The organism is Zoogloea sp., from assembly GCF_028689785.1.
Classification (GTDB): Bacteria; Pseudomonadota; Gammaproteobacteria; order Burkholderiales; family Rhodocyclaceae; genus Zoogloea.
On the sequence record NZ_JAQVCN010000012.1, the window covers coordinates 1 to 54486 of the forward strand.

Here is a 54486-nt window from a genome sequence, read left to right on the forward strand (position 1 = left end):
GCACCGCCAACACACACCTCGCCATCGACGTGGAAGGAGGTTCCCAGGAAGGGAAAAACCGATAGACTTATCCACAGCAGCCTGAATGACGGGCGGCTATCGTCCCTGGTCAAAATTCAACCGGTACACCTGGTCAGTTTTAAACCGGTACGGACAGCGCGGATCAGAAATCGAAACAAACACCTGCGTGAGCGGCATGACCGTACCTGTTTTCATGGGAAGCCCAAAAAGGCAGGAAACTACACAAAATGCGGCCCAGTGAACAGGGGGGTTTGTAATTGCATGAATGTGAACGGGATTTTTGAGGCGGTTATGCTGGGTCGATGCGATTGCCCTGTTCAATTCGGGGTAGCTTGGGTTCAGGGCAGCGACACCGAAGACGCCGGTATCCACTCCATTCGCGGTTCCCTGTTCTGCCACTGAACATAGAGAAGCGGCCCCTTGATGTCGATGATCAGGCCCCGGTACTCGAGCGACCGCATGGTGTAGGTCCGTACTTCTTCCGAGTACTTCACGACCGGTTCCGACTTGACCACGATCGTGTCGCCGATCTTCAGGCTGCGAACATACTCCTCACGTCTTGTCTGCCTTGAGGCAATCCGTTCTTGCTCCTGTGCAGCATAGTTCCGCCTTTGCATAGCTTGCCGTTCGATATCCGTTAGGCGCGCCTGAAGAGGCTTAATCACATGGTCCGGGTCGTAGCTTGAGTAGGTGTCGATGAAGGCTTTGATGGCGACTTCATTCGTGGTGTTGCGGATCCCCTCAAAGCGCGCCCTGTATTGCCAGAGCGGCTCGGTGCCTCGAACCATTTCCACTGCACCCGTCTGGGCCAGGATTCGCTCAAGCAGGCTGCGATCCAGGATCCTGTTGCCGTCCTCGTTGACGAAGAGCCGAGAGTTGCAGCGGTTGTAGTCGCCCGATTTTGAAGACCTGACCTCGGATCCAGGCTTGCAGGTGGTGTCCCAGCCACCTCTCGGAAAGTCCGGATCCGCCTTCCAATCCGCCTTCGGAAACAGCTTCACCCGCTCGGTATTCGAGTTGTTGATATCCCCAACCTCCGACGCTGTCCAGGTGCCATTGGTATTTTTCAGGTAGATCGGAATCCCGTAGCGCTGCTCGATCGGTAGGGATTGGAGTTGGTGTTTCACCGGGGAGGGCGGGTGAGGTTTTGGCTTGGTTGCGCACCCGGCAAGAGTGACGCTGATAGCCAGCGTGAGGGCCAATTTGTTCATGCTTTTGTCCTTGTCTGAGTGGCTTGACGGAATGTCTTTTGATGGACTCCCCGCCGAGGGAGTCTTGGTGCTCGAGTCCAACGATCTAGGTGCTAAGTATTCCTTAGTATGCCATAGGTGTAGTTCCTAAGAATCTCTTAGTCCTCATGTGCAGGGGACGAGGATGGACGAGAGGTCAGTGTTTGCGCGGCGCCTTCGGGCAGCCCGCGAGTCGAAGGGTGTGTCGCAGAAGCAGCTGGGCATCCTTGCCGGTATCGACCGGTTCGTCGCCAGTGCCCGGATCAATCAGTACGAGCGTGGCAAGCACGTGCCCGACTTGCAGATGGCCCAGCGCCTTGCCGCCGAACTCCATGTCCCTGTTTCCTACCTGTATGAGCCCGAGGACGACCTGGCGGAGCTGATCCGCGTTCTCGGTGGATGCAGCCCGGATCGACTCCGCGAGTTGCTCACCCAGCTTCAGGAGGGGTGAGCTGACGGTTTAGGTCGAGCGCCCGTCGGCGCCGCAGCCTCACGACCGAGGTATTGCACCTCGATTCTGTGCCGGCACCGCGCATGAGCTCTTCGGGTTTCCCCCAGAATCCCGAGTGCCGCGCCGTGTACCGCACGCGTTCTCTCCTGATGCCCGGAGTCAGTCAGTCCTCCTTGCACCCACAATGCGTCAAGCAGTCGGATTGCCAGATCCGCCCGGATGAAGAGATCGGCATAGGCATTGGCCAGAGGGCTGCGGATGTCGGTGTCGAGATGTTCCAATGCGCCTGGCTCACCTTCCTGCAAGCCGTTCGCCTCGAGCTGCTTCCGAGCCCAGCCGATCATGTTCTCGACCTTGCGGGCCTGCTGCTGGACGTAGGCTTTTAGGTACCGGGGTTCTTCCAGAGCGTAGCGGTGGCCCAGAACGTGGGGAGCAAAGACGCTGATGGCGTAGAGGCGCCAGCTGGTTTCGTCGAAGTGCTTTCTCCAGATCCCAATCAGTCGTGGATTGGAGAGGAGGACTGAACGGGAAATGCGGGTGCCACGCAGTGGCGGAATTGATGGACGAGCGTCGTCCTCATGATGATTCATGAGCGTCTCCAAGCGATGTCGGGGGAGGGGAGTGACGGGACGTCCGCTGTCATGAACAGCATAGCGAATCGTCCCCAAACCCTAAGCGAAAGCTGCGACCTGCTACTGAGCGTTTGCCTCGCAGCCGATCCGGGCTGAGTTCATTCCCTCAGGACATAAGGCCGCCCGCCCAGGTGTCGGTGGTAGGCACCGAACCCGCCTTGTGTCGGCGCGTTGCGGGCGACCAGATCTGCCTGGCCGGATAGGCGATCGACCATGGACAGGATGTGGGCATCAAGGCTGAGCGGTTCGCGCAACCCGAGCCAGTCTGGCGCCCCTTTGGCGGCGGTGATGGCGTGCAGGAGCGCCAGATAGTGCGCTTCCGGCACGATCACCCGGTGCTGGGCGCGGGCGGCGGCGATCCACTCGAGCACGGTGTGCTTGTGGCCGAGGAGGGTGCCGCGTTCGGTCATCTCGAAGCGACGGTGGCGACCATTGAAACGGTACTCCTCGGCCTTGCCGGCGTCGTGCAGCAGGCTGCTGGCGAGAAGGACAGGAAGATGCGCTTCCGCATGATGGCTGGCGAGCGCCAACGCCCGCTCGGCGACTTCGACCGCGTGCCGGAAATTGCCGTTGCGTCCATTGTGATGCCCGGCCAGAGAGCTCGGTCCATCCAGATAGCGCTCGAAGCGGTGGTGGTCCCAGAAGATCGCGTTGAAGAGATGCTGGAGCGGTCGTCCCAAGCCTTCCCAGAGTTGGGCTGCACGTGCCACCAGAGGCCTGTCCTTGACCCAACTGTGGGGGATGGTGGCAAAGGGATTCAAGCTGGCTTCCGGTCGCTCCAGTTTGACGAGGCGGGAGATCCGGATGGCGCCCGTCGTCGACACCGGGCGACCGAGCCAGCGGATCGACACCAGCGCGCCGGCCGTCAGTCGGTTGTCGGGCTGGCGGCACAGCCACTCCACCTTCAGGCCTGCCTGCTCGTGAAACAGAACGGCCTGACACAGCATATGGCGCTCATCGAAGGGGAATCGCGCAATCGATTGAATGCGGAGCACCGGGGGGAGCCGATCCACAAGCTGATCTGCGCCTGGCAGGCGGCTCGTACTGAAAGTGACTTTGACCTCAGACATCGCAGTTCTCCTTGAGCGCTTCAACGGGCAGGGCCTGGCTGGCGATCGATTGAGTGATCAGCCGCTCGAAGGCTGAGCCGTCACGACGGGTGAGATTGGGGACGTAGCGGGAATAGACCCGGAACAGCATCTCGGTGGTGGTATGGCCGAGCTGCCGGGCAATCCACTCCGGTGCCTCGCCGGCGGCGAGCCACAGGGTCGCGGCCGTGTGGCGGCACTGGTAGGGGCGCCGCTTCTTGTGGCCCAGATGACGTAGCAGCGGATACCAGACCCGGTTGGTCACGTTCTTGTGATCCAGCGGCTTGTGCAGGCGGTTGCAGAAGACAAAGTCCGAGTGCTTCCCCGTCGCCGCCTGCTGACGTTTCAGGGCGTCGAACACGAGCTGGCTCATCTGGATGTCCCGTTGAGAGCCGTCGGTCTTGGTGTACTCCTCGTCGCCGAGGACGACCGTCTCGCGGACCAGAATCAGTCGGCGCTCGAAATCGATGTACTTCCACTTGAGGCCGTCCACCTCTCCGGTGCGCATGCCAGTGAAGAAGCGCACGGTGAAGTAGTCGCGGAAATCCTCGCGTACGGTGGCGAGGATGGACTTCACCTCTTCGAGGGAGAAGGGATCCACATCGGTCCGCTTGATACGAAGCTGTTTGATGTTCTGGTAAGGCGTGGGAAAATTGAAGCGGTCGGCCGCTTCGTTGAGGATTTGCCTGAGCGGGTTCAGCATTTTGTTGATCCGTGCAGCAGACAGTTTGGTTTCCTTGCCCCGCGCGGTTACTTTGCCGAGTTCGGCGCGGTAGGCAAGTACGTCAGCCTTGGTGATCTGGCCGACCGCCATCTCCCCAAAGCGGGAAATCAGGCTGTCGAGTTCCCTGCGGATGGTGATCCGGTGGGACTTGCGCCACTCCACTTCCTTCTCCAGGTACCAGGTCTCCGCGAAGTCCTTGAAAAGAGGTGTCGGGGCGACCGTGGGTGCACTCGGTGCCGTTGCGGTCACCGTGACGGTCCCGGCCGGTGCGGCGTCGAAACGCGCTGCGTTCTTGCTGGCCGGGAAGTAGCGACGGTAGTCGAAGGTGCCGGCGGCGATGTCGGCTTCGATGCGGTCGAGTACCTTCTGGACTTTTTTCCGATTGGCGGCTGTGTCGGGGAGAGCGGTTTGTTCCCGGCAGCGAATATCCCGGTAGCGGAAGTCCAGAAAGAGTAGGTTGTTGTCGGTTCGCCGACGAATACTACCCATGACACACACCTCCGTTTGCCATCGGGATGGCGAAGCTGTCGCCGGCCGACTTCAGGCCCATGTCTCGTTCGATGTGCTCCCAGATGTACAGAATCTTCCGGCCACCAAACGGGCGGATGTAGTGCTTTCCCTCAAGGAGTACGCTGTCCTTGAGGCGTTCTCGGATGGTTCGTGGGTCGTACTTGATGAGGCCCGACAACTCGTCGGTGGTGAGGTAGGTCAGTGACATGACGGTCTCCAAGAATTAAAATCACGCAGAACTGCAAAAACGCATTCAGCTAGGCGTTTTGTCGTTCTGAATGACATTCTATCTCTCAGAAAGTCGTTGTCAATCCATTTTTGTCATTCAAGATGACTTTTTGTTCTGGAGGAAAGAATGATCCGATGCCACCTGTCCCGGATGATGGGCGAGCGGAAGCTCAAGATTGCTGACGTTGCCCGTGAAACGGGCCTACACCGCAACACGATTACCCTGCTATACAACGAGACGGCCAACCGGGTAGACATGGAGACGATCGATTGTCTCTGCGCTTTGTTTGCGTGTGGGGTAGGGGATTTGTTTGAGCGAGTGCCTGACGATTTGGGTTCGTGAAAAATAGAGGCACGGAAAGCAGCACTCGACTCCTAGCTTTTGGGCAAAAGCTGTCAGAGTGCGAGGCACGGCATGGGCACAGGATGGGCACGGCGGGGGCACAAAACAAAAATGGGCTAGATCTTTCGATCTAACCCATTGAATTTGTGGCGCGCCCGAGACGATTCGAACGTCCGACCCCTGCCTTCGGAGGGCAGTACTCTATCCAGCTGAGCTACGGGCGCGCGGTTTTCGAGAGCATTGCTTTCGAGGCGCGCAGGATAGCGCGAATCCACGCCGGAGTCCATGCTTTGCCTGACAGAAAGCGGATACCCCCGCTATAATCAATGCTTTATTAAATCTTGCCCGTTCTCGAGGAATTCAGCATGTCGGATTTTCGTCGTTCTCCCGTCCGTTCCTACGCGCGGATTGCGCTTTCTCTGGGTGTTGCCGTGATGGCGACCCAGCTCGTGGGTTGTGGCAAGAAGGCCGCGGTCGATGAGGAGTTGGCCGCCAAGCTGATTCAGCCTGTGGCGAGTGTGTCGCTGCAGGCGGCACCTGCCGCGGCGCCGGGAAGCCGCAAGGGTGAGGAAATCTATGCCGCGGTGTGTGGTGCCTGTCACGAGAGCGGCGCTGCCGGGGCCCCGAAGGCGGGTGACAAGGGCGCCTGGGCCCCCCGCCTGGGCGCTGGCCTCGATGGTCTGGCCAAGTCTGCCGCTGCCGGCAAGGGCGCAATGCCGCCGAAGGGTGGCGCTGCTGATCTGACTGATGATGAACTGAAGCGTGCTGTGGCTTTCCTGGCCAATAAGGCGGGGGCCGGTTTCAAGGCGCCGGAGTGAGTGTGCTCCGTACCAGTTCGTAGCCTTTCGGGCTGCGGGCTGGGGCAGGACGCAAAAAATGAACGTAAAAAAGCGCAGACCTAAATCTGCGCTTTTTTGTTGGGTCCCCCGCGCATGCCGTCAGGCCTTCATCCTGAACCGGAGTTCAGGGGGGCCGCATTCCTTCCGCATCAGGCACACTCGACGAGGAGCGCGCACACCAGCGGTTTCATTGGGCAGCGACCCATGTCACGTAGACATTGGTTCAAGGAATATTAAGCCTTGACCAACACCGCAGGGGATAAATCAAACCTGTGTTGCCAGCCGTCTGGGGTGGGTTAGAAGAGCGTTTCCTGCTCTGCCAAGGCACCGTCGAGACGACTGTTGATGCGTTCGATTCTACGCTTGAGCGTGGGGATGTCAAACCCGCCGGCACGCTGAAATTGCAGAAATTCGTGAGTAATGTTGAGGGCCGTCATTACCGCCAGTCGTTCGCCGGCGGAGTTGGTCTTGTCGGCCAGGTCGCGCATTTTTTCGTCGAGGTAGGTGACGGCTGCGAGCAGACCGTCCCTTTCTTCGGGCTTGCAGGCGACGCGGTATTCACGCCCCAGAAGCTTGATGTCGAGTTGTTCCATATCAGGCCTCCGGGATGCGGGCAAGCAGCGCTTCGAGGCGACTGCCGACCAGCCCGAGCTTGTCGTTGAGTTCGCGATTGGCGGATTCCAGGGCGTCGACCCGCTCCTGCAGGGCACGGTTTTCGGTTTGTGCGCTTGTGTACTGACTGTTCAGCCGGGCTTGGGCTGCGGCATGACGGTTGAGCAATTGTTCGAGCTTTTGCTCGAGAGAGGCGAGATCGGCGTCCATGGGGAGAATGGTAGAGAGGGGCGGTTGAGCGGTCAAGCAAGCTTGGCGGGGGCGGCGGCGAGGAGGGCTTCGGCGGCGCGGCCGGGGCCGAAGCAGGCGGCCAGGCGGGGCAGGTCGAGGCTGGCCTCCAGGCTGTCGGCGAGGCGGTCCAGGTCGGCCTGGCGGCGGGCCGACAGGTCGACGCGCTCCGCATCGCTGATGCCAGTCCAGGCGAGGAGGGCGGCGAGGGCGTCCGGGTGGTCGAAGAGGCCGTGGAGGTAGGTGCCGAGGATCTGCCCGTCTGCGGATAGTGCCCCGTCTACACGTCCGTCGGTGAGCTTAACGGCGGGTTGTGCCAGGGCGGGGCCGCGGGTTACGCCCATGTGGATCTCGTAGCCGTTTACCGGGGCTGCACCGGGCAGACACAGGCTGCCGGTCACGGTCTGCAACTGCTTCTCGGCCTCAAGTTCGGTCTCGGTGTCGAGCAGGCCCAGGCCGGCTACGCTGCCGGGTTTGCCTTCGAGCCCGAGGGGGTCGTGGAGCTGACGGCCGAGCATCTGGTAGCCGCCGCAGATGGCGACCACCTTGCCGCCGTAGCGCAGGTGGCGCTTGATGGATTCTTCCCAGCCCTGCTGGCGCAGCCAGGCCAGGTCGGCCTGTACGGCCTTGGAGCCGGGCAGCACGATCAAGTCGGCGGGGGGGATGGCCTGCCCAGGGCCGACCCAGCTGAAATCCACCTGTGGGTGCAGGCGCAAGGCGTCCAGGTCGGTGTGATTGGAGATGCGTGGATACACCGGCGCGACGACGTGCAGGCGGGCCTCGCCTTTCTCGGCGCGGGCATCGGCGAGGGCGTCCTCGGCGTCCAGGAAGAGACCGTGCAGATAGGGCAGCACGCCCAGCACCGGGCGGCCGGTGCGTGCCTCAAGCCAGTCGAGGCCCGACTGGAGCAAACCGATGTCGCCCCGGAAGCGGTTGATCACGAAGCCTTTGACGCGGGCCTGCTCGCTGGGGGAGAGCAGCTCCAGCGTGCCGACCAGGTGGGCGAAGACGCCGCCCCGGTCGATGTCCGCCACCAGGATCACCGGGCAGTCCACTTCTTCGGCAAAGCCCATGTTGGCAATGTCGCGGTCACGCAGATTGATTTCAGCGGGGCTGCCGGCGCCTTCCACCAGTACGGCTTCGTAGGCATCGGAGAGGCGGCCGTAGCTCTCCAGCACAGCGGCCATGGCCCGGGGTTTGTAGTTGTGATAGTCCCGCGCTGACAGGTTGGCCACGGCACGGCCGTGGATGATGACCTGGGCGCCAATGTCGGTGGAGGGCTTGAGCAGCACCGGGTTCATATCGGTGTGAGGCTCAAGGCCGGCGGCAATGGCTTGCAGGGCCTGGGCCCGGCCAATCTCGCCCCCGTCCACCGTTACCGCCGAATTGAGAGCCATGTTCTGGGGCTTGAAGGGGGCGATCCGCACGCCGCGACGCCACAGCAGGCGGGCCAGGCCGGCGACGAGGGTGCTCTTGCCGGCATCGGAGGTGGTGCCCTGAACCATCAGGGTGCGGGCTTGACGCATGACTTACAATCCAGGGTGCAATAAGCCTTTGATTATCCCATGCTCGCCTTGCTCCTCGCCGCCCTGTTTCCCGTTGTCGTACCCCTGCTGCTGGGGCTGTCCCTCGACCGCCTCCTTGGTGAACCGCGGCGCTTCCATCCCCTGGTGGGTTTCGGGCGTTATGCCGCGGCTGTCGAGCGGCTGATGCGCCGTATAGGCAGCTATCGGGGAGCCGGCCTGCTGGCCTGGATCGTTGCGGTACTGCCTTGGGTGGCATTGGCGGGCTCCCTCAAGGAGGCCCATGTGTGGCTGGGCGTGGTGGTGGATGTGGGCCTTCTGTACTTCGCCGTAGGGGGGCGCAGCCTGGCCGAGCATGCCCGGGCGGTGGCGGTGCCCCTGGCCCAGGGCGATCTGGCCAGCGCCCGTCAGCGCCTGTCGTGGATCGTCTCCCGGGATACGGCAGAGCTCGACGAGTCGGGTGTGGCCAAGGCCACCGTCGAGTCGGTACTTGAGAATGGCAACGATGCGGTCTTCGGAGCCCTGTTCTGGTTTGCCCTGCTGGGCGGCCCGGGAGCCCTGATGTTCCGCCTGGCCAATACTCTGGATGCCATGTGGGGCTACCGCACCGAGCGTTACCTGCATTTCGGCTGGGCTGCGGCGCGCATCGATGATGTGCTCAATTTTGTTCCTGCCCGGCTCACGGCCCTCAGCTACGCCTTGCTGGGGCATACGGCCAATGCTCTGCGCTGCTGGCGCACTCAGGCGCCGACCTGGGACAGCCCCAACGCGGGCCCGGTCATGGCAGCCGGTGCCGGTGCCCTGGATGTGAGCCTGGGGGGGCCGGCGATCTACCACGGCCAGCTCGAAAGCCGTCCGCCCCTGGGGGCTGGCGCACCGGCCCAGGCCGCGGACATCGACAAGGCCCTGGCTCTGGTCAGCAACAGCGTGTGGCTGTGGGTGCTGGCCGTGGCGGCGGTGAGTGCGCTGATCCATGCTTGAGCATGGCGGGCGTCTGCGCCAGGCTGCCCGGCGCTATGGCATCGCGTTGGCGGATTGGGTGGATCTGTCCGCCGGCATCAATCCGCAGGCCTACCCCGTGCCGCCCCTGGCGGCAGAGGTCTGGCAGCGTCTGCCCGAGGCGGATGACGGGTTGGAGGCCGCGGCGGCGGCGTTCTACGGCAACCCCCTGTTGCTCCCGGTCGCCGGCTCCCAGGCCGCCATCCAGGCCCTGCCCGGGTGTTTTGCACCGGCGCGGGTGCTGACCCTGGCACCAACCTATGCGGAACATCCCCACGCCTGGCGTGGGCATCAGATCCGGGCTGTTGCTGCCGAGCAGATCGCTGCGGCGCTGGGCGAGGCGGACATTCTGCTTCTGGTCCAGCCCAACAACCCCGACGGCCAGCGTTTCCCCCGGGCCCTGTTGTTGCGCTGGCATGCCGAGCTGGCGGCCCGCGGTGGCTGCCTGATCGTGGACGAGGCCTTCATCGACGCCGACCCCGCCGACAGCCTGGTGCCCCTCGCCGGCCAGCCCGGCCTGGTGGTGCTGCGTTCGGTGGGCAAGTTTTTTGGCCTGGCCGGTGCCCGGGTGGGTTTCGTGTTTGCCGAGGCCCGCATGCTGGAGGCCTTGGCTGAGCGGCTCGGGCCGTGGGCCGTGTCGGGTCCGGCCCGGCAGGTGACGGCCGCTGCACTGGCAGACACGGCCTGGCAGGCTGAGGCCCGGCGCAGTCTGGTCGGCGCGAGCCGCCGGCTGGCGGGCCTCCTTGATGAGAACGGTCTTGCGGGCGGCGGGGGAACTGCGCTGTTCCAGTGGCGTCCGACACCCCGTGCCCGCGAACTCCATGAGCAGCTTGCCGCCCAGGGCATCCTTACCCGCCTGTTCGAGGCGCCGGCCGGCCTGCGCTTTGGTCTGCCAGCCTCCGAATCCGAATGGGCCCGCCTTGCCGCGGCCCTCTCTGAAACCTGATTTCACAGGGAGAACTGTCCCATGCGTCACACCCTTCTGGCCCTAGGCCTCCTGCTCGCATCCGGCCTGGCGAATGCCGTCCTTGAGGTTACCGACGACCTGGGGCAGAACATCCGCCTGGCCCAGCCCGCCCGCCGCATCGTCAGCCTGGCTCCCCATGTAACCGAGCTGCTGTATGCCGCCGGGGCCGGCGACAAGGTGGTGGGGGTCGTGCAGTACAGCGACTACCCGGAGGCGGCAAAGAAGGTGGCCAGGGTGGGCGGCTACACCTCGGTGGACATGGAAAAGGTCGTGGCCCTCAAGCCCGACCTGGTGGTGGCCTGGAAGAGCGGCAACCGCGACGCCCATCTGGATAAGCTGCGCGGGCTGGGCATCCCGGTCTTCATCAACGAGCCGCGCAAGATCGAGGATGTGGCCCGCAGCCTGTCGCAACTGGGCCGGCTGGCCGGCACAGAAGCGGTGGCCGACGGCGCTGCCAAGGCGTTTCGCGAGCGCCATGCTGCCCTGCAGGCTCGCTATTCCAGCCGCCCCAGGGTGCGCACCTTCTACGAGATCTGGAACCGCCCTCTGATGACCATCAACGGCGAGCACCTGATCTCCGACGTGATCCGCCTGTGCGGCGGCGACAACGTCTTTGCACGCTTGCCGGTGCTGGCCCCCACCATTGACACCGAGGCCGTGCTGGCCGCGGCGCCGGAGGTGATCGTTGCCAGTGGCATGGGCGAGGCGCGGCCCGAATGGCTGGACGACTGGCGCCAATGGGCCAAGCTGCAGGCAGTCAGCCGCGGCAACCTGTTCTTCATTCCGCCCGACCAGATCCAGCGCCACACGCCGCGCATCCTCGATGGTGCGGAGCGTCTGTGTGGCCAGCTCGAAGAGGCCCGGGCGCGGCGATGAGACGGCGCTATGCCACGCTGCTTGCGCTTGGCCTGAGTTCGGCCGGTGCAGTTGAACCAGAGGCCGGCCCCGGGCCCATCCCCGGTGAAGTCGTCACCCGCATCGGTCAGGTGGCGGCCGTCCCTGCCGACGAGCGCCTGGTGCCGGGTTATGCCGGTGCGTGGCGCATGGCCGCGGCCCAGCGTCAGGTGATCGATGCCATCAAGGCCCACGAGGCCCGCGCGGCCAAGCCCTGCCAGGATGTCCGCGTCACCGCGACGGCCCAGGCCGCCCCCGATCTGCTCGAAACCAGGCCGCGCAATGTTCACCACGCCCTTGAACGGTGGACCGTACAGGCCTGCGGCGCCGAGCGTCAGTACGAGGTGTGGTACCGCTTCGAGAAAGACAACTCCCGCGTGCTGGTGGCTGATAGTGCTGGGGCCGGGTTTCAGGCCGAACTCGATCCGCCCTACCGGCGCTTGCGCGAACTGGCCGCTGCCCGCCGCCAGGAAGTGGCTGCTGGCGCCATGCGCTGGCTCAACCTGCCGCTACCCAACGATAGCGTGCCGGCATCCAACGAGAGTACCCCCCGCAGCTGGAGCGCCGAATTCGTGCCCCTGGGGGAGAGCCTGCGCGAGTGGACCCAGTTGGTCTCCGTGCAGGGCTTGCCGCGCAGCAAGGCGGCTGGACAGGCGGTGATGCTGCTGGAGGGCATGCAGCGCAGCCGTGCCGCGCGTTGCGGTGTGCCGCCGGGTGAGGTGAGCCTGCTGCCGCCCGGTGCCAACGCGCCCCACGGTGTGGTGGCCCAGACTTTTCTGGTATGCCCCCAGGTACCCGGCACCAACTATGCCGAGCTGGCGGTGGTGAAGGCCATTGAAGGGCCGGACTGGCTCTACCTGGTGCAGCGCGCCTGGCGCCTGCCGGCCGGCGATGCACAGGCCGTGCTGGCTGCGGCGCAGGAGCCGCGGCTTGCTGCCGAGGCCTTCCTGGCTTCGGTGCAGCTATGCAATCCGGCCCAGGACACCGCCGCCTGCCCGTCGCCCTTTCCCCGCTGAGCTCCACTGCTTGCCCCTGGAAACACCCATGCCCCGTCTGCCCCAGCGCATCGTCTGCCTGTCCACCGAAACCGTCGAGGTGCTCTACCTGCTCGGCGAGGAGGCGCGCATCGCCGGCATCTCCGGCTTCACCACCCATCCGCCCCGGGCACGCAAGGAGAAGCCCAAGGTCAGTGGCTTCTCCAGCGCCAAGATCGAACGCATCCTGGCGGTGGAGCCCGATCTGGTGCTGGCCTTTTCCGATCTGCAGGGCGACATCGCCCGCGACCTGGTGAAGGCCGGGGTGGCGGTGCATGTGTTCAACCATCGCAGCGTGGATGGCATTCTGGCCATGATCGAAACAGTGGGGCGCCTGGTGGGGGCCGAGGCCAGGGCGCTGGCGCTGGTGGCCGAACTGGAACAGGCCATCGCCGCCGTACGCACCGCCGGCGAGGCCCGTGCGGTGCGGCTGGGGCTGCGGCCGCGGGTTTACTTTGAAGAATGGAACGAGCCGCTGATCACCGGCATCCGTTGGGTGTCGGAGCTGATCGGGATTGCCGGGGGGGAGGACTGTTTCGGCGAGCTGTCGGTGCATCCCAACGCCCGCGAACGCATCCTCGCCGATTCATCGGTGGTCATTCCGCGGGCGCCGGATCTGATCATCGGATCGTGGTGCGGCAAGCATTTCCAGCCCAGCCATGTGACTTCCCGGCCCGGCTGGGGGGCCATCCCGGCGGTGCGCAATGGCCAGGTGCTGGAGATCAAGTCGGCCATCCTGCTGGCCCCGGGGCCGGCGGCCATCCGTGAGGGCCTGCCCGCCATCGCCGCCTGCCTCGATCGCCTGGAGGGGTGAGAGGTGAGGCGACGCCGGGCTTGAACGCCCTCAGCGGCGGATCCCCACCACTTTCTGGTACAGCCCACCGAAGAAAGTCTCCTTGTGCCATTCGAAACCGGTGGTTTCGGGCACCAGGGTGTCGATCGACTCTTCCAGCAGGGAGTTGGCAAAGGGCTCCAGGTAACGGAACACCAGGGCCATTACCGGCCCCATCGGATGCCACCAGCGCGGCTTGTGGTAGTCCACGAAGACGATCTTGCCACCCGGCTCCACGGCGTTGAGGAGGTTGGCCACGATACGGCGGCGGGCGGCGGCGGGCACCTCGTGGAGCAGGAAGAAGCAGCATACCCCGTCAAAGCTGCGCCCCACCGGCTCGGTGAGATCAGCCACCTGGGCCTGGGTGCTGCCCGGCCACGGCGCCAGTTTGCGATGGGTGTTGGCAATCTGGATGGGGGCTACGTCGAGTACCAGCAACTGGCCCGTGTCGCCCAGCCGCCGGGCCAGCCGGGGGGAGAAATCCCCATAGACGGCGGCAGCCTGGAGCGCCCGCTGACCAGGCTGAAACTCCGCCACGGCCCGGCTCATCAGCCGGTCGGCGTTGCCCCACAGGATGGCGGACACCACCACCGGCCGGTCGAGCCAGGGCAGGGTGCGGTGATCGAGGTAGGCCCAGGTGTAGGTATCCCGGAGGTAGTCCGGCAATTCGCGGGGGACAGCGGAGGTGGATTCACGCATGGCTTGGCCTGGCTGGAGTCGGATCTGCCACAGAACCGGATGGCGGCCTGAAAGCCGCATCCGCTCTGCATCTCGGGCAGATGATACGGCGATGCGGCGGCGGCGGGGTACTTCACCGCACGGATTGTTGCGCTGCAGAAATTTTTTGTTCCCGATGCTCAACCTGTTTTGCCTGCCGCCGTGATGATGGGCTGTTCCATCAATGCGCAATCGAAAAGGCAAACCATGACGAACTGGAAGGGCGTCGATTTCGAGGGCGACCCCATCGTGGTGGTAGACCTGCGCCACTACGTGCACGCCGAGCCAGATACTGGCGGGGCGCCGGCCGGCCCTGCCATCATGGCGGCTTCCTTTCACCGGGTCGACCGCCATGCGTTTTCCCAGCCCCCTTCTTGAGGCGCGACTGCTGCGCCGCTACCAGCGCTTCCTGGTGGATGTGGAGGCTGCCGACGGGCAGCTGCTCACCGCCCATTGCCCCAACACTGGCGCCATGCAGGGCTGCAAGACGCCAGGCAGCCGGGTGTGGTTGTCGCCGGCCACCAACCCGGCGCGCAAGCTGGCATGGACCTGGGAGCTGGTGGAGGCCGAGCCGGGGGTGATCGTTGGTGTGCACACCGGGCGCAGCAACGCCCTGGTCCGTGAGGCCATCGAGGGGGGCCGTGTGCCGGAACTGGGAGGCTATGCGGTGATCCGGCCGGAAGTGAAATACGGCGAGGGCAGCCGCATCGACTTCCTGCTGCAGGGGCTCGGGCGGCCCGACTGCTACCTGGAGGTGAAGAACGTCACCGCTGCGGTGGAGGGGCGAATCGGCTACTTTCCCGATGCGGTGACCACCCGTGGGGCCCGCCACCTGCGCGAGATGTCCGCCATGGTGGCCGCCGGTCACCGGGCGGTGCTGGTGTTCTGTGTGCAGCGGGGTGACGTGGATGCCGTGCGTCCGGCCGACCATATCGACCCCGATTACGGCCGGGCTTTGCGGGCGGCGCTGGCGGCCGGGGTGGAGGTGCTGGCCCTGGGCGCTCGCATCGACCCCCAGGGTATCGAGCTGGTGCGCGGGCTGGCGGTGGAGGTGCCAGGCTCCTGCCCGGTATCCGCGGGCAACTGACCCCGACCTCAGGGAATTGCGGCTTTCCACAATAGGGCCGTCCACAATGGGGGAGAGCACAATTTCGGCCCTCCGGTGATCGGCCTAACCTTCGGCCCATAGTCACAAACACCGGAGAAAAACCGTCATGAAAAAGCCGTTCTACAAGGTGCTGTACGTGCAGGTGCTGTTCGCCATCGTCTGCGGCGTGCTGCTGGGGTATTTCGAGCCCAAGCTGGGGGTGGATCTGAAGCCCCTGGGTGACGGTTTCATCAAGCTGGTCAAGATGATCATTGCGCCGGTGATCTTCTGCACCGTGGTGCACGGCATCGCCGGCATGCAAGACATGAAGAAGGTCGGCCGGGTGGGCGGCAAGGCACTGCTGTACTTCGAAATCGTGTCCACCCTGGCCCTGGCCATCGGCCTGGTGGTGGCCAACGTGGCCCAGCCTGGTGCTGGCTTCAATGCCGACGTGAGTTCTCTGGACACCAAGGCCATCGAGGGCTACACCGCCAAGGCTCATGCCCAGACGACCACCGAGTTCGTGCTCAACATCATCCCCTCCACCTTCGTGGATGCCTTCGCCAAGGGCGATATCCTGCAGGTGCTGCTGCTGGCCATCCTGTTCGGCTTCTCCCTCGCCGCCATGGGTGACAAGGGCAAGCCGGTCTTCGACTTCGTGGAGCAGATCTCCCACGTGATGTTCGGCATCGTCAATACCGTGATGAAGCTTGCTCCCCTGGGTGCCTTCGGCGCCATGGCCTTCACCATCGGCAAATACGGCGTGGCCTCTCTGGTGCCCATGGCCAAGCTGATGGGCGCCTTTTACCTCACCTGCGGCCTGTTCATCTTCATTGTGCTCGGTGCCATTGCCCGCTACACCGGCTTCTCCATCTTCAAGTTCATCAAGTACATCCGTGAAGAACTGCTGATCGTGCTGGGCACCAGTTCTTCCGAATCGGCCCTGCCCAAGCTGATGCACAAGCTTGAAAAGATGGGCTGCGGCCGCTCCGTGGTTGGTCTTGTGGTGCCCACCGGCTATTCCTTCAACCTGGACGGCACCAACATCTACATGACCATGGCCGCCCTGTTCATCGCCCAGGCCACCAATACCGACCTGACCCTGACCCAGGAGCTGTCCATCCTGGTGGTGGCCATGCTGACCTCCAAAGGCGCCAGCGGCATCACCGGTGCCGGCTTCATCACCCTGGCCTCCACCCTGGCCGTGGTGCCCACCATCCCGGTGGCCGGCATGGCCCTGATCCTGGGTATCGACCGTTTCATGAGCGAAGCCCGTGCCCTGACCAACATCACCGGCAATGCGGTGGCTACCGTGGTGATCTCTGCCTCCGAAAATGAACTGGACCGGGAGCGCATGGCCCTGGCCCTGGACGGCAAGCTGGAAGATGAAGTGGCCGTGGTGCCCGAACTGCCCGCCATCGAGCCGGCCCTGGTGCCCGCCCGCTGAGCCCGGCGCAGCCTCGCCACCGCAAGTAAAGAGGCCGGTCCGACGCAAGTCGGGCCGGCCTTTTGCCGTGTGGCGTGGGCGGCGCTCAGAAGTGGTATTCAGCGCGGATCATGGTGGTCTTGGCAAAGGCGCCATCGCCGGCCGGGCCGTTGTGGTCGTTACCGAACTTGTTGCGCCAGTACTGATATTCCAGGCCAACCTTGAAGGTTTTGGCCGCGGCACCGATGTGTGGGCTCACGTCGTACATGACCTGCATGTCGATGTTGGTCTCCGCGGCGGTGTTGCCACCGAACTCGTTCTTGCCCTTGGCGGCGATGAAGTTGGCGTAGCCTTCGAAGGACAGGGGCACCGGCCCCAGGTTGAAGGGAATGCCCCAGGCCAGGTTGAGCATGGGGTGCGGATCGTAGCTGTAGCGGTCGGTCTGGGTGTGGCTGAACTTGCTGTAGGGGGCGTTGCTCTCCCACAGGTAGAGCAGGCTTACGTTGAGGAAGCCCGGCACGTCCATCATCAGGGTCGGGCCAGCCACGATCATGCGCTTCTTGGAGTTGTAGCCGGCGTCGTTCTTGGTGTTCACATCAAAGCCGCCGGTCAGGCCCAGGCCACGAACCGGGCCGAACTTGAATTCGCTGCCGGTGACCTTGCCCAGATCGAGGGTGTGGCGATAGACGATGTAGATCTCCTGGGCGCCGGACTTGGAGCCCGGGGCCGACGGATCCTTGCTGTCGGACATCAGCAGGTCGGCGTTGAAGAAGTTGGTGCCGTACTTGTAGCCGCTCACATGCGCCAGATTGACGATGCTCTTGGAGATGTCGGTCTGGCCGAAGGGCTCGGCAAAATTGGCCCCCCAGCGATAGCCGATGTAGGTGTCACTCCAGTTGGCTGCGCTGGCAGTACCGGCACAGGCGGCCAGCAGGGTTGCGGCGAGGCACTTCTTCTTCGAGAACTTCATGGTGGGCTCCTGGTGAGTCATGGCTGGGTTCGTTCGGGTCGTCCGTTGCAAGGGTCGGACGACTGGTGGAATCGAATCTAGCAGGGGAGGGAGCCCGTCTTGGGAATATCCTTCATCACCGGATGGATATACTTGAATGGACTATATCCAATTGAAAATAAACACTCTTTACGATTATGGATATGTTTTTGGTATGCACGCGGGCGGTGCATAAACCGGCCCGCGGCACCACGGAAGGGCGTGCTTTGGCGGGCTCTTTGTCAGGTGCCGGCGGCTGTGCCCGGGCCTTGCGTTGCGGGTGGAGGTTTTGACCATGAAATCAATGCGTTGCGAGGTGGAACGGGCGTTGTGCAAGCGCTCCACAATGGGGTCACCGCATGTCGGCCTTTCATTTCCTGGAGTCGTTCACCATGTCGCACCTTTTCAGCGTGTTCCGTGGGGTTGAATTCACTCGACCCCACGGCCGCGGCTTTCCACTCAAGAGTCAAAGCCGAGAACGTTGATCTCACCTACGCGCCGGGTGGGCCCTCGCCATCGAGGATGTCAGCCTGGGCGTGAAGGAGGGCGAGTTCGTCGCCCTGGTCGAAAAGCGCATGACCGGCTGGGCGCATCGCAAGCCCGGCGGCGCGGCCTGATTCTGGTGAGGTGTGCGTCAGTGCTTGACGGCTGCCCACCCCTTTCGGTTATACTCCGCGCCCTTCACGCCGTGCCTTGGTGGTGAAATTGGTAGACACGCTATCTTGAGGGGGTAGTGACGCAAGTCGTGCGAGTTCGAGTCTCGCCCAAGGCACCAATTACTGTTCCGAAGAAGTCCAAAGCAGGCCGGCAAGCCCAGATAAATCAAGGGTTCCGGCCTTTTTTGCGTCCGGGGTGGTCCGGAGATGGCCATTGCAATCCGGTAGAGGTCGGGGGCATCATTGGGGGCATGCCCCCAATGTGACGGAGTGGATGCCCCCATGCCCCTCTCAGATAGCGCAGTCAAGGCGGCGAAGCCCGCCGAGAAACCTGTCAGGCTCTACGACTCCGGCGGGCTGTACCTGGAAGTCTCCCCAGCTGGCGGCAAACTCTGGCGCCTCAAGTACCGATACGGGGGCAAGGAGAAGCGGCTGTCGTTCGGCGCATACCCCGATGTCGGTCTGAAGGATGCGCGCGAACGCAGAGACGCAGCCCGTAAGGTCCTTGCTGATGGACTGGATCCGGGGGAGCAACGCAAGGCGCAGAAGGCGGCGCGTGAGGCGCGAACCCTCAATGCCTTCGAGGTCGTATGCCGTGAGTGGCTGGAGAAGTGGCGCACCACGGTAGAGCCAGCGCAATACACCAAGGCCCTGGCGCGCTTGGAGAAGAACGTCTTCCCTTGGCTCGGTAGTCGCCCGATCGCTGAGATCACAGCCCCCGAGGTGCTTGCGGTGTTGCGCCGGGTCGATGAGCGGGGTGCCCGTTACTCGGCGCACAAGATCAAAAGCGAGATCAGCCAGGCATTCCGATATGCGGTAGCCACCGGCCGCGCCGAGCGTGATCCTTGCCCGGATCTGCGCGGGGCCATCCCCCCGGCCAAAGGCGAGAACTTCGCGGCCATCACCAGCCCCAAGGAGGCCGGCGAACTGCTGCGGGCCATTGACGCGTTTCGCGGCACCTTCGTGGTGAAATCGGCCTTGCTGCTTGCTCCCTTGTTGTTTGTCCGACCCGGAGAGCTGCGCAAGGCTGAATGGTCAGAGTTTGACCTGGAGAAGGGCGAGTGGAGCATCCCGGCGGAGCGGATGAAGGGAAGGCAGCCGCACCTGGTGCCACTCGCTACGCAGGCTGTAACGATCCTGCAGGATCTCCTGCCCCTGACCGGGCGAGGCGTGCATGTGTTCGCTGGCCGTGATCCCAAGAAGCCGATGAGCGATGCCGCCGTCAATGCGGCTTTGCGTCGGATGGGCTACGACACGAAGACCGAAATCACCGGGCATGGATTTCGTGCGATGGCCCGGACGATTCTCCATGAAGAACTGCACTTTAAGCCCGAGGTGATCGAGCACCAGCTTTCGCACCGGGTGCCCGACGCGCTGGGCTCGGCGTACAACCGAACGAAGTTCCTCAAGGAACGCCGGGTGATGATGCAGACATGGGCTGATTACCTGGACAAGTTGAAGGTGGGGGCAGATGTCATTGTTTTGTCGAGCGTTGCCCCAGCTTGGCGCTAGGCTGGCGGCGAGAGGTGATTCATGAAAATTAGATGGCCTTCTTGCAGTGAGGCCCAGATACTGCAGGCAGCCGTGCTTGATTCCGCGCGGAGAGAGGGTGAATGGCCACCACGCTATCCGCGGGTTGGCACTTTACTTGTGCCGTCCTCTGACCCACAGGTGCCGCGAGATCTGTGGGGGGCAGCTGAGTGGCGTGCCTATGCAGAATTTCTGGAGGAGGAGGGGGCCTCGATTGCCACGGGGTTGCGGCGCGCTCGAAGTGATTTGCGCGTTGCGAGGAATAGCCTCCGAAGGACCAAGGGGGTTCGGACTAGTCTGACCACCACGTTGCTGACGGCGGACGTTACTCAGAAGGGAAAGCCTGGACGTCCGCGTTCTGGCCGAACGGAAAAAATCGCCCTGGAAATCCTTGAACTGCAGGCCGAACTGGAGAAAACCAGAGGGAGAAAGGTCTCTGCAGAAAGTGCCATGAAGGAGTATTTCCTTCGAAATGGTCAGGCCTACAACGTTGATCACGTAGGAGCATTGCGGAATGCAATAAGCAAAGCGCGCGTGAAGTTTCACAAAAATCGCTCAAGGTGACCGATTCAGATTTATGTGATTCATAGCGAACGTGAGGAGAAAAATACTGCAGCCATGCCGGTACGTTCCGGCGACAGACGGAGAGATCCGACATGGCTGCACAGATTCAAACTGCCCTCACAATCCTGCGTCGCAAGCAGGTTGAAGCCCGCGTCGGGCTCGCGCGCAGCACGATTTACGACCGCATTAAAGCCGGTACTTTTCCAGCCCCGATTTCTTTGGGTGAGAGGACTGTTGGCTGGATCGAGGGGGAAATTGACGCCTGGCTGAATGCCCAAGTCGAGAAGAGCCGCAAGGCCGCAGGGGAGGCGTAAATGGCCGCCCCCGGACATGACAAAGCCACCTGGCGGGGTGGCTCTGTCGGCAAAACAAACGGCTATCAGCGCTTCCACTCTAGCACTACGGACCTCTTCCCGGAAAGCCTTCCCGAGCCCGTAGCGGTCCACCATCCCCACGTCACCGCGACCGGTGAAGCCCAGCGCCAGCGCATCATCGAGATGCTGCGCCCCGGTCAGAAGCACACGCTCGACTTCCGCCGCGCCGGCATCATGCAGTCGCAGACCCGGATCTTTGAGCTGCGCGCGCTGGGCTACGACATCCCGACGGTGGGCCGTGTGACGGTCTTTGATGATCAGGGCTATCCGCATCGCGGCGTCGCCGTTTATGCGCTTGTCGCCGAGCCTGTGCAGGAGGTGGTGTGATGGCCGCCAGAATCACGCCGCCCAAGAGCCTGCTTGTCGATATTCAGGCGTGGCAAGCCGAGGTTATGGCGCTCCCGGCTCCTGCGATTGCCTGCGGGGCGCTGCTGCTGCTGAAGGCGCATTACTGGCGAATCGGCCCCATCCCTGACGACGATGTTGCTCTGGCCCGTATCACCGCCACGTCTCCCGCCGAGTGGAAGAAGGTCCGAAAGGCCATTGAGTCGCTGTTCGTCGTGAAGCATGGCGAATGGATGCGTCAAGACTGGGTTGGTGAGCTTGAAGCGTCCTATCAGGCTGTCAGCAAGGCCCGTCAGAAGTCCATGAAAGGCCATGCGGCACGATGGGGCGGCCGTGCTTCAGGCAATGCTTCAGGCAGTGCCTCGGGCATGCCCGCAGGCATGCTTAATATAAAGGCACCGCTCGACCAGCAACCCCAGCCCAAAACCAAAGGCCCCAAGCCAAGGGCGAATGATGTTCAGCCGGACTTCGAGGCTGACGTGGAGATTGCCGAGAGCGCTCTCGGTATCGGGGGTGCAGCATGAGCACCCAAGCCCAAGCATCCGCTGCCCTGGCTGGGGCCGAGGTTATCAGCCTGCGGGACTACCAGGCCGGTCTGGTGACGGAGGTTCGCGCCTCGCTCAAAGCCGGGCGCCGCCGCGTCCTGGCCTACCTGCCGACCGGCGGGGGCAAGACCCGCGTTGCGACGGCCATCACGCAAATGACCCTGAGCAAGTCCAAGGGCCGCGTTGTCGTGCTGGCGAACCGCAAGCAGCTGGTGCATCAGTTCGCCGCCGCGCTCCGGGCCGCCGGGCTGGATGTGGGCATCCTCCAGGGCGAGAACACCCACGGCCTGCATCACCGCGTTGTCGTGGCCTCGATCGACACCATCCACGCCCGCAACTGCATCTTCGGTGACGTGGCACTGTTCATCATCGACGAGGCGCACGCCTGTGCCGGCAGCGAGAAGTACCGCGCCCTGCTGTTCCGCTACAGCCGTGTTCCCTGCATCGGCCTGAGCGCAACGCCCTTTGCTCGCGGGTTGGGCAAGCCGTACCCCGAGCTGCGCGGTCCGCTGTTCGAGGATTTAGTGATTGGCGCGACGGTGCAATCTTTGGTGGATGCGGGGCATCTGACGGACCTCGAAATCTACGCACCGAGCAGCCCGGACATGACCGGCGCGAAAACCTCTCGCACCGCCGAGGGCGAGCAGGACTATCGACAGGCCGACATCGAAGAGGCCGCCGACCGGCCGGAGCTGGTGGGCGACATCCTGCGGCACTGGTTGAAGCTCGCCGGAGGCGCCAAAACCATCTGCTTTGCATCGTCCATCGCACACTCCCAGCACATCGTCGAGCAGTTCCGCGCCGCTGGGGTGACCGCCGAGCACCTTGACTGCTACATGGACGACGAGACCCGCGCCGACATCCTAAGGCGCTTCGAGCGTGGCGACTTCACGCTCCTGTCGAACGTCTCCCTGCTGTCCGAAGGCTTCGACGTGCCCGACACGAGCTGCATGGTCTTGGCGAGGCCCACGAAGAGCCTCACCCGGTTTCTGCAAATGATCGGCCGTATCCTTCGCCCGGCGCCCGGCAAGACCCGCGCCTTGCTGCTGGATCACTCCGGCAGCGTGGAGCGCATCGGGCACCCCTTCGACGACCTGCCGCTTGAGCTTTGCGACGGCAACGCCAACAAGGCCGGCAGTCGGAAGGATGAGCGCAAGAAGTCCGAGCCGAAGCCCTGCCCGAAGTGCAAGTTTGTCCGCGATGCTGGTGTGCATGAGTGCCCCAAGTGCGGATTCAAGCCGCAACGGCAGAGTGACGTGGAGGTGGCCGACGGCGAGTTGGTGAAGATCGACCGCAAGGCCAAGAAGCCGGCGACGCCCGACCGGAAGCAGCACGTTTATTCCCAACTGCTTCAGGTGTGCCGGGCGAAGGGCTATCGGCCCGGCTGGGCTGCGAACCAGTATCGGGCGATGTTTGGCGTGTGGCCGCGTGGTCTCAACGAAGTGACGGCCACACCCACGCAAGAGCTGCTGTCCTGGCTGAAGTCGCAGCAAATCCGCTTCGCGAAAGGGCGCGAGAAAGCCGGGGTGAGCCATGGAGCGGTTTGACGTTCGCACGGCTGCACGTGGTCGCTGGCGCGGCATCCTGTTGGGCCTGGGGGTGGAAGAACGCACCCTGTCCGGCAAGCACTGCGCCTGCCCGATGTGCGGGGGTAAGGACCGCTTTCGCTTCGACGACAGGGACGGCCGCGGAACCTATTACTGCAGCGGCTGCGGGGCCGGCGATGGCGTGAAGTTGGCGATGGGGATCACCGGTCAGGGCTTCAAGGAGACGGCCCAGCACATCGAGCGACTTGCAGGTGTCGTTCAGCCCGTGACCGGCAAGCCCGACCGCAGCGACGGCGACAAGCTGGCGGCCCTGCGCAGGGTGTGGCGGGAGTCGAAGCCGATTCAGCGCGGCGACGAAGCGGAGAGGTATCTGCTTGGCCGGGGGCTGCGCCTGTACGACCTGCCGGAAGCCGTCCGGGTGCATCCCGGCCTGCGGTATCAGGACGACGGTGAAACGGTCGGCACCTACGCCGCGATGTTCGCCACCGTGACCGCGCCGGATGGCCGCGCCGTGAGTCTGCACCGGACCTACCTGCATGACGGCCACAAGGCGCCCGTGGCGTCCCCGAAGAAGCTCGCGCAGGGCTTGCCCATTGCCGGGGCTGCAATTCGTCTAACAGCCCTTTCGCAAGTCCTGGGTGTCGCCGAAGGTCTCGAGACCTCCCTCGCCGCATCGGAATTGTTCGGGGTGCCGGCCTGGTCCTGCATCAGCGCCCAAGGCATCGAGTCGTTCGAGCCGCCCGAAGGTGTCCGCGAGGTAATCATCTTCGCCGACAACGACGAGAACTTCGCCGGCCAGGCTGCTGCATACCGCGCGGCCCACCGCCTGAAGCTCAAGGGCGTCGAGGCGGAGGTGGTCGTTCCCGAAATCATTGGCGATTGGCTGGACGTGCTGCGCCTGCGAGCAACTGAAAAATCAGAAGGGAATCACTCATGACCAACAAACGAATCCCGCCCGCCGCCTGGAAACCGGGCGAATCGGGTAACCCCCGCGGCAAGCCGAAAGGCGCCATCAACAAGACCACGCGCTTGGCCCTGGAGCTGTTTGAGGGCGGCATCAAGGACATCGCCGCCGAGGTGATCAAGCAGGCCAAGGACGGCGACCTTACCGCGGCCCGCCTCGTGCTCGACAAACTTGTACCCAACGCCCGGGAGCGCGCCGTGGAGTTGCCTGGACTGCCCAGCACCGAAAGCCCGGCAGGGGTCGCAGAGGCGCAGGCCGCCATCCTCCAGGCCGTTGCTTCCGGGGATCTGACGCCGGGCGAAGCCGCGACCCTATCCGGGATCGTGGAGAACCGCCGGAAGGCAATCGAAACCCAGGAACTTGAGCAGCGCATCAGGGCGATAGAGCAGCGGCAATGAAGGCGACGACGGAATCAACGAAGGAGCACGACATGACCATTGAAATGATGAAGAGGCGAGTAAGCCGACTTGAAACCGATGCGGCTGAGTCCAAATCTCTGGCGGAGCAGCTGTGCCGCGCCAAGCAGGCGCCCGGAGATTCGGTGCCAACTGAAGAGCGGATTGGCCGCCTGGAGGGAATGAAGCCTTCCAAGCTCCGAGATCGGCTTATTCGGGCGTATCGCCGCTGTCTTGCGGGGGAACAGCAATGATGTCGCCGAAGCTGACCGGACGCCTTCCCGAGGCCGTCCGCCGTGCCTTGATTGAGGCGTCCCAGGTGGGTGCGCCCGACTCGATGGAGCGCCGCTGTGCCATCGACAACGCCATCCTGAACGCCCGGCTGCGGCATCCCGTTTTTTTCAAGGTGGAGGTCTTTATCGATGGCTAGGCTGGTTGCGCTCAATGAACGAGGGCAGCGGATCGGCGAGACGCACCCGCAGGCGAAGTACACCAATTTGGAGATCGCGGAGGTGCTCGCGCTTCGTGACCAAGGGATGAGTTATCTGGAAATCGCCAAGGTCCGCGGAATCCCGAAAAGCACCGTCGCCCACATCTGCCGCGGGGCTCGGCGATGTCAGACGCCTGCCAGATACTCGACGGTTGAACGTTAGAAAAGCCCGGCCCAGTGCCGGGTTTTTCACTTTGTTCAATAGGGGTGCGCGTGCCGCGTTTGACGACAAATAAAGTCATCGCACGACAACCGAAGCCGCCAACCATGCCCGACCTGATCAGCCTCGACGAAGCCGCAGAGCGCCTGAAGCTATCCCGCCGAACGATTGACCGCTACGTGAAGCGGGGCGAGTTCTGCGCGCTGTACGCCTTCCCCACCGGCCAGCTTCGTGTTGATGCGCACGATCTTGACGACTGGCTGCGAGCCTTCCGTAAAACCCCCGCCCGGAGTGAATCCCACCATGACCACAAAGCTTGACCAACTTGAACAGGAAATAGCGCTTGCCGAGCGCGCGGCGGCTGAAGCCGCCAAGGCCAACCATGCTGCGGGCGTCGAACTGGCCCGGACGCCGGCCAGCGCCGCCGCCCTGCAAGGTGCTCGCGATGCGGCCCAGAAGCTCGCGGCAGCCGAGGCCGATCTCGACATGCTCCGCAAGGCGCGCGTTGCCGCCCAGGCCGCCGACGACGCCGACGCGAAGGACGCCGCCCGTGCAAAGGCAGTCGGCCACCTAGAGGCCGCGGAGCGCCTGCAGGTGGAGCGCATCCAGGCCGCCGCAAAGATCGACGAGATCCTGGACACGCTGAAGGCTGCCTGTGCCGACTGGAAGAGCCTCTGCACAGAGATGCGGACCGAGTCGCACGCGTTCTTCAAGACCACAGTGTATGGCCGAGGGGGTCACGACTATTCCCTCAGCGTGACGGCAAGCGAGATCAGCGCCGCGATGGCCGCTGAGCTGGATACCGCGACGCACGGCATGAACGATCACCACGCGTTGCAGTTCAGCTACATGCGTCACCACGCCGGCCAGCCAGAACGGGCGACGGACGCGGCGCAGTGCATGGGCAATGTGTTGCTGACCCGCATGCGCGAGGTCGCCAAGAAGGAGGGCCTGCTGCAATGACCAACTTGAACACGCTCTACGACGCTCCGTCGTCCGTAGCGGCCAGGGCCAGTGAGGCTCAGGCCGCTCCCCAAGGCTCTGCGCCGCTCTCAACGCTCTATGACGCCCCCACGGGGCCCGTGCAGCAAACCCAGGCCGCTCCTCCCAGCGCGCGGGCACCACAGCCCCAAGTGGAACGGACGTCGGATGAGCGTGCCCAGGAGGCGTTCTATGGCAAGCCGGAAGAGGTGCCGGCCGTCGAGGTGCCCGAGAACATCAAGGCCATGCGGGAGGCTGATGGCCTCCGCGCGCTGTATTCGCCGCAGGGGAGCTACGCATCGGTACTGCCCGATGATCTGTGGGCCGGCGACGAGACCGCCAAGGCCATCCCCGAGCCGGTGCAGCGTGCGGCCCTTGCCGAGCTGCGCGAGATGGCCGCCGATCTGTCGATGTCGAATGATGACGTTCGCGCCCTGCAGTCCATCGCCCGGCAGATCCCCGAGGCGCCGAGCGACGCCGACCGCATCGTCTGGCGGGAGCAGGCTGTCACCCGCCTGAACGAGACCTACGGCAACGGCGCCGCCCAGGCATTCCGGGACGCCCGCGCCTTCATCGCGCAAGACCCCCGCCGCGCCAAGATCCTCGACAACAAGGGCCTTGGTGACCACCCCGACACTGTGCTCATGGTGGCCCGCCTGGCCCGGCAGGCACGCATGCAAGGAAAGCTGAAATGACGATTCGTGACCTGAATTTGATCTACTCCAAGGCGCAGGCCGTTCTCTTGGTCGGCGACACCGCATCAGCCAATTGCTTCGACGCGGGCAGTGCGCTGGCCTCCGATATCGGGCATGCGGTTGATGACGTGTTCCTGAGTGTCGTATGCAACACGGCCGCAACTTCCAGCGGTTCGGCGACCTTGCGGGCTGTTCTGCAGGATTCAGCGGATGGGGTGAATTTCTCCGACGTGATCGCCGGCCCCGTGCTCCCCGTGGCCCAGGTGGCGCGGGGCGTTGCGCTGCTGCAGATCCCGTTCCCCACACGGTTGCGGCGTTTCACCCAGGTGGTCTATCGGGTGGGCACGGCACCACTGACCGCCGGCAAGTTCGATGCGTTCGTCAGCATCGGAGTCCAGCGCAACGTTGCGCAGAAGAGCGGTTTCTTTGTTGCCTGATGGGGCCGCCCGTGAGGCGCGGGATTGTCCGAGCGGCTTGCCCAGCGCTCCGGGCTGCCGGCCTACGTGGTTCTATAACAGGTGGGCCACGAGGCCAACCCGGCGGAACCTGTCGCAGCCCGACATCCTGATGTTTCGTGTGCGGCGGATCTGGCCACATCCTGAGGCGGCTTGGCGGCTGCTCACGCCCGGGAGCTGGGCGGAGGCGCTGCTGCAGATCAGGCGCTGGGCGTGCGCGAAGCTGGACGGCGTGGCGGCGAACGATCCGAGGTGGTGAGCATCACTTTCGTGCCTATGTGATGTCGTTCATCGAGTGCTGGCGATTCAGAGGGTAAAGTCCAAAAGGGAGGTGTGCTTGCAGATATCAAGGCGATGGTACATGTCAATTGATTGATTTTTATGGATTTCTTCGATATAATGGTAGCTGTGGGCGGCGAAAAATTCGCCGCGGATTTGCGTTTAATCCTGCCAGATTGATGCAAGGCATTTTTTGTGGAGGGAGCATGGCAGATAAGACAAATTCCATGGCAGCCCTGTACGGGAAATTGCAGACCGTTGGCTACAGCCGCGCGTATATCAACTCGCTCCTTCCGGATTGGTGGGATGACGCTATTGCTGAAACGCAATCAGGGTATCAAGAGGCAAGTCTGCGGCTTGGCCATCTTTTTGGGGTTCAGCCTGGTACGCTTAGGAACCACGATGCACACCCGACTCTGTGTGTGCCATCCGGGCGTCGGTTCAAGCACCAGGTAGGGCATAAAGCGCAGCATCTCGATCTAGCTTGTGCATTGGCAATGTCGGCGGCGCGTCTTGTGTTCAAGGTTTTGCCGGCAAAAGTAGAGAGAGTCGTGATTCCTGAGGCGAGGTTAATTCGAGAGTGTCTGCTCCAGGAGAATGCCTACATCAGTTTTTCTGTGCTTCTCCAATATGTTTGGAGTCTTGGGATTCCGGTCATTTTTTTGCAGCATCTTCCCAGAAATACTAAGAAGATGGCGGGCCTAGCGTTTGAGTCTGAGGCTCAACCGGCAATTGTTCTAACGTCCGGTCGATCTCACGGATTCCTTCTTTTTGATTTGGCTCACGAACTTGCGCATATCGCTTTGGGGCATGTGGCGAATGGGCGATGCGTAGTTGATCAGGATATTGACGCTGGTGCCGATGATCCTGATGAGCGTGCGGCTAACCAGTACGCGATTGAGATACTCACAGGCAACCCAGATTGTAAGATTGTGCCAAGCGGTCGGGTGTTGCGTGGCCCTGAACTGGCCAAGGCAGCTATTCTCTACGGTGAGCAAAATAGAATAGACCCGCTGCACGTGGCTTTGAATTATGGGCATACTCAAGGGCATTGGGGAGTTGCACAGAGCGCTATTAAGGCAATATCTGAGGGTATGCCTACAGATCAGACTGTGTTGAGGAACAAGCTGCTTGCCGAGTTGCGAGAGAATGATATTGATGATGATGACTTGGCGGCCATTTCGCGTCTGATCGGTGCCCGTGTTGAGTGATTCTCCTCGCAGATAACGATCTTATTCTGAAGCTTGCTCAATGCAGCTTACTGCCAGACCTTCCCCAATTGCTTGGGGAAGGTGCTGGCTGCCCTGTTTTTGTCTTACCGACGGCGCGGTTTCAACTAATACCGAAGAGTGAGCAAAAGGCGCTTGCTAAGGCAGGAAACGAAGCTACGCTGCAGGCGTTGCGCACGTTCTTGGACGGTGCTAGCGAGTTACCTGAGGTGCAGGATGCCTCCTTGCTTGATGCGATGGATGGTGTGACAGGAATTGACGGCGGGGAGCAGTTGCTTTTCGCTGCAATGGTGGAGCTTGAACTGTCGACTTTGGCGACGGGTGATAGGCGCTCGCTACAGTCAGTTTTGTCAAACCAGGAAGTTCTTCCGCAAGTTTATGATGCACTGAACGATAGGGTTTTGACCTTCGAGAGCGCCATTCTTTTAGCGATACGAGAGTTTGGGTTTTTGGATGTGAAGGAGCGTCTGCTGACTTGCCCAAAACCTGACGGCATGTTGCGCTTAGTGTTGCGGGAGCAGATGGAAGAGCGTGACTTGGTTGATTGTCTCGTCTCTCATTGTCGAAGCCAGTATCAGTTCTTGGCTTGCAAAGATCGGCTGGCGGAGTATTTCGTCGAGGTGTGAAATGATCACCCCGCTGGTGATCACGTGGCACTCAGAGTCGCAGCTTGGGGGCATTTCTGGGGGCATAAATCTTAATTTGGCTTTAAAAGCCTTAGTAGGTAAGGGTGTTCGAGTCTCGCCCAAGCACCAAAAGCTCTTCAGCAGTACTCAAAAGCAAGCCGGAAAGCCCAGCAAAAACGGGGTTCCGGCTTTTTTTGCGTCTTTTGCTTCCGTGGCGCCTTTTTCTCAGCCCTCCAGTGCCGCCAGAAACTTCGCCCGGGCCTGTTCCAGTTCGGCTTTGCCGAGGCCTTCCGCCAGACGCAGGGCGGTGGTGTGGTAGCTGTCGAAGGCGGCCAGCACCCGGGCTTCGTCGACTTGCCGGGTTGTGGCCGGGGTGGGCGGCGGGGTATGGCCGTCCACCGGGCGCAGCACCGCGTGGCGCGGGATCATGCGCTGGCCGCCCTTTTCGGCGGCAGCGGTGATGGGGCCGGTCTTGGTGTAGATCTGGCCCTCGTATTCGAAGCGGGCGCCGATGGGCAGGTGATTCAGTTTCATGGCGTGAGCGTCCGGAAAAGCCGGGATTCTATGCGCGGGGTGCAGGGCTGGGCGGTCGGTCGGGCCGCGGCAGGCTAAGGTGCTTCCCGCACCACGCGGAAGCCGGTGCGGTTGTTGCCGCTGGAGAAGGTGTCGAAGGTTTCACGCGCGGCAAGCCGGGCTTCGTCGGGGCCGCTTTGCCAGGACCCGCCCCGGGCGACCTTGCGGCACAGGCCGACGCCGGACGCGAGAGAGTCGAAGAAGCCGTCGAGCACATTGCCGCCGCCGCTGGCCTGCTTTTTGTGCAGGGTTTCAAAGAGGTTCTCGCTGTAACACCCGTCGACCCATTCCGCGACGTTGCCGATCACGTCATGCAGCCCGAAATCGTTGGGGCGGAACTGGCCGACAGGAGAGGTCGCGACGAAGTGGTCGGTACACTGGAAGGCGGCGTCCGCGATATTGGCGTAGGCGCAGGGGGTGGCACCAGCGCGTGCGCCCGGGCGCACGTCGGCGCGGCCTGCCCGGGCCGCGTATTCCCACTCAAGCTCGCTGGGCAGGCGGTATTTCCGGCCGGTCTTGCTGGAAAGCCAGGTAAGGTAGGCGGTGATATCCGAATTGCTGACGCACACGACGGGGTGCGTGTCTTCCTGCTGGAAGCCTGGTGCGCTCCAGCGCCGGGTCAGGCCGTAGGACCAGGCCTTGCCGTCGAACTCGCCGCAGGGCATCGCGGGAACGTAGTTTGCCGAGCGGGTGAAGGCGGCAAACTGCCCGCGGGTGATCTCGAAGCGCCCCACGGTCAGGGGTTTCTGCAGTTGCCAGCGGATCTGCGGGCCTTCATCACTCCGGCGCCCCGCTTCGCTGTCGGGCGAGCCCAGTGCGATCTCTCCAGCCGGGATGATGACCAGCTCGGGGCAGTCGGCGCAATCACGCACTACCTCTGGTGCTGGTACCGGGGTGCTCACGGAGCGGACCGGTTCTGGCGCGCTTTCCGTCGAGGGCACGGCTACGGTGGGCCGGGGGGCGGGGCGGGGCTTGCGGGGCGCCGCCTCCCTGGGCGGCCGGGCCGGGGCGCGGGGCGCCTCGACATTGGGCGGCGGTGTGGCCTCCCGTTTCTCGAAGCCCGCCTCCGCAAACGGGCTACACAGCATGAGGGCGACGAGGGGCAGCGCGCGGAGGGTCATGGTTCGGGGAGGGGGCGGATGGGGGCTGGAGTCCGGTGGAAACAGGGGTGAAAGTGATCGGATGATATAGGGAATCAGTGGCAGGACAAAACCGGGGCAGGCGGCTCGGGCGCCCTGTTTTTTGCCCTGCCGGCGCGGCGCCCGGCAGCGTATGGCCGCAACGGCATGGTGCTAGAATCGGCTGCAAAGACGCGGGCTCGGGCCTGCTCATGCCGTCAGCCATTGGTGGCGATGAATGACATCCGGAATTGTGTGATGCGGGGTTCGCAATTGTGAAGAAATCGGCTTGGCCCATGGCACGCCTGCGGCTTCCGCACTCCTGGTGCTCTGCTTCATCTACGGTCGGGGGCTAGCAGGTGCCCAGCTCCGGAAACGACAGGACCATTGTGCTTGGGGGGGGCGCCAGCAGCGCCGGCAGCGTTCCGCCTGCCAACCCCGGCAGCAGCCCCAATTGCCTGCCCATGAACACCCGACTCGGCGAGTTCGAGATCGTGGGGCTTATTGGCGAAGGGGGCTTCGGCATTGTCTACCTGGCCTATGATCATTCCCTGGAACGCAAGGTCGCCCTGAAGGAGTACATGCCCGCGTCGCTGGCCTCCCGCACCCGGGATCTGCAGGTTTCGGTGCGTTCGGAGCGGCATCGCGAGACCTTCGAGGTGGGGCTGCGCAGTTTTGTGAATGAGGCGCGTCTGCTCGCCAAGTTCGACAACCCGGCGCTGGTCAAGGTCTACCGCTTCTGGGAGGACAGGGGCTCGGCCTACATGGCCATGCCCTTCTACGACGGGGTCACCCTGCGTGATGCCCTCAGGCAGCGCACCGGGGTGCCTGACGAGGGCTGGATCCGCCGGATTCTCGTGCCGCTGATGGATGCACTGGAGATCATGCATTCCGAAAGCTGTTTCCACCGGGACATTGCTCCGGACAACATCCTGCTGCTCAAGGATGAGCGTCCGGTGCTACTGGATTTTGGCGCCGCCCGCCGTGTGATCGGCGACATGACGCAGGCGCTGACGGTGATCCTCAAGCCCGGCTTTGCGCCTGTCGAGCAGTACGCCGAGATGCCCGGCCTGAAGCAGGGGGCGTGGACCGACATCTACGCCCTGGCGGCGGTCGTGTACTACATCCTCACCGGTCGCACGCCCCCGGCGTCGGTGGGACGCTTGATGAACGACACTTACCAGCCGCTGGCCACGCTGGCGGCGGGGGCCTACGACCCGACCTTCCTCGCCGGGCTGGATCAATGCCTGGCGGTCAAGGCCGATGAGCGCCCCCAGTCCATTGCCGCGATGCGGGACGCGCTGGGTTTTGGCGAGGCGCCCGTGCGCCCTCAGCCAGCCCCTCAGCCAGCCCCTCAGCCAGCCCCTCAGCCAGCCCCTCAGCCAGCCGAGTCGTCGCCCGTCTCACTGCCCGGCGCGGTGGCGCAGGATGATGCGCCGCGGGTCAGATCAAGCCTGACTCTTGCCGCCCCGCCGTCCAAAACGGAGGTAAAACCCACCCAGACGCGCACGCAGGGGCCGCTTGCCGATGCGGCATCGCCCATGCCCCCGGCGAAGGGCGGTCGCAGCGTGCTGGGGCCGGCGCTGGGCCTTGCGGCTGTCGTCCTGGCGGCGGTGGGCTACTTTGCCTTGAAGGGCGGTGATGAGGCGCCAAAGCCGGCTGCCGTGCCCGAGGTGGCCAAAGCGCCGGAGCCCGCCCCGGTGCATGTAGCGCCCGCGCCCGTCACCCCGGCACCGGCGGAGGTCGCTCAACCTGCGCTGCCGGCCGAGGTGGGCTGGAGCGAGGGGCTTCAGGCGCTGCGGGATGCGGGCCACCGGGAAATGACGCTGAGCGGGGTCAAGTCTGCGCTCACGGTGGGCAAGGATGCCCTGTCCTTTGCGCTCAGGAGCGAGCAGGCGGGTTACGTTTATCTCCTCCTGCTGGACAAGACCGACGGCAAGCTGTCGTTGATCTTTCCGAACACGCTGGATCTCGACAACCGGATTGCGGCTGGTGGGGCGATGCGCTTCCCGCGGGAGCGCTGGTCTTTCACCGCGGATGCCCCGGCCGGGGAATGGGAGGTACTGGTGATCGTTGCCGACAACAAGCGTGATTTTGCCGGGCTGGGGCTGGTGCCCCACGACGGCATTGCCAGCGCGCCGCTCAAGGACGTAGAGCAGGCCCTCGGCCGGCTTGGCCCGGGCAGCCTGGCGGGGGCGCCTGTGTGCCCGAAGGGCGAGGCCCGCTGTGCTGTCGATTTCGGTGCCAGGCACTTCAAGGTGACGGAGCTTGAGGCTCCGGCACAAAAGCACTAGCCCATTCTCCGCTCCATCATCTGCCAGTGCCTTCAGGGCGCGTGCGCTGTTCAAGCTGTAGCTGGGGGTGAAGGCATATCCCACCCGGAGTGCTGGCTCGGGTTGTCGCCCTGGGGGGGTGCCGATCTTGAGCCGCCGTGGGCTCAGTAGCCCAGGGCCCGCCCGATGAAGTTCTTCGGCACCCGGGCCTTGGGCACCCGCATGTCGAACCAGCTGCGCACATCCTCGTCCAGGCCGATGCCGTGCATGTAGTTGTAGAGCGCCTTGTTGAGGGCCACCCCCAGCGCGTCGTGGTCCACCCCGGTGGGGTCGATGAAGCCCACGTCGTTCTTGGCAAAGCGGATCGGCGGCAGGGGCTTGAGCTTCACGCCGTACTCTTCGGGGTTCTGGCCCACCGGTGAATGCACGGTGCACACGAAGCGGTGGAAGAAGCCCGACTGGATGCAGCCGGCGTCGAAGAGCTGGCGCACGTATTCCAGCGCGTCCACGGTGTCCTGCACGGTCTGGGTGGGGAAGCCGTACATCAGGTAGGCATGCACCAGGATGCCGGCATCGCTGAAGCCCTTGGTGACCCGGGCCACCTGGTCCACCGAAACCCCCTTCTTCATCAGCGTCAGCAGCCGGTCGGAGGCCACCTCCAGGCCGCCGGAGATGGCGATGCAGCCGCTGTCGGCGAGCTGCTGGCACAGCTCGGGGGTGAAGGATTTTTCAAAGCGGATGTTGCCCCACCACGAAATCGCCCGGTTGCGCCGGGCCAGCTCGTCGGCCAGGGCCTTGAGCACCTTGGGCGGAGCGGCCTCGTCCACGAAGTGGAAGCCGGTTTGGCCGGTTTCGGCAACGATGGCCTCGATGCGGTCCACCAGCAGGTCGGCGCCGGCGGCGTCGTAGCGGCCGATGTAGTCCAGGCTCACGTCGCAGAAGCTGCACTTCTTCCAGTAGCAGCCGTGGGCCACGGTGAGCTTGTTCCAGCGCCCGTCCGACCACATGCGGTGCATGGGGTTGAGCATGTCGAGGATGGACAGGTAGCTGTCCAGGGGCAGGCCGTCCCAGGTGGGGGTGCCGACCTCGGCAAAGGGCACGTCGGGTTCGACCAGATTGATGTAGCGCACCTGGCCGTCCTCGCGCACATAGGTGCGCACCAGGCGCGAGCGGCCGCGCTTGCCGGCCAGATGTTCCAGCAGGGCCAGCAGGGGGCGCTCGCCGTCGTCGAGGGTGATGTAGTCGAAGTAGTCGAAGACCCGCGGCTCGGCCAGCTCCCTCAGCTCGGTGTTCACAAAGCCGCCGCCCAGCACGGTGACAATGGCCGGGTGCCGGGCCTTGAGGGTCTGGGCGATGCGGAAGGCCGCGTACACCGAGCCGGGGAAGGGCACCGACAGAAGCACCACCTGCGGCTGATGGCGCTGGATGGCGCTCAGGGTGAGGGATTCGAGGGTGTCATCCACCAGGGTCGGTGGGGCCGCCAGGGCCGTGGCCAGGGGTTCGAAGCTGGGCTGGGCCATGGCCAGGGATTCGGCATAGCGCACAAACTCGAAGCGCGGGTCGCCCGCTTCACGCAGCACGTCGGCCAGATCGTTGAGATAGAGGGTGGCCAGGTGGCGGGCCTTGTCCTGCACCCCCAGGGCGCCGAAGGCCCAGGCCAGTGGGTCGCCGCCGTCAGGGTCGTAGTAGGCGTCGAGGGAGGCAAAGCGCGGCCCCTCGGGCAGAAAGGCGCGGCTGGCGATGCGGTGGGCCAGGGTGGGGTCGCGCCCCTGCAGAAAGGCGATCGTCGGGGCGATGGTGGCCCGGTAGCGCTCGAAGGCGCCTTCGAAGGTCTGCAGCGTTGCCGATCGCTTCTTGCCGGGGAGCGCCCGGGCCCGTTCGCGCAGGGCCTCCAGGCCGGTGGGCGAGAACAGGGTGAGCACCAGTCGCAGGGCCAGGTCGTCCTGTACCGCGTCCACGCCGCGGCTGCGCAAAAAGCCGGTGAGGTAGGCGGTGGACGGGTAGGGCGTGTTGAGCTGCGTCATCGGCGGGATGAGCGACAGCACGCGGGGGGCGGCCCGGGGCGTCGCCGGGGCGCCGGTGGTTTCGGTCATGGTGGCGTGGGCCCGCAGGCCGGCAGGGGTGAGGCCGGAATGATAGCGGGGATGGCCGGTGGGGCCGAGCCCCCGCGGCACCTAGTCCGCCGTATGGCGCCGGTAGTACAGGCCCGCGGCCACCGTCAGCAGGCCGCACAGCGCCAGGGTTGGACGCACACCGACAGCGTGGGCCAGGCTGCCCACCACAAAGCTGCCCAGGGGCGCTACGCCGAGAAAGGCCATGGTGAACAGGGCCATCACCCGGCCCCGGAAGGCGTTGTCCACCCGGGTCTGGATCAGGGTGTTGCTGCCCGCCACGGTGATGATGATGGCCAGGCCCAGGGCCAGCAGCACCGGCACGGCCATCCACAGGGCCGGCGACAGGCCGAACAGGGCCACGCACACGCCTACCGCCGGCGCCGCCAGCGCCACCTTGCGGGTCAGGCCGGCGGTGTCCTGGCGGCTGGCCAGATAGGCACTGCCGAGCAGTGACCCGGCTCCCGAGCAGCCCAGCAGCAGCCCGTACAGGCGCGCGTCGCCGCCGAAGATCTCCCGGGCGAACAGCGGCATCAGCACCACATAAGGTGCTGCCAGGAAACTGACGGTGGCCACCAGCAGCAGCGAGGCGCGGATCTCCGCCTGCCCGGCGGCGTAGGCCAGGCCTTCACGCAGGGCCTGGAGGGGCGGCGCGGGGGGCTTGCGCGCCTCGCCGGCCGGCAGGCGGATGGCCAGCAGGGCCAGCAGCACCGCCAGGTAGGACAGCCCGTTGAGCAGAAAGCACACCGCCTCGCCGGCCAGCGCCACCACAAATCCGGCGAGGCTCGGGCCAACGAAGCGTGCCGAGTTCATCAGAAACGAATTGAGAGCGATGGCATTGGGCAGGTCGGCCTTGTTGTCTACCAACTGCACCGCAATGGCCTGGCGGGTCGGCACGTCCAGCGCATTGATCAGGCCCAGCCCGAAGGCCAGCGCGATGAGGTGCGCCGGGGTGGCGCTGCCCTGCCAGGCCAGCACCGCCAGCCCCAGGGCCTGCACCATCGAAAGAGCCTGGGTGGCCAGCAGCAGGCGGCGTTTGTCGAAGCGGTCGGTGATCACTCCGCCGATGGCGCTGAAAACCAGGATCGGGAACTGGCTGGCAAAGCCCACCACGCCCAGCACCAGCGCCGACCCGGTGAGGCGGTAGGCCAGCCACACCATGGCCACCTGCTGCATCCAGGTGCCCGCCAGGGAAATCAGCTGGCCGGCAAAGTAGATGCGGTAATTGCGGGATTCAAGGGCGCGGAGGATGGGCGGCATGGAAGGCATCAAAACAGGTGGGTGGCCGAAGGTAGCCCGGCTGGCGGACGAAGGAAAGCCCAACGCCCCAGCCTGCCCGCCACCCTGCGCATGCTATCGTTTCCGAGCCCATCCTTTTGACATGCACAGGGAGATTTCCATGCAGTGGTATCTGAAAGCACTCAGGCAGTACGCCGATTTCAAGGGCCGCGCCCAGCGCAAGGAATACTGGATGTTCACCCTCTTCAACCTGATCATCATGGTCGTGCTGCAGCTGGTCGGCGGCGGCGGTGAGGGCGGCATGGGCGACGTGCTGTCGGGCATCTACAGCCTCGGCGTGCTGCTGCCCAGCGTCGGCGTGACGGTGCGCCGCCTCCACGACATCGGCAAATCCGGCTGGTGGGCTTTGCTGATGATCGTGCCCCTCATCGGCGCGCTGGTGTTGATCTACTTTGCCGTGCAGGACAGCCAGGAGGGGAGCAATGAGTATGGGCCGAATCCGAAGGGCTTGGCGTTGCCAGGGTGATACCCACCGCCTTTAAAGGCGGCGGATCGCCTGGCCTCCGACGTCATGGCATGTCGGAGGCCAGGCGCCTGCTCAATCAGCTTCCCGAAGCCGGGCGCGAATCTCCGCCAAAGTGGTCTTGCCCAGCATGCGGCCATCCCGGAAGACGGGGCACAGTTCGCCCAGCAGGCTGTCTTGGCGCACCTGTCGATCACGGAGAACATAGCGCCCGTCGTCGATGTCGACCCGCAGATAACCTTGCGCCGAGCGCTTGGTGCCGTTGTCTGTCACCGGATCCTTGACCAACTCCCGTACGTTCCCGTTCACGATGCCGGCGGTGGCCTTCATGGCCCACCCGAAGCAGTCGCGGGTCAGGTACTGGTAGGTGTAGGAGCCGATGCCGAACACCACGTTGCCCGAGGCGAAGCCCTTGGCGGCCAATCGGGCCAGAATGCGCTGGCCGCGCTCCAGTGTGATCGAATCGCCGTAGATCAGGCCGACCCGCGGGTTCAGAAGCCTATGGCCGGTAGCCGTCAGGCTGCCGCCGAATAGGTCCCACAGGCATTCAACGGCCCCTTTTACTTCGGCAGCCGAAACCCGGGCTCCCAACAGTGCTTTTCCGTCTTTCCGCTCCACCACGAAGTAGCGGCCCGCCAGGCAGACAGTTTCAGTACTCACCTGATCAACCTCCTCGGCGGTGTCGATGACGGTTGTCGTTAGGCCGGACAGGATCAGCACCGGATCGCCGCTGTCTGGGCGGAAAACAACCTTCGCGTTGCCCAGGGCGTCCGGGCGTCGGGCGAGGATCTCCGGGCGCAAGGCTTCTGCGCATTCGGTGATGACTTTCCAGAAGTTCCAGGTGTCACTCACGATGGACACGATGCCCGCCGGATAGACCTCGGTGATCAGCCGTCGGATGGTGTCTGGCTCGGAGGCTTCGAGCCCCATGCACATCACGCTGTGTTCCGTTGCCGGTACGGAGCCGCCGATGAGTTCGGCCTCGGCATCGGCGTCGTAGTACTCCTCCAGGAAGTCGATGGCCGATACCGTGTCGGTGCCGGTGAAGGACAGCAAGTGAGCCGCGCCGCTGACCATCGCCCTCTCGATGCCGTCGATCCCCCGCATCGAAAAGTCGTGGCCCTGCCAGGGTACGAACTCGGCGGGCGTGCCCGTGAGCGCCGCGTAGTGCTCGAACAGGCGACGGAACTCCCGGGCGATGGTGGCCACGGTCGATGCTTTCCAGAGTTCGGCACTCATGGCCGTCTCCAGGTAATTGGTCACCCAGAAGAACTCCGGCAAGGTGTTCACGATGGTGAGGGCGGGTACGCGCATGGGAATGAGGCTCCCTTCGGGCAGGGCGCGAATTTCCACCGGCAGATAGCCCAGCGCGTGCAAGGCCTCGATGTGGGTGACCGGTACTGCACCGTCACCCAGTGCGGTGTCCATGCGTCGCTTGTAACGGCGTACTGCCACGTCGCGAGCTTGGTCGAAGAAGCTCTGCTTCCAGCTATCGATCAGGAAGGCCTGCATGAAGGCCTGGAGGCCAAACCACACCACCCTCCCGTCGAAGGCCGGCAGGCCGTCAAGGCTCTCCCGGATGACAGGTGCAAGCCGGTCCGAGCGGGGTGTCCAGTTGGAGTAAACCTCGGTGGTGCCCTGGGGATACTGGAAGATGTGCCCGGTCTTGTAGAAATCCAGGGCAGTCGGTGCGAACAGCGAGTACATGATCAGGCTCCTTGGGTGAGGGAGACCAGGCCCGGGACACGGGAGTTGGTCCAGTCGTAGGGGGTGAAGACTTTGTCATAGGCGGCGAGGAGTGCTGCTGGCCCCTGACTGAAAATGGCGTGGGTGATGTAGAGGAAGCGTCCGCCTTCCGGTATGAAAGGCATCGCGGCAGCAAGCTCCAGGAAGGTTCGGCCGCCGTCGCAGATGTCATCCACCACCAGCACGGGGTGCGTCGGCGGCAGGGGCGCGGCCAGCTCCAGGCCTGTGATGCGCCCTGTCCGTGGGTCGCGCTGCTTGCGCGCGGAGACCACCTGATCAATGCCCAACCGGCGTGCCAGATCCTGAACTCGCCGCAGGGCGCCCGCATCGGGTGCCAGCAGCGTCACCCCGTTCTTGAAGGCAGGGTCTTCCAGCACTTGCTGCACGAACACAGATACATCCCGTACCCGGACCCGGTCCAGAAGGGCCGGGGCCACGTCGCTGTGGGGGTCGGTGACGGTGACGGTGCGATAGTCCTGGGCATTGATGAGTGAGCAAAACACCTTGATCGACAGGGCTTCGCCCGGATTGCAGACCCTGTCCTGGCGGGCATAGGGAATGTAGGGCATGTCCAGATCAATGGGCGTCTGCCCGCCGGCCTGCTGGCGCAGGGCATTGGTCAGCAGCAGCAAGGCCATGACGTCGTCCGCGCTGCGCAGCAGGGCGTGAATGCGGATTGCGGAGAGGCCTTCCGGATCGATGGCCAGACGCACCTGGATCTCTCCACCCGGAAAACGGAAAACCTCCGGAACGCACTGACAGAGCGTTTGCGTGCTGCGAGGGTAGCGAAGTTCAACAGAAAGCATGACGGCGACTCCTTTGTTAGTTGCGATGTGCAACTAAGTGGTTTGCACTTTAATCTAGTTAGTTGTAATTTGCAACTAACTAGATTAAAGATATTCGTTCGTCATTTTCTCTTGCTTTCAGGTGCTACGGAAAGGGTGGATGCCGTCAGTGTTCTACTTGCGGGTGGTCAGGCTGCGGTCGAAGGCCGTGTAGCCCTGGAAGGAGTACAGCCGGGCCGGGCGGTGGGTGCCTGCAGTGAATTCCTCGCTGGGCGTCACGAAAGCGAGTTCTTCAATCTTGCGACGAAAGCTGGACTTGTCCAGCGCTTGCCCGAGCACCTGTTCATAGACTTCCTGCAGCTCCCGGAGGGTGAAGCGTTCGGGCAGCAGCGCGCAGGGCAGGGATGAATAGCCCGCCTTGCTGCGCAGGCGCTGGACCGCCTGGGCGACGATCTCCCGATGATCGAAGGCCAGTTCGGGCAGTGCGTCCACCCGCGCGTAGCTGAACACGGGTGAGCCACTACTGCGCAGCGCTTCGATGGGGGACAGGGCCACAAAGGCGATGCTGACTGACCAGCCTCGGGGATCGCGCTCCGGGCCGGAGAACACGCAGAGCTGTTCCAGATGACGAGGTATGAAGCCCGTCTTCTGGCGAAGGACTCGATAAGCGGTGTCGAGGGCGCAGCTATCCTCCTCCGGATGGACGAAGCCCCCTGGCAGGGCCTTGATGCCCTTGAAGGGATCTGCCGAGCGCTCATGCAGGGCGACCTTGAGCTGGCCGTCCTCGAGGGTCAGTAGAACGGCGTCGACAGTGAGAATGGGCTGCGGGCGGGGCATGATGTAGTTGCCGGGAGGAACGGGCGCCAATGTGCCATCGGCCCCATCGTAAGGCAATCTTCCTGCCAGGAGCTCTGTTGCCGACCTCAGCCCGGCCCCACCCGCTCCCCCATCACATGCGTCGCCACCACGCATCGCTCGTCCCCCAGAATCATCAACGCAAACAGCCTCTCCGCCAGACTGCGCGTGTTGTCCATGCGCCAGGCGAGCTCCGGCGTGGCGGTCCAGTCGAGGACGGTGAAGTCGGCTTCGTGGCCGGGCTGGAAGTTGCCGATGTGCTCGTCCAGGTAAAGGGCGCGGGCGCCGCCCAGGGTGGCGAGATACCAGCCGCGCATGGCGGATAGCGGGGTGCCGTGGATCTGGCTGGCCTCGTAGGCCTGGCCGAGGCTGCGGATCAGGCTGAAGCCGGTGCCGCCGCCCACATCGGTGGCGAGGCCTACGTGCAGGCCGGCGGCGGTGCTGGCGGCGTAGTCGAAGGCGCCGCTGCCGAGGAAGAAGTTGGAGGTGGGGCAGAAGGCGGCGGCGGCGCCGCTGGCGGCCATCTGCCGGCGCTCGGCGTCGGAGAGGTGAATGCAGTGGCCGTAGATCGTGCGCGGGGCGAGCAGGCCGTAGTGGGCGTAGACGTCCAGGTAGCTGCTGCGCTCGGGGAAGAGCTGCCGCACCCAGTCGATCTCGGCGCGGTTCTCGGCCAGGTGGGTCTGCAGGTGCAGGTCGGGGCGGGAGGCGAAGAGTTCGCCGGTGGCCTGGAGTTGTTCGCGGGTGGAGGTGGGGGCGAAGCGCGGGGTCAGGGTGTAGCCCAGGCGGCCCTTGCCGTGCCAGCGTTCGATCAGGGCCTGGCTGTCGGCGCGGCCCGATTCAGCCGTGTCGCGCAGGGTGTCGGGGCAGTGGCGGTCCATCAGCACCTTGCCGCACAGCATGCGCAGGTCTTTTGCCTCGGCGGCGCGGAAGAAGGCATCCACCGAGTGGGCATGCACGGTGGCAAATACCGAGGCGGTGGTGGTGCCGTGGGCGAGCAGGCGGTCTACCACGAAGGCAGCGGTCTTCTCGGCCACGGTGTAGTCGGCAAAGCGGCTTTCGGCGGGGAAGGTGTAGTCGTTGAGCCAATCCAGCAACTGGCGCCCGTAGGAGCCGATCACCCCGGCCTGGGGGTAGTGGATGTGGGTGTCCACCAGGCCGGGCAGCACCAGCTTGCCGCGGTGGTCGTGGAAGGTGGCCGCGGCGCGCACATCCGGCGGCATGTTGGCGCGGATGGCGGCCCAGGGGCCGGCGGCGCGGATGTGGCCGTTGGTGATCCACAGGGCGCCGTCGTCGAAGAACTCCCAGGCGGCAGGGTCGTCCGCCGGGCCGGGGTCATTGAGGTAGTGGAGGATCTGGCCGCGGACCAGGGCGTGCTTCTCGGACATGGATTTAGTGGCTTTCGGCGAGCTGGCGGGCAAGGCGGTTATGGTGATGGACCACGCGACCGAGATCCACCGTTTGCAGGATGCCGCCCACCACCACCGGGCGGCCATTGATGAGGCTCAGATCCACCTGTTCCGGCGCGCAGAACACCAGGGCGGCCACCGGGTCGTGCACAGCGCCGCCGGACAGGGCCAGGGTGTCGGCGCGGAAGGCGATCAGATCGGCGCTCATGCCCGGGGCGAGGGCGCCGATGTCGTCCCGGCCCAGCACGCGGGCACCGCCCAGGGTGGCCAGTTCCAGGGCCTGACGGGCGTTCATGGCCGCCGGGCCGTGGCCCACCCGGGCCAGCAACATGGCCTGGCGGGCTTCGCCGAGCAGGTCGGCGCCGTCGTTGGAGGCGGAGCCGTCCACCCCCAGGCCCACTGCCACGCCGGCCGCCCGCATGGCCGGAATGGGGGCGATGCCCGAGGCCAGGCGCATGTTGGAGCAGGGGCAGTGGGCCACACCCGTGCCGGTGCGGGCAAACAGGGCAATGCCCGCCTCGTCCAGCTTCACGCAGTGGGCGTGCCACACATCAGGCCCCACCCAGCCCAGGCTCTCGGCGTACTCGGCGGGGGTCATGCCGAAGCGCTCGCGGCTGTAGGCCACGTCGTTGTCGTTCTCGGCCAGGTGGGTGTGCAGCGACACCCCATAGCTGCGCGCCAGCACGGCCGATTCGCGCATCAGGTCGGTGCTCACCGAGAAGGGCGAACAGGGCGCCAGGGCCACCCGCAGCATGGCGTGGCGGGCCGGGTCGTGCCAGGTCTCGATGAGGCGGCGGCTGTCGGCCAGGATGGCGGCTTCGTCTTCCACCAGATGGTCCGGCGGCAGGCCGCCCGCCGATCGCCCGACGCTCATGCTGCCGCGGCAGGCATGGAAGCGCATGCCGATCTCCTGCGCCGCCTCGATGCTGTCGTCCAGCCGGCTGCCGTTGGGGTAGATGTAGAGGTGGTCGGACGAGGTGGTGCAGCCGGACAGGATCAGCTCGGCCATGGCGGTGAGGGTGGAGGCGCGGATCATCTCGGGCGTCAGCCCGCCCCACAGGGGGTAGAGCGTTTGCAGCCAGCCAAACAGCTCGGCGTCCTGGGCCCCGGGCACGGCGCGGGTGAGGCTCTGGTACATGTGGTGATGGGTGTTCACCAGCCCGGGCAGCACGATGCGGCCGCGCAGATCGATGACTTCATCCGCCGTATCCGGCAGCTCGGCCGTGGGGCCGACGGCTTCGATCACCCCGCCACGGACGAACACCCCACCGTCGGGGATCTCGCGGCGGTGGGCGTCCATGGTGACGAGGACGTCGGCGTGGTGGAGGAGGAGGGTTTTGGTGTTCATCGCCTTCTTCGTTTGGGTTCTTGCGGGGGATTTCCCGGTTTCTTGCATTACGTTGGCCGGGAATTCGCCCCGGCGGGCGACCTTCTTCTTTGCTTCGCCAAAGAAGAAGGCAAGAAAGGCGACCCGGCCACCCCGGTCATTCGCTGCGCGAATGACTGCCCTGCGCTGCTCCCAGCAGGCGGCCGGCGCGGAACTCGCCCTTCGGGCTCAGACAGCCGCGCCGGACTTCCCCGCCTGCTGGTGCGCTGCTCGGCGGGTCGGAACGGGCTTTTCGGATACACCGAGCCCCTGCGGAAATTGAGTCGGGCACTGGCCCTTGATCACCTGCATTTCCTTTCCCCTCTGGCGCGCCGACTGGAGGTGATGACGGGCGGAAAAAGGGCTTCGCATGTTTGAGCCCGCAGGGCGAGTTTGCGAAGACCCCGCCCGGCATTGCCGGAAGGAGGGAACCCCCGAAGGGGGCGCGACAGCGGGGTACGTTTTCTTGCCTTCTTCTTTGTCGTACAACAAAGAAGAAGGTCGGCCGCCGGGCCGAGACCCGGCCAACGATACGCAAATAACCGGAAAGCCGACCAGCAATGGCACATCGCACCCAGGTCGAATGAACTCGACCCCCACCATCTTCACGGCATCCACGGCTTCCCCAGCGAAGCCGGCAGGTTCAGCTGCAACAGCCGCTTGTCCCGGGAGATCAGCACCAGCACCACTACGGTCGCCAGATAGGGTAGTGCGGCCAGGAGCTGCACCGGCAGCGCGATGCCCAGCCCCTGGGCATGGAATTGCAGGATGGTCACGCCGCCGAAGAGCCAGGCACCTAGCAGCAGGCGGGTCGGGTTCCAGGCGGCAAACACCACCAGGGCCACCGCGATCCAGCCCCGGCCGGCGACCATGTTCTGCACCCACAGGGGCGTATACACCGTGGACAGATAGGCCCCGCCGATGCCCGCCATGGCGCCGCCGAACAGGGTGGCAGCGTAGCGGATGGCGATGACCGGGTAGCCGATGGCGTGGGCGGCGTCGGGGGCCTCGCCCACTGCCTTGAGGATCAGGCCCAGGCGGGTCCTTTTGAGTACCCACCACACGCCGGCAAAGCTCAGCAGGCCCAGGTAGGTGACGGCGTCCTGGTGGAAGAGCACCGGGCCGAGCACCGGAATCTCCGACAGGCCGGGGATGTCCAGGGGCGGCAGGCCGGGCAGGCTGTAGCTCACGTAATGCTGGCCGATGAAGGCCGACAGGCCGATGCCGAAGATGGTCAGGGCCAGGCCACAGGCCGCCTGGTTGGCGGCCATCGACAGGGACAGAACGGCGAAGATCAGCGCGGCCATGGCGCCGCCGATGGCGCCTGCAGGCAGGCCGGCCAGGGCGCCACTGCCCGAGTGGGCCGCCGCGGCAAAGCCGGCCACCGCGCCGATCAGCATCATGCCCTCGACGCCCAGGTTGATGACGCCGGTACGCTCGGCCACCAGCTCGCCCAGGCCGGCAAAGATCAGCGGTGTGGCGGCGGCCAGGGTGCCGGCGAGGACGGGGATCAGATGTTCGAGCATGGAGCCTCCGGGGGGGGATACAGGTGTCGGGCGGAGGGGCAGTGCCGGCCCCTCATGCGTAGGCCGGCTTGGGCCGGGGCTTGAGGCGGTAATCCACGAACACGTCGGCCCCCAGCAGGAAGAACAGCAGCATCCCCTGGAACAGCCCGGTGATGGCCGCCGGCAACTGCAACGCCACCTGGGCGGCCTCGCCCCCCAGGTAGAGCAGGGCCATCAGCAGGCCGGCCAGCACGATGCCGATGGCGTTGAGCCGCCCCAGGTAAGCCACGATGATGGCGGCGAAGCCGTAGCCCGGCGAGATGTTGAGGTTGAGCTGGCCCACCGGCCCTGCCACCTCGCCTACCCCGGCCAGGCCGGCGGTGAGGCCCGACAGCACCAGGCTCAGCCACACCGTGCGATCGGCCGAGAAGCCGGCGTAGCGGGCCGCAGCCGGGGCCAGCCCGCCCACGGTGAGCTGGTAGGCCAGGAAGCTGCGGGAGGTGAAGAACCAGAAGGCCAGGGAGGCAAAGGCGGCGATGAGCAGCGAGGCATTCACCCGCATGCCCTCGAACCAGGGGGTAAACAGAGCCGGGTCGCCAAACAGGATGGACTGGGGGAAGTTCATGCCTTCCGGGTCACGCCAGGGGCCATTCACCATGTAGGACAGGGCAAAGGTGGCCACGTAGGCCAGCATCAGGGTGGTGAGGGTTTCCTGGGCGTTGAAGCGGGTGCGCAGCAGGGCCGGGATGGCGCCCCACAGGGCGCCGCCGATGGCTCCGGCGATGACCATCAGCGGCAGCACCCACCAGGCGTCCACCCCGTCGAAGGCGATGGCCACGCCGCCGCCGGCCAGGGCGCCCATGATGAGCTGGCCCTCGGCGCCGATGTTGTAGATGCGTGCCCGAAAGCCGATGGCCAGACCCTGGGCGATGAGGATCAGCGGCCCGGCCTTGACCATCAGCTCGCTCCAGCCGTTGCCCGACGACAGGGGCTGGATGAAGAACACGCCAAAGGCTTCGACCGGGCTCTTGCCCAGGGACAGGAAGAGCAGGGAGCCGACGGCCAGGGTCAGGCCGATGGCGATCAGGGGCGCCAGCAGGCGCATCGACGTCGATGGGGTGGGGCGGGCTTCAAGCAGCGGCATGGTCGGGCTCCCGGTCGGTGGCGTGAGCGTCGGCAAACAGGCCGGACATCTGCATGCCGATCTTCTCGGCATTGGTTTGTGCCTTGGGCACGGCATCGGACAATCTGCCTTCGGCCAGCACGGCGATGCGGTCGCAGATCTCGAACAGCTCTTCCAGCTCTTCGGAGATCACCAGGATGGCCACCCCCTCGCGGGACAGGTCGATCAGGGTCTGGCGCAGGAAGGCGGCTGCCCCCACGTCCACGCCCCATGTGGGTTGGGCGACGACCATGGCGATGGGTTTCTGCATGATCTCGCGGCCGACGATGAACTTCTGCAGGTTGCCGCCGGAGAGGCTGCGCGCCGCTGCGCCGGGCCCTCCGCAGCGCACGTCAAAGCGTTCGATGCAGGTCTTGGCGAAGGCCCAGGCGGCCTTGGGGCGCAGCAGGCCGTGCTTGACCAGGCCCTGGCCGTGGGCCGACAGGGTGGCGTTGTCGGCCAGGCTCATGGGGGGCACCGCGCCGCGGCCCAGGCGCTCTTCGGGCACAAAGGCCAGGCCCTGCTTGCGCCGCCGCCCGGCGTCCAGGTGGCCCACCGGCGTGCCGGCCAGGCTCACGGTGCTGGCGGGGCCGGTGGTCTCGCCCGACAGGGCCGCCAGCAGCTCGGCCTGGCCGTTGCCGGAGATGCCGGCAATGCCGAGGATCTCGCCACGGCGCACTTCCAGGGCGATGTCCTTGAGGGCGGTGCCGAAGGGGTCGTCGGGGGTGTGGGAGAGGCCGCGCACGCTGAGCACCGGCGTGGCCTCGCCGGCAAAGGCCGGCACCGCGCACACCGGCAGCTCGCGGCCGATCATCATGCGGGCCAGGCTGGCCGGGGTCTCCTGGGACGGGGTGGCGGTGCCGGTAACCTTGCCACCGCGCATCACCGTGGCGCTGTGGCACAGGCTCTGGATCTCGTGCAGCTTGTGGCTGATGTAGAGGATGCTGACTCCCTCCGACGACAGGCGGCGCAGGGTCTCGAAGAGCTTCTGCACGGCCGGGGGGGTGAGCACCGAGGTGGGCTCGTCGAGGATCAGCAGCTGGGGGGCCTGGAGCAGGCAGCGTACGATCTCCACCCGCTGGCGCTCGCCCACCGACAGGCTATGTACCAGGCGTTGCGGGTCCAGGGGCAGGCCGTAGCGCTGGGACACCTCGCTGACCCGTTCGGCAAGGCCCTTCAGGTCGAAAGGCTCGTCCAGGGCCAGGGCGATGTTCTCCACCACCGTCAGCGTCTCGAACAGGGAGAAATGCTGGAACACCATGCCGATGCCCAGGCGGCGGGCCTCGGCCGGGTTGGCGATGACCACCTCCCGCCCGTTCCACTGGATCTGGCCGGCGTCGGCCTGCACCGCCCCGTAGATGATCTTCATCAGCGTGCTCTTGCCGGCGCCGTTCTCGCCGAGCACGGCGTGGATCTCGCCGGGGGCGACCTTGAGGTGGATGCCGTCGTTGGCCACCACGCTGGGGTAGCGCTTGGTGATGCCGCTCAGTTCCAGGCGTGCAGTGTCGCGGGGAGGGCCGCTGAAAGGGGGCGGGGATGTGCTCACGGGCGGGCTCCGGACAAGAGGAAGGGGGTGATGGCCACCGGCCGCGCGGCCCGGGCCACGGCCTGGCGCGCCTCGCGCACCTGCAGCAACTGGGCCGCCACCGACAGGGCAATGGCGCCGGGCTGCTTGCTGTCGATGCCGGGGATGCCGATGGGGCAGGTCATGTCGGGCAGGCGCTCGGTGGGCAGGCCGCGGGCGATCAGGCGGTGCTCGAAGCTGGCGCGCTTGGTGCGCGAGCCGATCAGGCCGAAGAAGGCAAAATCGTGGCGGGTGAAGATGGCCTCGCAGAGGCTGAAGTCCAGGCTGTGGTCGTGGGTCAGGACCAGGAAGTAGCTGCCCGCCGGGGCGTCGTAGATCTCGGTGGTGGGGATATCGGTATTCACGGTGAACACCCCCTCTGGGACGGCCGCCGGAAAGATGTCGTCCCGGGTGTCCACCCAGGTGATCTGGGCGCCCAGGGGCGCCAGGGCGTGGATGATGGCCTCGCCCACGTGGCCGGCGCCAAACACGATCACCGGAAAGCGCTCGCTGGCCACCTGCTGCTCGAACTGCCAGTGGCCGCCATCCGACCAGAATTGGGCAGGCTCGCCGCGGCCGGGGTCGGCGTCGGAGAGGGACCACAGGCTGCCCTCGTCACCCGACAGCAGGCGGCGCTGCAGGGTGCCGCCAGCGGCCACCGCCTCGGCCCGGGTGCGCCAGACGTCGGCTTCCGCCACGCCGATGCGCTCCAGGGCCAGCCATACCACGCCGCCGCAGCACTGCCCCAGGGAGGCGCCGAGGGCGAAGCGCATCAGCCGCGGTGCACCGCCATCCACCAGCAGCTCCCGGGCGGTGGTGCTGGCCAGCCATTCCAGGTGGCCACCGCCGATGGTGTCGACGATGCTGGCGCGGCCCACCAGCATGGTGGCGCCCGCCTCGCGGGGGGTGGAGCCGTCGGCCCGCACCACCGTGACCACCACCGCCGGCTGACCGGCCTCCAGCCAGTTGGCAAGGGTATGTAACCAGTCGTTCATGGTGACACCTCCAGACGGGGGGAGTGGGGAAGCTCTGTGTGGGTCACAGCTCGCCTCCGCTCAGGGCCTTGAGGATGGCCTCGGGGGTGGCGGGGGCGTCGAGCTGGGGCCGGGCGCCGGGGCCGAGGGCTGCGGCCACCGCATCGCGCAGGGCGAAGAACACCGAGAAGGCCAGCATCAGCGGCGGCTCGCCCACGGCCTTGGAGCGGTGGATGCTGTCTTCCACGTTGGTGTTGTCGAACAGCGCCACGCGGAAATCCCGGGGCAGGTCGGACACGGCGGGGATCTTGTAGGTGGAGGGGGCGTGGGTGGCGAGGCGGCCGTCGCTGGCATAGACCAGCTCCTCGGTGGTCAGCCAGCCCATACCCTGGATGAAGCCGCCCTCGATCTGGCCGATGTCGATGGCCGGGTTGATGGAGCGGCCCGCGTCGTGAAGGATGTCCACCCGCAGCACCTTCGATTCGCCGGTGAGGGTGTCGATGGCCACCTCGCTCACCGAGGCGCCGTAGGCAAAGTAGAAGAAGGGCCGCCCCTGCATGGTGACGGGGTCGTAGTGGATCTTCGGGGTCTTGTAGAAGCCGGCGTCCCACAGCTGGATGCGCGCCCGGTAGGCGTCGGCCACCACTTCGCCAAAGGCGGCGTCGAAGCCCGGGGCGGTGACGCGGCCGTTGGCAAACCGCAGGGCTTCCTGGGGCGCGCCCAGGCGCTCGGCCACGAAGCCGGCGATGCGTGCGCGGATGGCCTGGCAGGCGGCCTGGGCGGCCTTGCCGTTGAGGTCGGTGCCGCTGGAGGCGGCGGTGGCCGAGGTGTTGGGCACCCGGCTGGTGTCGGTGGACGACAGGCGCACGTCCTCCACCGGCAGGCCGAATTCGTGGGCGACGATCTGGCGGATCTTGGTGTACAGGCCCTGGCCCATCTCGGTGCCGCCGTGGCTCACCAGCACGGTGCCGTCGTTGGACACATGCACCAGTGCCCCGGCCTGGTTGTAGAAGGTGGCGGTGAAGGAGATGCCGAACTTCACCGGGGTCAGGGCCAGCCCCTTCTTGATGACCGGGCTGGTGGCATTGAAGGTGTCGATGGCGGCGCGACGGGTGGCGTAGTCGCTGCTGGCGGCCAGCTGGGCCACCAGCGGGGCGATCACGTTGTCCTCCACCTGCATGCCGTAGTGGGTGACATTGCGCTGCTTGCCGGCGCTGTCGCCGTAGAAGTTGGCCCGGCGCACGGCCAGGGCGTCGTGCCCCAGGTGGCGGGCGATGTCGTCCATCACCGACTCGATGGCGAACATGCCCTGGGGGCCGCCAAAGCCCCTGAAGGCGGTGTTGGAGACGGTGTGGGTGAGCCCGCGCAGGCTCAGGATGTCCACCGCATCCAGGTAGTAGGCGTTGTCGGCGTGGAAGATCGCCCTATCGTTCACCGGCCCGGACAGATCGGCCGAGAAGCCGCAGCGGGAGGCCAGCAGCAGCTTGAGGCCGAGCAGGCGGCCGGTGTCGTCGAAGCCCGCTTCGTACTCGATGTGGAAGTCGTGACGCTTGCCGGTGATGCGCATGTCGTCGTCCCGGTCCAGGCGCAGCTTGACGGCCTTGCCGCTGCGCACTGCCAGCACTGCGGCGATGCAGGCGATCTGCGCCGACTGGCTCTCTTTGCCGCCAAAGCCGCCGCCCATGCGCCGGCATTCGGCGATCACCTGGTGCACCCGCCAGCCCAGGGCGTGGGCCACCATGTGCTGCATCTCGGTGGGGTGCTGGGTGGAGGTGAGCAGGCGCAGGCTGTGGTCTTCGCCGGGGATGGCGCAGGCGATCTGGCCTTCCAGGTAAAAGTGTTCCTGCCCGCCCAGGTTCACCGTGCCGCGCAGCCGGTGGGGGGCGGCGGCCAGGGCGGCGGGGGTGTCGCCGCGCTTCACCTCGACTGGCGGCAGTACCCAGGATTCGGCTTCGGCCGCGGCCTCGGCGGTGAGCAGGGCCGGCAGGGCTTCCACGTCCACCCGGGCCAGGCGCGCAGCGCGGCGGGCGGCGTCGTGGCTGTCGGCGGCCACGGCAAACAGGGGCTGGCCGTGGAAGAGGATCTCGCCGGCACACAGGATTGGGTCGTCGTGCTTGACTGGCCCGCAGTCGCTGATGCCGGGGATGTCGGCGGCGACGATGACGTCACGCACGCCGGGGGCATTGCGCACGGCACTCAGGTCCAGCTTGAGCAGGCGGCCGTGGGCGATGGTGGACAGGCCCAAGGCGGCGTGCAGGGTGCCGGCCGGCACGGGGATGTCGTCCACGTAGGTGGCGCGGCCGGTAACGTGGAGGTGGGCGCTTTCGTGGGGCAGGCCGGCGCCGATGGCGGCTGTGGCGGTGTCCGGGGCGTTCACAGGGCGTCCTCCAGGTCGGCGAGGCTGCGGGGGGCTGTGATGGCGCCGCCGCATTCCAGCCACAGGCGTTGCAACAGGCCAGCGGCCACCCGGCTGCGGTAGGCGGACGACGCCCGCATGTCGGAGAGGGGCGTGTATTCGTGGGCCAGCACTTCGGCGGCGGCCGTCACCGTGGCCTCATTCCATGGCCGGGTGAGCAGGAAGGCCTCGGTGGCGCGGGCCCGCAGCGGGGTGGCGGCCATGCCGCCGAAGGCGATGCGGGCACCACTGATGTGGCCGTCGCTCACGTCCACGATGAAGGCACCGCACACCGCCGAGATGTCCTGATCCTCGCGTTTGGAGACCTTCCAGGTGCGGAAGTGACGATGGGCGGGTTGCGGTGGCAGTTGCAGCCCGAGCACGAACTCACCGGCCTCCAGGGCCGTCTTCTGGTAGGCGAGGTAGAAGTCCTCCAGGGGCATGCGGCGCAGGCGCTCGCCCTGTTGCAGCAGGATCTCGCAGCCCATGGCGATGAGGCCGGGCATGGCATCGCCGATGGGCGAGCCGTTGGCCACATTGCCGCCCAGGGTGCCGGCGTTGCGCACGGGCAGGGAGGCGAAGCGGCGGGCCAGCCCGGCCCAGGCGGGGGCGAAGGTGGTGAGGGCCGCGAAGGCGTCGGTGAGGCTGGCGCCGGCGCCGATGAACAGCCCGGCCGCGTCGCTGCGGATGGCTTTCAGCGCCTCCACAGCGCCCAGGTAGATCAGGTCGCCCGGGTCTTTCAGCTGCTTGGTGACCCACAGGCCCACGTCGGTGCAGCCGGCCAGCAGGCGCGCGTCGGGGGCGGCCAGCCGGGCCGCGGCGAGGGCCGGCAGGTTGTTGGGGGCGCTGAAGCGGCGTCCCGCGCCGACATACTCCAGGGCCGGCAGGGCGGCCAGCTCGTCCAGGGCGGCGAGCACCGCGCCCCGATCCACACCTATCCGCGGCGGGGCGTAGGCCAGAGGCACGGCGTCCACGATGGGCCGGTAGCCGGTGCATCGGCACAGGTTGCCCGACAGGCTGTCACACACGGTGTTGCGCGACGGGCATTCCGGGTGGTTCTCATACAGCGCGAACAGGGACATGGTGAAGCCCGGCGTGCAGAAGCCGCACTGGGAGGCGTGGCGGTCCACCAGGGCCTGTTGTACCGGATGCAGCCGTCCGGTCATGCCCAGGCTGTCCAGGTCCTCAACGGTGAACAGCGCCTTGCCGTCCAGGCTGGGCACGAACTGGATGCAGGCATTCACGGCCCGCAGGCGGAGCTGGCCGTCCACCCTTTCCCCGAGGACGACGGTGCAGGCGCCGCAGTCGCCCTCCGCGCAGCCTTCCTTGGTGCCGCAGGCGTGGGCATCCTCGCGCAGGTACTGGAGCACCGTACGGGTCGGCGCCACGCCGTCGAGCTGCCGGATCGCGCCGCGGAAGTAGAAGTGAATGGGACGATGGCTCATGGTTCGGGCTCGTTGCAGCCGGCGTGTCGGTATGGTTTCAAGTTAACACATGGTTTGGACTCCTGCTGCCGGTGGCGCCGTATACGGGATATGGGAAAAGTCTTATGAGCGTGGGGCGATCAGGCCGGGCGATACCGAGATGCCGCAACCCGTCCTGGCCACGACCTCCTCCACCGATACGCCGGGGTGCAGTTCGCTCAGGGTCAGGCCCCGCTCGGCATCGACGGTGAACACGCACAGGTCGGTGATGATCATGTCCACGACGCCCTTCCCCGTGAGGGGCAGCGTGCATTGGGGGAGGATCTTGGGTGTCCCGTCCTTTGCCGTGTGCTCCATCAGGACGATCACGCGCCCGACGCCGGAGACCAGGTCCATGGCCCCGCCCGGGCCCTTGACCATCCTGCCCGGCACCATCCAGTTGGCCAGGTCGCCACTGGCCGACACTTCGAGGCCGCCGAGGATGGAGAGGTCCACGTGGCCGCCACGGATCATCGCAAACGAGTCGGCGCTGGAGAAGAAGCTGCTGCCGGGCAGGCTGGTGATGGTCTGTTTGCCGGCGTTGATGAGGTCGGGGTCGATCTCGCTGGCGGGTGGGAAGGGGCCGATACCGAGCAGCCCGTTTTCCGATTGCAGGGTGACGTGGATGCCTTCGGGAATGTGGTTGGCGACCAGCGTCGGAATGCCGATCCCGAGGTTGACGTAATAGCCGTTGCGCAATTCCTGGGCGGCCCGCCGGGCCATGACGTCGCGTACCGGGTCGTGCTTGCCGGGGGCGGCGGCACCCGCGGTGGTACGGAATTCGATGCGTTTCTGGTAGCCGCAACCCTGGATGATCCGGTCCACGTAAATGCCGGGCGTATGGATCTGGTCGGGGTCAAGCTCGCCCGGTGCGACCAGCTCCTCGACCTCGGCGACGGTCACGCAGCCGCAGGTGGCGACCATCGGGTTGAAGTTGCGTGCCGTCTTGCGGAAAACCAAATTGCCGGCATGGTCGCCCTTCCAGGCCTTGACGATGGCGAGGTCGGCGCGGATGGCTGGCTCCAGCACATAGTCCTGGCCGTCGAAGCAGCGGCTTTCCTTGCCTTCGGCGAGGCGGGTGCCGAAGGCCGTGCGGGTGTAGAAACCCGGGATGCCGGCCCCGCCGGCCCGCAGCCTTTCGGCCAGGGTACCCTGGGGTACCAGTTCCAGCTCCAGTTCGCCGGCCAGGACCTGGCGTTCGAACTCCTTGTTCTCGCCCACGTAGGAGGCGACGACCTTCTTGACTTGCCGTGTCTTGAGCAGCGGGCCCATGCCGAAATCGTCCACCCCCGCGTTGTTGCCGATGATGGTCAGGTCTCGGGTGCCGGCGTGCAGGAGTGCGGCGATGAGGTTCTCCGGGATGCCGCACAGGCCGAAGCCGCCGGCGGCGATGGTCATGCCGTCGAAGAGGAGGCCGTCGAGGGCGGCGTCACTCGTTGGGAATACCTTGTTCATTGGGTGCAGTCCCCGATGTGCTGTTGGATGGGGGCCCGGTGGAGCGGCGACTGGGCGCCGCCGCTCCGGTTCAGGCCTGGGCCGGCCTCAGTCGGCGCGCTCGGGCACCGGGAGGTGCACCCATTCCTTGTAGAAGGCTTCGATGTCCGGCTCGAAGTCATGGATCACCGGGTACCACGGGGTCGGTGCCTCGACGTCGTGCAGGGTGCCGCAGGTGGGGCAGTAGTACTCCCGGTAGACCTGCCACTGGGTGTCCGGAGCCATCAGCTTGGGATAGACCTCGGTCATGGCTTCTTCGGTGTCGCGCACGTAGATGGAGGCGTGCAGCTTCCAGTTCTCCCGGTAGTCGCAGAACTCGTGGCCGCAGTCGCACTTGATGATCCACTGCTTGGTGGTGGCCGACTGCACGATGTACATGTGCGGGGCCAGGGGCAGGACGATGCGGTCCTTGAAGCTGACCTTGGCCTGCAGGGCAGCCAGGTATTGCTCGAAGCGGCTCTGGTCTTTGGGCATGGACAGCATGCGGAAGGTGGTTTCCCAGTCCAGCGTGCCCTCGACCAGATGGCTGACCTGTTCATTCGTGTATGACATTGCGTGCTCCTTGATTCGGGGTGTTGGTGGGGCGGGCGGTCATTCTTCGACCTGAACGACAGTGGTGACGTCGGGCATCAGCGAGAGGTCCATGCGGTGCTTGGCGCCGTAGGTCGGCACGCCCAGCTCTTCCTCCCGCACCAGCCAGTCGGCCGGCAGGTTCCAGAAGTCCTTG

The 54486-nt window shown here is 65.3% G+C and carries 56 protein-coding genes, 2 tRNA genes, 1 other RNA gene and 1 pseudogene (1 of these 60 only partly in view); 29 read left to right on the forward strand and 31 right to left on the reverse strand.

Features of this window, described 5'->3' with window-relative positions:
• Positions 1-359: 359 nt before the first annotated feature.
• On the reverse strand, positions 360-1232 hold the full coding sequence (locus tag PHI64_RS07810) for a hypothetical protein (RefSeq protein WP_296572956.1): 873 nt from the start codon (positions 1230-1232) through the stop codon (positions 360-362).
• 163 nt (positions 1233-1395) lie between these two features.
• Between PHI64_RS07810 and PHI64_RS07815 the strand changes: the two genes are divergently transcribed.
• Complete coding sequence (locus tag PHI64_RS07815) at positions 1396-1701, forward strand: helix-turn-helix transcriptional regulator (protein WP_296572953.1); 306 nt, start codon at positions 1396-1398, stop codon at positions 1699-1701.
• On the opposite strand, the gene PHI64_RS07820 is transcribed toward PHI64_RS07815, so the two are convergent.
• The 4 genes from PHI64_RS07820 to PHI64_RS07835 form a co-directional block, all read right to left on the reverse strand.
• Positions 1689-2291: a hypothetical protein gene (locus PHI64_RS07820; protein ID WP_296572949.1), complete on the reverse strand. Its 603-nt coding sequence runs from the start codon at positions 2289-2291 to the stop codon at positions 1689-1691. The genes PHI64_RS07815 and PHI64_RS07820 overlap by 13 nt on opposite strands.
• A gap of 140 nt (positions 2292-2431) precedes the next feature.
• Complete coding sequence (locus PHI64_RS07825; protein WP_296572946.1) at positions 2432-3403, reverse strand: metal-dependent phosphohydrolase; 972 nt, start codon at positions 3401-3403, stop codon at positions 2432-2434.
• Complete coding sequence (locus tag PHI64_RS07830; protein ID WP_296572944.1) at positions 3396-4634, reverse strand: site-specific integrase; 1239 nt, start codon at positions 4632-4634, stop codon at positions 3396-3398. The genes PHI64_RS07825 and PHI64_RS07830 overlap by 8 nt, the downstream gene beginning before the upstream one ends.
• Positions 4627-4863 (reverse strand): hypothetical protein, encoded by a 237-nt coding sequence (locus tag PHI64_RS07835; protein WP_296572941.1) that lies wholly within the window; start codon positions 4861-4863, stop codon positions 4627-4629. Before PHI64_RS07835 ends, PHI64_RS07830 begins: the two co-directional genes overlap by 8 nt.
• 147 nt (positions 4864-5010) lie before the next feature.
• Here PHI64_RS07835 and PHI64_RS07840 point away from each other — a divergent pair, with 147 nt between their 5' ends.
• Positions 5011-5226, forward strand: a complete 216-nt coding sequence (locus PHI64_RS07840) for a helix-turn-helix transcriptional regulator (protein WP_366945156.1) — start codon at positions 5011-5013, stop codon at positions 5224-5226.
• 147 nt (positions 5227-5373) lie between these two features.
• Here the strand turns inward: PHI64_RS07840 and PHI64_RS07845 are convergent.
• Positions 5374-5450, reverse strand: a tRNA-Arg gene (locus tag PHI64_RS07845).
• A 141-nt stretch (positions 5451-5591) separates the two neighbouring features.
• Between PHI64_RS07845 and PHI64_RS07850 the strand changes: the two genes are divergently transcribed.
• A complete protein-coding gene (locus PHI64_RS07850; RefSeq protein WP_299881171.1) occupies positions 5592-6044 on the forward strand; it encodes a c-type cytochrome in 453 nt (150 codons plus the stop codon).
• Between the two features lie 101 nt (positions 6045-6145).
• Here the strand turns inward: PHI64_RS07850 and ssrS are convergent.
• The 4 genes from ssrS to PHI64_RS07870 all read right to left on the reverse strand — a co-directional run bounded on the left by ssrS (position 6146) and on the right by PHI64_RS07870 (position 8431).
• Positions 6146-6327: non-coding RNA, 6S RNA (gene ssrS / locus PHI64_RS07855), on the reverse strand.
• Positions 6328-6361: 34 nt separating this feature from the next.
• Positions 6362-6658, reverse strand: a complete 297-nt coding sequence (locus PHI64_RS07860; RefSeq protein WP_296572929.1) for a cell division protein ZapA — start codon at positions 6656-6658, stop codon at positions 6362-6364.
• Position 6659: 1 nt separating this feature from the next.
• Positions 6660-6887 carry a hypothetical protein gene (locus PHI64_RS07865; RefSeq protein ID WP_299881175.1) on the reverse strand — a complete coding sequence of 76 codons (228 nt, stop codon included), beginning with the start codon at positions 6885-6887 and terminating at the stop codon, positions 6660-6662.
• Positions 6888-6919: 32 nt separating this feature from the next.
• Positions 6920-8431 (reverse strand): cobyric acid synthase, encoded by a 1512-nt coding sequence (locus PHI64_RS07870; RefSeq protein ID WP_299881178.1) that lies wholly within the window; start codon positions 8429-8431, stop codon positions 6920-6922.
• A gap of 39 nt (positions 8432-8470) precedes the next feature.
• On the opposite strand from PHI64_RS07870, the gene cbiB reads away from it, so the two are divergent.
• The 5 genes from cbiB to PHI64_RS07895 are packed head-to-tail and all read left to right on the forward strand — an operon-like array spanning position 8471 to position 13136.
• Positions 8471-9409: an adenosylcobinamide-phosphate synthase CbiB gene (cbiB, locus tag PHI64_RS07875; RefSeq protein WP_299881181.1), complete on the forward strand. Its 939-nt coding sequence runs from the start codon at positions 8471-8473 to the stop codon at positions 9407-9409.
• A complete protein-coding gene (gene cobD, locus PHI64_RS07880) occupies positions 9402-10373 on the forward strand; it encodes a threonine-phosphate decarboxylase CobD (protein ID WP_299881184.1) in 972 nt (323 codons plus the stop codon). Before cbiB ends, cobD begins: the two co-directional genes overlap by 8 nt.
• A 21-nt stretch (positions 10374-10394) precedes the next feature.
• Positions 10395-11270: a cobalamin-binding protein gene (locus tag PHI64_RS07885; RefSeq protein WP_299881187.1), complete on the forward strand. Its 876-nt coding sequence runs from the start codon at positions 10395-10397 to the stop codon at positions 11268-11270.
• Positions 11267-12304, forward strand: coding sequence for a hypothetical protein (locus tag PHI64_RS07890; protein WP_299881190.1), 1038 nt, complete (start codon positions 11267-11269; stop codon positions 12302-12304). Before PHI64_RS07885 ends, PHI64_RS07890 begins: the two co-directional genes overlap by 4 nt.
• A gap of 28 nt (positions 12305-12332) precedes the next feature.
• Positions 12333-13136: a cobalamin-binding protein gene (locus PHI64_RS07895; protein ID WP_299881193.1), complete on the forward strand. Its 804-nt coding sequence runs from the start codon at positions 12333-12335 to the stop codon at positions 13134-13136.
• A 30-nt stretch (positions 13137-13166) separates the two neighbouring features.
• Here PHI64_RS07895 and rquA read toward each other — a convergent pair whose 3' ends face one another.
• Positions 13167-13853: a rhodoquinone biosynthesis methyltransferase RquA gene (gene rquA, locus PHI64_RS07900; RefSeq protein WP_299881196.1), complete on the reverse strand. Its 687-nt coding sequence runs from the start codon at positions 13851-13853 to the stop codon at positions 13167-13169.
• 225 nt (positions 13854-14078) lie between these two features.
• Between rquA and PHI64_RS07905 the strand changes: the two genes are divergently transcribed.
• The 3 genes from PHI64_RS07905 (at position 14079) to PHI64_RS07915 (ending at position 16405) form a co-directional block, all read left to right on the forward strand.
• A complete protein-coding gene (locus PHI64_RS07905; RefSeq protein ID WP_299881199.1) occupies positions 14079-14249 on the forward strand; it encodes a hypothetical protein in 171 nt (56 codons plus the stop codon).
• Complete coding sequence (gene sfsA / locus PHI64_RS07910; protein WP_299881202.1) at positions 14224-14958, forward strand: DNA/RNA nuclease SfsA; 735 nt, start codon at positions 14224-14226, stop codon at positions 14956-14958. Before PHI64_RS07905 ends, sfsA begins: the two co-directional genes overlap by 26 nt.
• A gap of 127 nt (positions 14959-15085) precedes the next feature.
• Positions 15086-16405 carry a dicarboxylate/amino acid:cation symporter gene (locus PHI64_RS07915; protein WP_299881205.1) on the forward strand — a complete coding sequence of 440 codons (1320 nt, stop codon included), beginning with the start codon at positions 15086-15088 and terminating at the stop codon, positions 16403-16405.
• Positions 16406-16490: 85 nt separating this feature from the next.
• Here PHI64_RS07915 and PHI64_RS07920 read toward each other — a convergent pair whose 3' ends face one another.
• Positions 16491-17354, reverse strand: coding sequence for a hypothetical protein (locus tag PHI64_RS07920; RefSeq protein WP_299881208.1), 864 nt, complete (start codon positions 17352-17354; stop codon positions 16491-16493).
• A 708-nt stretch (positions 17355-18062) separates the two neighbouring features.
• Here PHI64_RS07920 and PHI64_RS07925 point away from each other — a divergent pair.
• The 16 genes from PHI64_RS07925 to PHI64_RS08000 all read left to right on the forward strand — a co-directional run bounded on the left by PHI64_RS07925 (position 18063) and on the right by PHI64_RS08000 (position 29207).
• A tRNA-Leu gene (locus tag PHI64_RS07925) sits at positions 18063-18147 on the forward strand.
• 163 nt (positions 18148-18310) lie between these two features.
• On the forward strand, positions 18311-19540 hold the full coding sequence (locus tag PHI64_RS07930; protein ID WP_299881210.1) for an integrase arm-type DNA-binding domain-containing protein: 1230 nt from the start codon (positions 18311-18313) through the stop codon (positions 19538-19540).
• Between the two features lie 674 nt (positions 19541-20214).
• Entirely contained in the window at positions 20215-20436 is a 222-nt protein-coding gene (locus tag PHI64_RS07935; RefSeq protein ID WP_299881213.1) for an AlpA family transcriptional regulator, read from the forward strand.
• Positions 20437-20823 carry a helix-turn-helix domain-containing protein gene (locus tag PHI64_RS07940; RefSeq protein ID WP_299881215.1) on the forward strand — a complete coding sequence of 129 codons (387 nt, stop codon included), beginning with the start codon at positions 20437-20439 and terminating at the stop codon, positions 20821-20823.
• Entirely contained in the window at positions 20823-21365 is a 543-nt protein-coding gene (locus PHI64_RS07945; protein ID WP_299881218.1) for a DUF1376 domain-containing protein, read from the forward strand. The genes PHI64_RS07940 and PHI64_RS07945 overlap by 1 nt, the downstream gene beginning before the upstream one ends.
• Positions 21362-22933 carry a DEAD/DEAH box helicase gene (locus PHI64_RS07950; RefSeq protein ID WP_299881221.1) on the forward strand — a complete coding sequence of 524 codons (1572 nt, stop codon included), beginning with the start codon at positions 21362-21364 and terminating at the stop codon, positions 22931-22933. The genes PHI64_RS07945 and PHI64_RS07950 overlap by 4 nt, the downstream gene beginning before the upstream one ends.
• On the forward strand, positions 22920-23870 hold the full coding sequence (locus PHI64_RS07955; RefSeq protein ID WP_299881224.1) for a toprim domain-containing protein: 951 nt from the start codon (positions 22920-22922) through the stop codon (positions 23868-23870). Before PHI64_RS07950 ends, PHI64_RS07955 begins: the two co-directional genes overlap by 14 nt.
• Complete coding sequence (locus tag PHI64_RS07960; RefSeq protein WP_299881227.1) at positions 23867-24295, forward strand: DUF5681 domain-containing protein; 429 nt, start codon at positions 23867-23869, stop codon at positions 24293-24295. Before PHI64_RS07955 ends, PHI64_RS07960 begins: the two co-directional genes overlap by 4 nt.
• Before the next feature lie 32 nt (positions 24296-24327).
• Positions 24328-24546, forward strand: a complete 219-nt coding sequence (locus PHI64_RS07965; RefSeq protein ID WP_299881231.1) for a hypothetical protein — start codon at positions 24328-24330, stop codon at positions 24544-24546.
• Complete coding sequence (locus tag PHI64_RS07970) at positions 24543-24722, forward strand: hypothetical protein (protein WP_299881234.1); 180 nt, start codon at positions 24543-24545, stop codon at positions 24720-24722. The genes PHI64_RS07965 and PHI64_RS07970 overlap by 4 nt, the downstream gene beginning before the upstream one ends.
• Positions 24723-25049: 327 nt before the next feature.
• Complete coding sequence (locus PHI64_RS07975) at positions 25050-25262, forward strand: helix-turn-helix domain-containing protein (protein ID WP_299881238.1); 213 nt, start codon at positions 25050-25052, stop codon at positions 25260-25262.
• Positions 25246-25905 (forward strand): hypothetical protein, encoded by a 660-nt coding sequence (locus PHI64_RS07980; RefSeq protein WP_299881240.1) that lies wholly within the window; start codon positions 25246-25248, stop codon positions 25903-25905. The genes PHI64_RS07975 and PHI64_RS07980 overlap by 17 nt, the downstream gene beginning before the upstream one ends.
• Positions 25902-26618 carry a hypothetical protein gene (locus PHI64_RS07985; RefSeq protein WP_299881243.1) on the forward strand — a complete coding sequence of 239 codons (717 nt, stop codon included), beginning with the start codon at positions 25902-25904 and terminating at the stop codon, positions 26616-26618. The genes PHI64_RS07980 and PHI64_RS07985 overlap by 4 nt, the downstream gene beginning before the upstream one ends.
• The gene (locus PHI64_RS07990; protein ID WP_299881245.1) at positions 26615-27055 is read left to right on the forward strand and encodes a Bbp16 family capsid cement protein; all 441 of its coding nucleotides are present in this window, start codon (positions 26615-26617) and stop codon (positions 27053-27055) included. The genes PHI64_RS07985 and PHI64_RS07990 overlap by 4 nt, the downstream gene beginning before the upstream one ends.
• Before the next feature lie 503 nt (positions 27056-27558).
• Positions 27559-28563, forward strand: coding sequence for an ImmA/IrrE family metallo-endopeptidase (locus PHI64_RS07995; RefSeq protein WP_299881249.1), 1005 nt, complete (start codon positions 27559-27561; stop codon positions 28561-28563).
• Complete coding sequence (locus PHI64_RS08000) at positions 28560-29207, forward strand: hypothetical protein (RefSeq protein WP_299881251.1); 648 nt, start codon at positions 28560-28562, stop codon at positions 29205-29207. Before PHI64_RS07995 ends, PHI64_RS08000 begins: the two co-directional genes overlap by 4 nt.
• A gap of 225 nt (positions 29208-29432) precedes the next feature.
• Here PHI64_RS08000 and PHI64_RS08005 read toward each other — a convergent pair whose 3' ends face one another.
• Positions 29433-29741, reverse strand: coding sequence for a hypothetical protein (locus PHI64_RS08005; RefSeq protein WP_299881254.1), 309 nt, complete (start codon positions 29739-29741; stop codon positions 29433-29435).
• 74 nt (positions 29742-29815) lie between these two features.
• Entirely contained in the window at positions 29816-30901 is a 1086-nt protein-coding gene (locus PHI64_RS08010) for an SUMF1/EgtB/PvdO family nonheme iron enzyme (RefSeq protein WP_299881258.1), read from the reverse strand.
• Positions 30902-31362: 461 nt separating this feature from the next.
• Here PHI64_RS08010 and PHI64_RS08015 point away from each other — a divergent pair, with 461 nt between their 5' ends.
• Positions 31363-33192 (forward strand): protein kinase, encoded by a 1830-nt coding sequence (locus tag PHI64_RS08015; RefSeq protein WP_299881261.1) that lies wholly within the window; start codon positions 31363-31365, stop codon positions 33190-33192.
• Between the two features lie 143 nt (positions 33193-33335).
• On the opposite strand, the gene PHI64_RS08020 is transcribed toward PHI64_RS08015, so the two are convergent.
• Complete coding sequence (locus PHI64_RS08020) at positions 33336-35264, reverse strand: radical SAM protein (protein WP_299881372.1); 1929 nt, start codon at positions 35262-35264, stop codon at positions 33336-33338.
• Positions 35265-35345: 81 nt separating this feature from the next.
• The gene (locus PHI64_RS08025) at positions 35346-36542 is read right to left on the reverse strand and encodes an MFS transporter (RefSeq protein WP_299881264.1); all 1197 of its coding nucleotides are present in this window, start codon (positions 36540-36542) and stop codon (positions 35346-35348) included.
• Between the two features lie 139 nt (positions 36543-36681).
• Here PHI64_RS08025 and PHI64_RS08030 point away from each other — a divergent pair, with 139 nt between their 5' ends.
• Entirely contained in the window at positions 36682-37047 is a 366-nt protein-coding gene (locus tag PHI64_RS08030; protein ID WP_299881267.1) for a DUF805 domain-containing protein, read from the forward strand.
• A 72-nt stretch (positions 37048-37119) separates the two neighbouring features.
• Here the strand turns inward: PHI64_RS08030 and PHI64_RS08035 are convergent, their stop codons facing one another.
• The 15 genes and pseudogenes from PHI64_RS08035 to PHI64_RS08100 all read right to left on the reverse strand — a co-directional run.
• Complete coding sequence (locus PHI64_RS08035; protein ID WP_299881270.1) at positions 37120-38751, reverse strand: nicotinate phosphoribosyltransferase; 1632 nt, start codon at positions 38749-38751, stop codon at positions 37120-37122.
• A 2-nt stretch (positions 38752-38753) separates the two neighbouring features.
• A complete protein-coding gene (locus tag PHI64_RS08040) occupies positions 38754-39596 on the reverse strand; it encodes a phosphoribosyltransferase family protein (RefSeq protein ID WP_299881273.1) in 843 nt (280 codons plus the stop codon).
• A gap of 153 nt (positions 39597-39749) precedes the next feature.
• Positions 39750-40412: an NUDIX domain-containing protein gene (locus PHI64_RS08045; RefSeq protein WP_299881276.1), complete on the reverse strand. Its 663-nt coding sequence runs from the start codon at positions 40410-40412 to the stop codon at positions 39750-39752.
• An 86-nt stretch (positions 40413-40498) separates the two neighbouring features.
• The gene (gene guaD, locus PHI64_RS08050) at positions 40499-41815 is read right to left on the reverse strand and encodes a guanine deaminase (RefSeq protein WP_299881279.1); all 1317 of its coding nucleotides are present in this window, start codon (positions 41813-41815) and stop codon (positions 40499-40501) included.
• Positions 41816-41819: 4 nt separating this feature from the next.
• The gene (locus PHI64_RS08055; RefSeq protein ID WP_299881282.1) at positions 41820-43184 is read right to left on the reverse strand and encodes an 8-oxoguanine deaminase; all 1365 of its coding nucleotides are present in this window, start codon (positions 43182-43184) and stop codon (positions 41820-41822) included.
• Between the two features lie 623 nt (positions 43185-43807).
• The gene (locus PHI64_RS08060) at positions 43808-44728 is read right to left on the reverse strand and encodes an ABC transporter permease (RefSeq protein ID WP_299881285.1); all 921 of its coding nucleotides are present in this window, start codon (positions 44726-44728) and stop codon (positions 43808-43810) included.
• Positions 44729-44780: 52 nt separating this feature from the next.
• Entirely contained in the window at positions 44781-45851 is a 1071-nt protein-coding gene (locus PHI64_RS08065) for an ABC transporter permease (protein WP_299881288.1), read from the reverse strand.
• A complete protein-coding gene (locus tag PHI64_RS08070) occupies positions 45838-47415 on the reverse strand; it encodes an ABC transporter ATP-binding protein (protein WP_299881291.1) in 1578 nt (525 codons plus the stop codon). The genes PHI64_RS08065 and PHI64_RS08070 overlap by 14 nt, the downstream gene beginning before the upstream one ends.
• Positions 47412-48428: a xanthine dehydrogenase accessory protein XdhC gene (xdhC, locus tag PHI64_RS08075; RefSeq protein WP_299881294.1), complete on the reverse strand. Its 1017-nt coding sequence runs from the start codon at positions 48426-48428 to the stop codon at positions 47412-47414. The genes PHI64_RS08070 and xdhC overlap by 4 nt, the downstream gene beginning before the upstream one ends.
• 43 nt (positions 48429-48471) lie before the next feature.
• The gene (gene xdhB, locus PHI64_RS08080) at positions 48472-50784 is read right to left on the reverse strand and encodes a xanthine dehydrogenase molybdopterin binding subunit (RefSeq protein WP_299881298.1); all 2313 of its coding nucleotides are present in this window, start codon (positions 50782-50784) and stop codon (positions 48472-48474) included.
• The gene (xdhA, locus tag PHI64_RS08085; RefSeq protein ID WP_299881301.1) at positions 50781-52247 is read right to left on the reverse strand and encodes a xanthine dehydrogenase small subunit; all 1467 of its coding nucleotides are present in this window, start codon (positions 52245-52247) and stop codon (positions 50781-50783) included. Before xdhA ends, xdhB begins: the two co-directional genes overlap by 4 nt.
• Positions 52248-52349: 102 nt before the next feature.
• Positions 52350-52988 carry a 3-oxoacid CoA-transferase subunit B gene (locus PHI64_RS23565; protein ID WP_366945158.1) on the reverse strand — a complete coding sequence of 213 codons (639 nt, stop codon included), beginning with the start codon at positions 52986-52988 and terminating at the stop codon, positions 52350-52352.
• A gap of 57 nt (positions 52989-53045) precedes the next feature.
• Positions 53046-53720: pseudogene (locus PHI64_RS23570) on the reverse strand (CoA transferase subunit A); the annotation flags it as partial.
• Between the two features lie 87 nt (positions 53721-53807).
• The gene (locus tag PHI64_RS08095; protein ID WP_299881307.1) at positions 53808-54311 is read right to left on the reverse strand and encodes an acetone carboxylase subunit gamma; all 504 of its coding nucleotides are present in this window, start codon (positions 54309-54311) and stop codon (positions 53808-53810) included.
• A 39-nt stretch (positions 54312-54350) separates the two neighbouring features.
• On the reverse strand, positions 54351-54486 hold the final stretch of the coding sequence (locus PHI64_RS08100; RefSeq protein WP_299881310.1) for a hydantoinase B/oxoprolinase family protein. The gene runs 2189 nt beyond the window's last position; 136 of the gene's 2325 nt are visible here — the last part of the coding sequence; its start codon lies beyond the right edge, outside the window; it ends in the stop codon at positions 54351-54353.

Coding starts and splice junctions, on each gene's coding strand:
- PHI64_RS07935 (WP_299881213.1), top strand. CDS start 20,215: ATGGCTGCACAGATTCAAACTGCCCTCACAATCCTGCGTCGCAAGCAG.
- PHI64_RS07980 (WP_299881240.1), top strand. CDS start 25,246: ATGACCACAAAGCTTGACCAACTTGAACAGGAAATAGCGCTTGCCGAG.
- guaD (WP_299881279.1), bottom strand. CDS start 41,815: ATGTCCGAGAAGCACGCCCTGGTCCGCGGCCAGATCCTCCACTACCTC.
- PHI64_RS08045 (WP_299881276.1), bottom strand. CDS start 40,412: ATGCCCCGCCCGCAGCCCATTCTCACTGTCGACGCCGTTCTACTGACC.
- PHI64_RS07930 (WP_299881210.1), top strand. CDS start 18,311: ATGCCCCTCTCAGATAGCGCAGTCAAGGCGGCGAAGCCCGCCGAGAAA.
- PHI64_RS08060 (WP_299881285.1), bottom strand. CDS start 44,728: ATGCTCGAACATCTGATCCCCGTCCTCGCCGGCACCCTGGCCGCCGCC.
- PHI64_RS07860 (WP_296572929.1), bottom strand. CDS start 6,658: ATGGAACAACTCGACATCAAGCTTCTGGGGCGTGAATACCGCGTCGCC.
- cbiB (WP_299881181.1), top strand. CDS start 8,471: ATGCTCGCCTTGCTCCTCGCCGCCCTGTTTCCCGTTGTCGTACCCCTG.
- PHI64_RS07815 (WP_296572953.1), top strand. CDS start 1,396: ATGGACGAGAGGTCAGTGTTTGCGCGGCGCCTTCGGGCAGCCCGCGAG.
- PHI64_RS07895 (WP_299881193.1), top strand. CDS start 12,333: ATGCCCCGTCTGCCCCAGCGCATCGTCTGCCTGTCCACCGAAACCGTC.
- PHI64_RS07950 (WP_299881221.1), top strand. CDS start 21,362: ATGAGCACCCAAGCCCAAGCATCCGCTGCCCTGGCTGGGGCCGAGGTT.
- PHI64_RS08005 (WP_299881254.1), bottom strand. CDS start 29,741: ATGAAACTGAATCACCTGCCCATCGGCGCCCGCTTCGAATACGAGGGC.
- PHI64_RS07955 (WP_299881224.1), top strand. CDS start 22,920: ATGGAGCGGTTTGACGTTCGCACGGCTGCACGTGGTCGCTGGCGCGGC.
- PHI64_RS08065 (WP_299881288.1), bottom strand. CDS start 45,851: ATGCCGCTGCTTGAAGCCCGCCCCACCCCATCGACGTCGATGCGCCTG.
- PHI64_RS07810 (WP_296572956.1), bottom strand. CDS start 1,232: ATGAACAAATTGGCCCTCACGCTGGCTATCAGCGTCACTCTTGCCGGG.
- PHI64_RS08030 (WP_299881267.1), top strand. CDS start 36,682: ATGCAGTGGTATCTGAAAGCACTCAGGCAGTACGCCGATTTCAAGGGC.
- PHI64_RS07885 (WP_299881187.1), top strand. CDS start 10,395: ATGCGTCACACCCTTCTGGCCCTAGGCCTCCTGCTCGCATCCGGCCTG.
- PHI64_RS08095 (WP_299881307.1), bottom strand. CDS start 54,311: ATGTCATACACGAATGAACAGGTCAGCCATCTGGTCGAGGGCACGCTG.
- PHI64_RS07970 (WP_299881234.1), top strand. CDS start 24,543: ATGATGTCGCCGAAGCTGACCGGACGCCTTCCCGAGGCCGTCCGCCGT.
- PHI64_RS07835 (WP_296572941.1), bottom strand. CDS start 4,863: ATGTCACTGACCTACCTCACCACCGACGAGTTGTCGGGCCTCATCAAG.
- PHI64_RS08040 (WP_299881273.1), bottom strand. CDS start 39,596: ATGCTTTCTGTTGAACTTCGCTACCCTCGCAGCACGCAAACGCTCTGT.
- PHI64_RS07940 (WP_299881215.1), top strand. CDS start 20,437: ATGGCCGCCCCCGGACATGACAAAGCCACCTGGCGGGGTGGCTCTGTC.
- PHI64_RS08015 (WP_299881261.1), top strand. CDS start 31,363: ATGAACACCCGACTCGGCGAGTTCGAGATCGTGGGGCTTATTGGCGAA.
- PHI64_RS08010 (WP_299881258.1), bottom strand. CDS start 30,901: ATGACCCTCCGCGCGCTGCCCCTCGTCGCCCTCATGCTGTGTAGCCCG.
- PHI64_RS07965 (WP_299881231.1), top strand. CDS start 24,328: ATGACCATTGAAATGATGAAGAGGCGAGTAAGCCGACTTGAAACCGAT.
- PHI64_RS07975 (WP_299881238.1), top strand. CDS start 25,050: ATGCCCGACCTGATCAGCCTCGACGAAGCCGCAGAGCGCCTGAAGCTA.
- PHI64_RS23565 (WP_366945158.1), bottom strand. CDS start 52,988: ATGGCCCGGCGGGCCGCCCAGGAATTGCGCAACGGCTATTACGTCAAC.
- xdhC (WP_299881294.1), bottom strand. CDS start 48,428: ATGAACGACTGGTTACATACCCTTGCCAACTGGCTGGAGGCCGGTCAG.
- PHI64_RS07865 (WP_299881175.1), bottom strand. CDS start 6,887: ATGGACGCCGATCTCGCCTCTCTCGAGCAAAAGCTCGAACAATTGCTC.
- PHI64_RS07985 (WP_299881243.1), top strand. CDS start 25,902: ATGACCAACTTGAACACGCTCTACGACGCTCCGTCGTCCGTAGCGGCC.
- PHI64_RS08025 (WP_299881264.1), bottom strand. CDS start 36,542: ATGCCGCCCATCCTCCGCGCCCTTGAATCCCGCAATTACCGCATCTAC.
- PHI64_RS07920 (WP_299881208.1), bottom strand. CDS start 17,354: ATGAAGTTCTCGAAGAAGAAGTGCCTCGCCGCAACCCTGCTGGCCGCC.
- PHI64_RS07850 (WP_299881171.1), top strand. CDS start 5,592: ATGTCGGATTTTCGTCGTTCTCCCGTCCGTTCCTACGCGCGGATTGCG.
- PHI64_RS08020 (WP_299881372.1), bottom strand. CDS start 35,264: ATGACCGAAACCACCGGCGCCCCGGCGACGCCCCGGGCCGCCCCCCGC.
- PHI64_RS07990 (WP_299881245.1), top strand. CDS start 26,615: ATGACGATTCGTGACCTGAATTTGATCTACTCCAAGGCGCAGGCCGTT.
- cobD (WP_299881184.1), top strand. CDS start 9,402: ATGCTTGAGCATGGCGGGCGTCTGCGCCAGGCTGCCCGGCGCTATGGC.
- PHI64_RS08035 (WP_299881270.1), bottom strand. CDS start 38,751: ATGTACTCGCTGTTCGCACCGACTGCCCTGGATTTCTACAAGACCGGG.
- rquA (WP_299881196.1), bottom strand. CDS start 13,853: ATGCGTGAATCCACCTCCGCTGTCCCCCGCGAATTGCCGGACTACCTC.
- PHI64_RS07830 (WP_296572944.1), bottom strand. CDS start 4,634: ATGGGTAGTATTCGTCGGCGAACCGACAACAACCTACTCTTTCTGGAC.
- PHI64_RS07870 (WP_299881178.1), bottom strand. CDS start 8,431: ATGCGTCAAGCCCGCACCCTGATGGTTCAGGGCACCACCTCCGATGCC.
- PHI64_RS07915 (WP_299881205.1), top strand. CDS start 15,086: ATGAAAAAGCCGTTCTACAAGGTGCTGTACGTGCAGGTGCTGTTCGCC.
- PHI64_RS07825 (WP_296572946.1), bottom strand. CDS start 3,403: ATGTCTGAGGTCAAAGTCACTTTCAGTACGAGCCGCCTGCCAGGCGCA.
- PHI64_RS08055 (WP_299881282.1), bottom strand. CDS start 43,184: ATGAACACCAAAACCCTCCTCCTCCACCACGCCGACGTCCTCGTCACC.
- PHI64_RS07820 (WP_296572949.1), bottom strand. CDS start 2,291: ATGAATCATCATGAGGACGACGCTCGTCCATCAATTCCGCCACTGCGT.
- PHI64_RS07905 (WP_299881199.1), top strand. CDS start 14,079: ATGACGAACTGGAAGGGCGTCGATTTCGAGGGCGACCCCATCGTGGTG.
- PHI64_RS07960 (WP_299881227.1), top strand. CDS start 23,867: ATGACCAACAAACGAATCCCGCCCGCCGCCTGGAAACCGGGCGAATCG.
- PHI64_RS07995 (WP_299881249.1), top strand. CDS start 27,559: ATGGCAGATAAGACAAATTCCATGGCAGCCCTGTACGGGAAATTGCAG.
- PHI64_RS07840 (WP_366945156.1), top strand. CDS start 5,011: ATGATCCGATGCCACCTGTCCCGGATGATGGGCGAGCGGAAGCTCAAG.
- xdhA (WP_299881301.1), bottom strand. CDS start 52,247: ATGAGCCATCGTCCCATTCACTTCTACTTCCGCGGCGCGATCCGGCAG.
- PHI64_RS07945 (WP_299881218.1), top strand. CDS start 20,823: ATGGCCGCCAGAATCACGCCGCCCAAGAGCCTGCTTGTCGATATTCAG.
- sfsA (WP_299881202.1), top strand. CDS start 14,224: ATGCGTTTTCCCAGCCCCCTTCTTGAGGCGCGACTGCTGCGCCGCTAC.
- PHI64_RS07890 (WP_299881190.1), top strand. CDS start 11,267: ATGAGACGGCGCTATGCCACGCTGCTTGCGCTTGGCCTGAGTTCGGCC.